Origin of the sequence: Actinoplanes teichomyceticus ATCC 31121 (assembly GCF_003711105.1) — a bacterium.
Lineage (GTDB): Bacteria > Actinomycetota > Actinomycetes > Mycobacteriales > Micromonosporaceae > Actinoplanes > Actinoplanes teichomyceticus.
Window position 1 is genome coordinate 4,624,337 of sequence record NZ_CP023865.1, and the last position, 55,775, is coordinate 4,680,111.

55 protein-coding genes (2 of these 55 running past the window's edge) are annotated in these 55,775 nt (G+C 73.2%); 36 read left to right on the plus strand and 19 right to left on the minus strand.

All coding sequences use genetic code 11. The features are described 5' to 3' along the window. Positions 1 to 654, plus strand: partial view of a zinc-dependent alcohol dehydrogenase gene (locus tag ACTEI_RS20425; RefSeq protein ID WP_122979112.1) — the 3' portion only. 348 nt of this gene lie to the left of the window's left edge; only the last 654 of its 1,002 coding nucleotides appear in the window; the start codon falls outside the window, past its left edge; it ends in the stop codon at positions 652 to 654. Positions 655 to 658: 4 nt separating this feature from the next. On the opposite strand, the gene ACTEI_RS20430 is transcribed toward ACTEI_RS20425, so the two are convergent. Further along, entirely contained in the window at positions 659 to 2,689 is a 2,031-nt protein-coding gene (locus ACTEI_RS20430) for a HelD family protein (RefSeq protein WP_122979113.1), read from the minus strand. Between the two features lie 97 nt (positions 2,690 to 2,786). On the opposite strand from ACTEI_RS20430, the gene ACTEI_RS20435 reads away from it, so the two are divergent. Both ACTEI_RS20435 and ACTEI_RS20440 read left to right on the plus strand, forming a co-directional pair. Beyond that, a complete protein-coding gene (locus ACTEI_RS20435) occupies positions 2,787 to 3,410 on the plus strand; it encodes a TetR/AcrR family transcriptional regulator (protein ID WP_239082447.1) in 624 nt (207 codons plus the stop codon). A 213-nt stretch (positions 3,411 to 3,623) separates the two neighbouring features. After that, on the plus strand, positions 3,624 to 4,373 hold the full coding sequence (locus ACTEI_RS20440) for a S1 family peptidase (protein WP_122979115.1): 750 nt from the start codon (positions 3,624 to 3,626) through the stop codon (positions 4,371 to 4,373). A gap of 201 nt (positions 4,374 to 4,574) precedes the next feature. Here ACTEI_RS20440 and ACTEI_RS20445 read toward each other — a convergent pair whose 3' ends face one another. After that, positions 4,575 to 5,168: a DEAD/DEAH box helicase family protein gene (locus tag ACTEI_RS20445; RefSeq protein ID WP_203723690.1), complete on the minus strand. Its 594-nt coding sequence runs from the start codon at positions 5,166 to 5,168 to the stop codon at positions 4,575 to 4,577. Between the two features lie 121 nt (positions 5,169 to 5,289). Here ACTEI_RS20445 and ACTEI_RS20450 point away from each other — a divergent pair, with 121 nt between their 5' ends. Genes ACTEI_RS20450 through ACTEI_RS20470 form a run of 5 tightly spaced genes read left to right on the plus strand, consistent with a single transcriptional unit; the run spans position 5,290 to position 7,247 of the window. Next, positions 5,290 to 5,715, plus strand: coding sequence for a YbaB/EbfC family DNA-binding protein (locus ACTEI_RS20450; protein ID WP_122979116.1), 426 nt, complete (start codon positions 5,290 to 5,292; stop codon positions 5,713 to 5,715). Next, entirely contained in the window at positions 5,712 to 6,029 is a 318-nt protein-coding gene (locus ACTEI_RS20455) for a WXG100 family type VII secretion target (protein WP_122979117.1), read from the plus strand. Before ACTEI_RS20450 ends, ACTEI_RS20455 begins: the two co-directional genes overlap by 4 nt. 4 nt (positions 6,030 to 6,033) lie before the next feature. Continuing rightward, positions 6,034 to 6,525 carry a WXG100-like domain-containing protein gene (locus tag ACTEI_RS20460; RefSeq protein ID WP_122979118.1) on the plus strand — a complete coding sequence of 164 codons (492 nt, stop codon included), beginning with the start codon at positions 6,034 to 6,036 and terminating at the stop codon, positions 6,523 to 6,525. After that, the gene (locus tag ACTEI_RS20465) at positions 6,518 to 6,949 is read left to right on the plus strand and encodes a polymorphic toxin type 17 domain-containing protein (RefSeq protein WP_122979119.1); all 432 of its coding nucleotides are present in this window, start codon (positions 6,518 to 6,520) and stop codon (positions 6,947 to 6,949) included. The genes ACTEI_RS20460 and ACTEI_RS20465 overlap by 8 nt, the downstream gene beginning before the upstream one ends. 7 nt (positions 6,950 to 6,956) lie before the next feature. Beyond that, complete coding sequence (locus ACTEI_RS20470; RefSeq protein ID WP_122979120.1) at positions 6,957 to 7,247, plus strand: hypothetical protein; 291 nt, start codon at positions 6,957 to 6,959, stop codon at positions 7,245 to 7,247. A gap of 120 nt (positions 7,248 to 7,367) precedes the next feature. On the opposite strand, the gene ACTEI_RS20475 is transcribed toward ACTEI_RS20470, so the two are convergent. From ACTEI_RS20475 to ACTEI_RS38495, 5 genes are all read right to left on the minus strand, one after another. Beyond that, positions 7,368 to 8,597, minus strand: coding sequence for a flavin monoamine oxidase family protein (locus ACTEI_RS20475; RefSeq protein WP_122979121.1), 1,230 nt, complete (start codon positions 8,595 to 8,597; stop codon positions 7,368 to 7,370). A gap of 191 nt (positions 8,598 to 8,788) precedes the next feature. Continuing rightward, positions 8,789 to 9,262: a 2'-5' RNA ligase family protein gene (locus tag ACTEI_RS20480; RefSeq protein WP_122979122.1), complete on the minus strand. Its 474-nt coding sequence runs from the start codon at positions 9,260 to 9,262 to the stop codon at positions 8,789 to 8,791. A 1-nt stretch (position 9,263) separates the two neighbouring features. Next, entirely contained in the window at positions 9,264 to 10,325 is a 1,062-nt protein-coding gene (locus tag ACTEI_RS20485; RefSeq protein WP_122979123.1) for a spore photoproduct lyase family protein, read from the minus strand. Positions 10,326 to 10,399: 74 nt separating this feature from the next. Then, positions 10,400 to 11,761 carry a discoidin domain-containing protein gene (locus ACTEI_RS38490; RefSeq protein WP_239082446.1) on the minus strand — a complete coding sequence of 454 codons (1,362 nt, stop codon included), beginning with the start codon at positions 11,759 to 11,761 and terminating at the stop codon, positions 10,400 to 10,402. Next, positions 11,758 to 13,812, minus strand: coding sequence for a discoidin domain-containing protein (locus tag ACTEI_RS38495; protein ID WP_239082445.1), 2,055 nt, complete (start codon positions 13,810 to 13,812; stop codon positions 11,758 to 11,760). Before ACTEI_RS38495 ends, ACTEI_RS38490 begins: the two co-directional genes overlap by 4 nt. Positions 13,813 to 13,988: 176 nt before the next feature. Between ACTEI_RS38495 and ACTEI_RS20495 the strand changes: the two genes are divergently transcribed. Continuing rightward, positions 13,989 to 14,567, plus strand: coding sequence for a DUF305 domain-containing protein (locus ACTEI_RS20495; RefSeq protein ID WP_122979124.1), 579 nt, complete (start codon positions 13,989 to 13,991; stop codon positions 14,565 to 14,567). 96 nt (positions 14,568 to 14,663) lie between these two features. Here ACTEI_RS20495 and ACTEI_RS20500 read toward each other — a convergent pair whose 3' ends face one another. Beyond that, positions 14,664 to 16,064 carry a DUF1996 domain-containing protein gene (locus ACTEI_RS20500; RefSeq protein ID WP_122979125.1) on the minus strand — a complete coding sequence of 467 codons (1,401 nt, stop codon included), beginning with the start codon at positions 16,062 to 16,064 and terminating at the stop codon, positions 14,664 to 14,666. A 183-nt stretch (positions 16,065 to 16,247) separates the two neighbouring features. Between ACTEI_RS20500 and ACTEI_RS20505 the strand changes: the two genes are divergently transcribed. From ACTEI_RS20505 to ACTEI_RS20525, 5 genes are all read left to right on the plus strand, one after another. Further along, entirely contained in the window at positions 16,248 to 17,279 is a 1,032-nt protein-coding gene (locus ACTEI_RS20505; RefSeq protein WP_122979126.1) for a LacI family DNA-binding transcriptional regulator, read from the plus strand. Positions 17,280 to 17,297: 18 nt separating this feature from the next. Continuing rightward, positions 17,298 to 17,948: a glycoside hydrolase family 15 protein gene (locus ACTEI_RS20510; RefSeq protein ID WP_262384783.1), complete on the plus strand. Its 651-nt coding sequence runs from the start codon at positions 17,298 to 17,300 to the stop codon at positions 17,946 to 17,948. 55 nt (positions 17,949 to 18,003) lie between these two features. Next, on the plus strand, positions 18,004 to 18,261 hold the full coding sequence (locus ACTEI_RS20515; RefSeq protein WP_122979127.1) for a hypothetical protein: 258 nt from the start codon (positions 18,004 to 18,006) through the stop codon (positions 18,259 to 18,261). Positions 18,262 to 18,560: 299 nt separating this feature from the next. Beyond that, complete coding sequence (locus ACTEI_RS20520; protein WP_122979128.1) at positions 18,561 to 19,472, plus strand: sulfite exporter TauE/SafE family protein; 912 nt, start codon at positions 18,561 to 18,563, stop codon at positions 19,470 to 19,472. A gap of 49 nt (positions 19,473 to 19,521) precedes the next feature. Continuing rightward, entirely contained in the window at positions 19,522 to 20,052 is a 531-nt protein-coding gene (locus tag ACTEI_RS20525) for a flavin reductase family protein (RefSeq protein WP_122979129.1), read from the plus strand. A gap of 83 nt (positions 20,053 to 20,135) precedes the next feature. Here ACTEI_RS20525 and ACTEI_RS20530 read toward each other — a convergent pair whose 3' ends face one another. Continuing rightward, positions 20,136 to 20,642: a DUF2267 domain-containing protein gene (locus ACTEI_RS20530; RefSeq protein ID WP_122979130.1), complete on the minus strand. Its 507-nt coding sequence runs from the start codon at positions 20,640 to 20,642 to the stop codon at positions 20,136 to 20,138. Between the two features lie 305 nt (positions 20,643 to 20,947). On the opposite strand from ACTEI_RS20530, the gene ACTEI_RS20535 reads away from it, so the two are divergent. Together ACTEI_RS20535 and ACTEI_RS20545 are read left to right on the plus strand one after the other, a co-directional pair. Continuing rightward, the gene (locus ACTEI_RS20535) at positions 20,948 to 22,348 is read left to right on the plus strand and encodes an MFS transporter (RefSeq protein ID WP_122979131.1); all 1,401 of its coding nucleotides are present in this window, start codon (positions 20,948 to 20,950) and stop codon (positions 22,346 to 22,348) included. Between the two features lie 213 nt (positions 22,349 to 22,561). Further along, positions 22,562 to 22,828: a TetR family transcriptional regulator C-terminal domain-containing protein gene (locus tag ACTEI_RS20545; RefSeq protein WP_239082443.1), complete on the plus strand. Its 267-nt coding sequence runs from the start codon at positions 22,562 to 22,564 to the stop codon at positions 22,826 to 22,828. A 142-nt stretch (positions 22,829 to 22,970) separates the two neighbouring features. Here the strand turns inward: ACTEI_RS20545 and ACTEI_RS20550 are convergent, their stop codons facing one another. Then, on the minus strand, positions 22,971 to 23,618 hold the full coding sequence (locus tag ACTEI_RS20550) for a pentapeptide repeat-containing protein (protein WP_122979133.1): 648 nt from the start codon (positions 23,616 to 23,618) through the stop codon (positions 22,971 to 22,973). A 127-nt stretch (positions 23,619 to 23,745) separates the two neighbouring features. Between ACTEI_RS20550 and ACTEI_RS20555 the strand changes: the two genes are divergently transcribed. From ACTEI_RS20555 to ACTEI_RS20575, 5 genes are all read left to right on the plus strand, one after another. After that, positions 23,746 to 24,717: a phosphotransferase gene (locus tag ACTEI_RS20555; protein WP_122979134.1), complete on the plus strand. Its 972-nt coding sequence runs from the start codon at positions 23,746 to 23,748 to the stop codon at positions 24,715 to 24,717. Positions 24,718 to 24,913: 196 nt separating this feature from the next. Next, on the plus strand, positions 24,914 to 25,990 hold the full coding sequence (locus ACTEI_RS20560) for an alkene reductase (protein WP_239082442.1): 1,077 nt from the start codon (positions 24,914 to 24,916) through the stop codon (positions 25,988 to 25,990). A gap of 35 nt (positions 25,991 to 26,025) precedes the next feature. Then, positions 26,026 to 27,333: a radical SAM protein gene (locus ACTEI_RS20565; RefSeq protein ID WP_122979136.1), complete on the plus strand. Its 1,308-nt coding sequence runs from the start codon at positions 26,026 to 26,028 to the stop codon at positions 27,331 to 27,333. A gap of 321 nt (positions 27,334 to 27,654) precedes the next feature. Further along, complete coding sequence (locus tag ACTEI_RS20570) at positions 27,655 to 29,124, plus strand: cellulase family glycosylhydrolase (RefSeq protein ID WP_122979137.1); 1,470 nt, start codon at positions 27,655 to 27,657, stop codon at positions 29,122 to 29,124. Positions 29,125 to 29,192: 68 nt separating this feature from the next. Next, positions 29,193 to 29,825, plus strand: coding sequence for a class I SAM-dependent DNA methyltransferase (locus ACTEI_RS20575; protein ID WP_122979138.1), 633 nt, complete (start codon positions 29,193 to 29,195; stop codon positions 29,823 to 29,825). Here ACTEI_RS20575 and ACTEI_RS20580 read toward each other — a convergent pair. Together ACTEI_RS20580 and ACTEI_RS20585 are read right to left on the minus strand one after the other, a co-directional pair. Beyond that, complete coding sequence (locus ACTEI_RS20580) at positions 29,798 to 31,114, minus strand: PQQ-dependent sugar dehydrogenase (RefSeq protein ID WP_203723689.1); 1,317 nt, start codon at positions 31,112 to 31,114, stop codon at positions 29,798 to 29,800. The genes ACTEI_RS20575 and ACTEI_RS20580 overlap by 28 nt on opposite strands. Before the next feature lie 237 nt (positions 31,115 to 31,351). After that, positions 31,352 to 31,546, minus strand: coding sequence for a hypothetical protein (locus ACTEI_RS20585; protein WP_122979139.1), 195 nt, complete (start codon positions 31,544 to 31,546; stop codon positions 31,352 to 31,354). Between the two features lie 551 nt (positions 31,547 to 32,097). Here ACTEI_RS20585 and ACTEI_RS20590 point away from each other — a divergent pair. The 8 genes from ACTEI_RS20590 (at position 32,098) to ACTEI_RS20625 (ending at position 40,948) form a co-directional block, all read left to right on the plus strand. Continuing rightward, the gene (locus ACTEI_RS20590) at positions 32,098 to 32,721 is read left to right on the plus strand and encodes an AbfB domain-containing protein (RefSeq protein ID WP_122979140.1); all 624 of its coding nucleotides are present in this window, start codon (positions 32,098 to 32,100) and stop codon (positions 32,719 to 32,721) included. An 806-nt stretch (positions 32,722 to 33,527) separates the two neighbouring features. Next, positions 33,528 to 34,754: an aspartate aminotransferase family protein gene (locus ACTEI_RS20595; RefSeq protein ID WP_203723687.1), complete on the plus strand. Its 1,227-nt coding sequence runs from the start codon at positions 33,528 to 33,530 to the stop codon at positions 34,752 to 34,754. Then, complete coding sequence (locus tag ACTEI_RS20600; RefSeq protein WP_122979142.1) at positions 34,751 to 35,815, plus strand: zinc-dependent alcohol dehydrogenase; 1,065 nt, start codon at positions 34,751 to 34,753, stop codon at positions 35,813 to 35,815. The genes ACTEI_RS20595 and ACTEI_RS20600 overlap by 4 nt, the downstream gene beginning before the upstream one ends. After that, on the plus strand, positions 35,808 to 36,926 hold the full coding sequence (locus tag ACTEI_RS20605) for a glycosyltransferase family 2 protein (RefSeq protein WP_122979143.1): 1,119 nt from the start codon (positions 35,808 to 35,810) through the stop codon (positions 36,924 to 36,926). The genes ACTEI_RS20600 and ACTEI_RS20605 overlap by 8 nt, the downstream gene beginning before the upstream one ends. Continuing rightward, positions 36,919 to 37,710: an inositol monophosphatase family protein gene (locus ACTEI_RS20610; RefSeq protein WP_122979144.1), complete on the plus strand. Its 792-nt coding sequence runs from the start codon at positions 36,919 to 36,921 to the stop codon at positions 37,708 to 37,710. The genes ACTEI_RS20605 and ACTEI_RS20610 overlap by 8 nt, the downstream gene beginning before the upstream one ends. A 48-nt stretch (positions 37,711 to 37,758) precedes the next feature. Further along, positions 37,759 to 39,354: a glycosyltransferase family 2 protein gene (locus ACTEI_RS20615; protein WP_122979145.1), complete on the plus strand. Its 1,596-nt coding sequence runs from the start codon at positions 37,759 to 37,761 to the stop codon at positions 39,352 to 39,354. Next, entirely contained in the window at positions 39,351 to 40,226 is an 876-nt protein-coding gene (locus ACTEI_RS20620; RefSeq protein ID WP_122979146.1) for an LLM class flavin-dependent oxidoreductase, read from the plus strand. The genes ACTEI_RS20615 and ACTEI_RS20620 overlap by 4 nt, the downstream gene beginning before the upstream one ends. Positions 40,227 to 40,738: 512 nt before the next feature. Then, positions 40,739 to 40,948 (plus strand): hypothetical protein, encoded by a 210-nt coding sequence (locus tag ACTEI_RS20625; RefSeq protein WP_122979147.1) that lies wholly within the window; start codon positions 40,739 to 40,741, stop codon positions 40,946 to 40,948. Positions 40,949 to 41,026: 78 nt separating this feature from the next. Here ACTEI_RS20625 and ACTEI_RS20630 read toward each other — a convergent pair whose 3' ends face one another. Next, positions 41,027 to 42,448, minus strand: a complete 1,422-nt coding sequence (locus ACTEI_RS20630) for a WGR domain-containing protein (RefSeq protein WP_122979148.1) — start codon at positions 42,446 to 42,448, stop codon at positions 41,027 to 41,029. 160 nt (positions 42,449 to 42,608) lie between these two features. Between ACTEI_RS20630 and ACTEI_RS20635 the strand changes: the two genes are divergently transcribed. Then, positions 42,609 to 44,204, plus strand: a complete 1,596-nt coding sequence (locus tag ACTEI_RS20635) for a sulfatase family protein (protein WP_122979149.1) — start codon at positions 42,609 to 42,611, stop codon at positions 44,202 to 44,204. A gap of 47 nt (positions 44,205 to 44,251) precedes the next feature. Here the strand turns inward: ACTEI_RS20635 and ACTEI_RS20640 are convergent, their stop codons facing one another. Then, positions 44,252 to 45,193, minus strand: coding sequence for a phosphotransferase family protein (locus tag ACTEI_RS20640; protein WP_122979150.1), 942 nt, complete (start codon positions 45,191 to 45,193; stop codon positions 44,252 to 44,254). A 160-nt stretch (positions 45,194 to 45,353) separates the two neighbouring features. After that, positions 45,354 to 45,755 (minus strand): hypothetical protein, encoded by a 402-nt coding sequence (locus ACTEI_RS20645; RefSeq protein ID WP_122979151.1) that lies wholly within the window; start codon positions 45,753 to 45,755, stop codon positions 45,354 to 45,356. 65 nt (positions 45,756 to 45,820) lie between these two features. Between ACTEI_RS20645 and ACTEI_RS20650 the strand changes: the two genes are divergently transcribed. From ACTEI_RS20650 to ACTEI_RS20660, 3 genes are read left to right on the plus strand one after another with little or no spacing between them, the layout of a single operon-like run. After that, positions 45,821 to 46,825, plus strand: a complete 1,005-nt coding sequence (locus ACTEI_RS20650) for an ABC transporter ATP-binding protein (protein ID WP_122979152.1) — start codon at positions 45,821 to 45,823, stop codon at positions 46,823 to 46,825. Further along, a complete protein-coding gene (locus ACTEI_RS20655) occupies positions 46,822 to 47,622 on the plus strand; it encodes an ABC transporter permease (protein ID WP_122979153.1) in 801 nt (266 codons plus the stop codon). The genes ACTEI_RS20650 and ACTEI_RS20655 overlap by 4 nt, the downstream gene beginning before the upstream one ends. Further along, positions 47,615 to 48,427, plus strand: a complete 813-nt coding sequence (locus ACTEI_RS20660) for an ABC transporter permease (RefSeq protein ID WP_122979154.1) — start codon at positions 47,615 to 47,617, stop codon at positions 48,425 to 48,427. Before ACTEI_RS20655 ends, ACTEI_RS20660 begins: the two co-directional genes overlap by 8 nt. Here ACTEI_RS20660 and ACTEI_RS20665 read toward each other — a convergent pair. Then, positions 48,421 to 49,299 (minus strand): nucleoside hydrolase, encoded by an 879-nt coding sequence (locus ACTEI_RS20665; RefSeq protein ID WP_122979155.1) that lies wholly within the window; start codon positions 49,297 to 49,299, stop codon positions 48,421 to 48,423. The genes ACTEI_RS20660 and ACTEI_RS20665 overlap by 7 nt on opposite strands. A 275-nt stretch (positions 49,300 to 49,574) precedes the next feature. Here ACTEI_RS20665 and ACTEI_RS20670 point away from each other — a divergent pair, with 275 nt between their 5' ends. Together ACTEI_RS20670 and ACTEI_RS20675 are read left to right on the plus strand one after the other, a co-directional pair. After that, on the plus strand, positions 49,575 to 50,534 hold the full coding sequence (locus tag ACTEI_RS20670; protein WP_122979156.1) for a pectate lyase family protein: 960 nt from the start codon (positions 49,575 to 49,577) through the stop codon (positions 50,532 to 50,534). A gap of 71 nt (positions 50,535 to 50,605) precedes the next feature. Beyond that, on the plus strand, positions 50,606 to 51,610 hold the full coding sequence (locus ACTEI_RS20675) for a pectinesterase family protein (RefSeq protein WP_239082441.1): 1,005 nt from the start codon (positions 50,606 to 50,608) through the stop codon (positions 51,608 to 51,610). Positions 51,611 to 52,162: 552 nt separating this feature from the next. Here the strand turns inward: ACTEI_RS20675 and ACTEI_RS20680 are convergent. The 3 genes from ACTEI_RS20680 to ACTEI_RS20690 form a co-directional block, all read right to left on the minus strand. Then, the gene (locus tag ACTEI_RS20680) at positions 52,163 to 52,552 is read right to left on the minus strand and encodes a hypothetical protein (RefSeq protein WP_122982293.1); all 390 of its coding nucleotides are present in this window, start codon (positions 52,550 to 52,552) and stop codon (positions 52,163 to 52,165) included. A gap of 181 nt (positions 52,553 to 52,733) precedes the next feature. Next, entirely contained in the window at positions 52,734 to 53,930 is a 1,197-nt protein-coding gene (locus tag ACTEI_RS20685) for an outer membrane protein assembly factor BamB family protein (protein WP_122979157.1), read from the minus strand. 172 nt (positions 53,931 to 54,102) lie between these two features. Further along, complete coding sequence (locus ACTEI_RS20690) at positions 54,103 to 55,509, minus strand: aminotransferase-like domain-containing protein (RefSeq protein WP_122979158.1); 1,407 nt, start codon at positions 55,507 to 55,509, stop codon at positions 54,103 to 54,105. Here ACTEI_RS20690 and ACTEI_RS20695 point away from each other — a divergent pair. Then, a protein-coding gene (locus ACTEI_RS20695) for a DMT family transporter (RefSeq protein ID WP_122979159.1) crosses the window boundary here: on the plus strand, positions 55,508 to 55,775 show its beginning. Its footprint extends 719 nt past the window's final position; 268 of the gene's 987 nt are visible here — the first part of the coding sequence; the start codon lies at positions 55,508 to 55,510; its stop codon lies beyond the right edge, outside the window. The genes ACTEI_RS20690 and ACTEI_RS20695 overlap by 2 nt on opposite strands.

Sequence of the window (55,775 nt, forward strand, 5' to 3'; positions counted from 1 at the left end):
CGCGACGGCCTGCCGGGCGCGCTGGCCGAGCGGCTGGCGTTCCCGGCGGCGTACCTGCACGCCCTGCCGGACGCCGTGGACGCCACACTCGGCGCGCTGGTCGAGCCGGGCGGGAACGCGCTGCGGGCGGTCCGGGCCGCCGCGGTGGCCCCGGGTGAGCGGCTGCTGGTCCTGGGCACCGGCACGATCGGCCTGCTGGCGGCGATGTTCGGCCGGGCCCTCGGCGCGCGGGTGCACCTGCTCGGCGAGCACGAACCCACGGCGGAACTGGCCGGCGGGCCGGTGTGGACCCGGCAGACCCTGCCCGACCTGGCGTGGGACGCGGTCGTCGACGCCACCAACGCGGCCGCGCTGCCCGGGCTCGCGGTGCGGCTGGTCGAGCCGGGACGCACGGTGGTCTACATCGGGCTGGCCGGCGCCCCCAGCCTGGTCGACACCCGGGAGATCGTGCTCAAGGACGTCACCGCCGTCGGCATCCTGGGCGCCTCGGCGGGGCTGGCCGGGGCGATCACGGCGTACGCGGAAGGCGACGCGGACCCGCGCCCGCTGGTGGCCGCGACCGTCTCGCTGGAACAGATCGTCGGGGTGCTGGCCGGCGAGCGCCCGCGGGACGCGGGGCCCGGCCCGAAATTCCACGTGGACCCGCGGCGGTGAGCGGCTACGGGCCGGGCGGCGCCCCACCGCGCAGGGGCGCCGGTAGCGGGGCGCGGTGCAACACGTCCATCCGGGCGACGGCCCGGGTGAGCACCACGTAGAGGTGGTGCGGGCCGCGCGGCCCGGCGGCGATCTCGGCCGGTTCCACCACCACGACGTGGTCGAACTCCAGGCCCTTGACCAGGGTGGCGGGCAGCACCGTGACCCGGCTGTCCGGGTCGTCGACGGCGCGCAGCGCCGCGCCGAGCGCGCCGGCCCGCTCGTCGGCGGCGATCACCGCGATCGAGCCGTCCGCGCTCAGCGCGGCCCGGACCCGCTCGGTGACCGCGGCGGCCAGGTCCGGCGCCCGGTGCACGCGCAGCGCGCCGTCGCGGCGCACCGACCGGGTGACCGGCACGGTGACGCGCAGCTCGGGCAGGAGCCGGTTCGCGTACGACAGCACCACCGCCGGCACCCGGAACCCGGCGGTCAACGCCGTGACCGGCGCGTCCGGCTTGCCCAGGTGGGCCAGCTGCGCCGCCCAGCCGGTGGCGGCCCAGGCGGTGGTGCCCTGGGCGAGGTCACCGAGCACGGTCAGCGACCCGTGCCGGCTGCGCCGGGCCACGGCGCGGCACTGCATCGGCGACAGGTCCTGCGCCTCGTCCACGACGATGTGCCCGAACCCGGCGGGGTGCTCGATCGCCCCGGCGATCTCGTCGAGCAGCACCAGGTCGGCCGGCGACCAGGACGCGCTCCGGAAGCTGCGGGGCGGCCGCGGCCAGCGCAGTGCCGCCTGTTCCGCCCCGGTCAGCACGCCCTCGGCGGCGGCGGCCAGCGTGTCCGGCTCCCCGAGCAGCCGGGCCAGGAGCTGCTCGGGACGCACCTTCGGCCAGCAGGCGTCCAGCACGGCCAGCACCGGGCCGGATCGGCCGGTGCGGTCCAGCCACCGGCGGTTCGGTGACTCGCCGTGCTGTTCCAGCCGGCGCTGCAGCAGCGCCACGATCCGGGCGCGGAACCGTTCCCGGCCCACGCCGTACGGCAGGTCGCCGGCCCGGGCCAGCGCGAGCTCCCGGGCCAGCTCGCCGGCCCCGGCCCGCAGCCGGTACGACCCGTCCGGCACGACGAGGTCCTCGGCCGGCTCGCGGATCAGGGCGCCCAGCGCGCGCCGGATCACCTCGGCCATCCGGGCATCGTGCTTGACCAGGGCGGCCGCCGGGGTGTCGATGGCCCGCGCCGGGCGGTCGCCGAGCACCTCGTCGAGGGTGCGCTGCCGCACGTCGCCCTCGCCCAGCGCGGGCAGCACCGCGGAGATGTACCGCAGGAACGCCGGGTTCGGCCCGACCACCAGCACCCCGGTGCGCCGCAGCTGCCGCCGGTACGCGTAGAGCAGGTACGCCGCGCGGTGCAGCCCGACCGCGGTCTTCCCGGTTCCCGGCCCGCCCTGCACGCACAGCGACTGATCGAGATCGGCCCGGACCAGCTCGTCCTGTTCCGGCTGGATGGTCGCGACGATGTCCCGCATCGGGCCCACCCGGGGCCGTTCGATCTCCTCGGCGAGCAGCCGGCTGGTGGCGCCCAGCGCCTCGCCCAGGTCCAGCCGCTCGTCCTCGAATCCGGTCAGCCGCGCCGGTGGCCGGTGGGTCCACCCGTACCGCCGCCGCACCGCGACCCCGTGCCGGTCGGCGGCGCCGGCCCGGTAGAACAGCGACGACACCGGCGCCCGCCAGTCGATCACCAGCGGTGGCCCCTGCTCCTCGGCGATCCGCCGCCGACCGATGTAGTACTGCTGGTCGCGGTGCTCGCCGGCCGCGCCGGTGCCGTCGAACCGCAGCCGCCCGAAGTAGGGCGCGCCGTCCGGCTCCCCGGCCAGCTCCTGGGCGTGGCTCTTCAGCATCCGTCCCAGTGTCTCCGCGGTGTACCGGTCGCCCGCGACCTGCTCACCGGTCGCCACCCGGATCCGGGCGTGGTCGCTCATCCAGGCCCGTGCGGCCCGCACCCGGGCCAGGTACGCCTGTTCGGCGGCCAGTTCCCGTGCGACATCGCTGACCGATGACATGTCCACCCCTCGTCGAGTACGTCGTGATCGCCCCGTAGAGCAACCTAGTGAAAAACGTTACTCGGTTACAATTTTGACCGGGTGGTACGGTCACGGGGTGAGTGGACGGGGCCTGCGCGAGCTGAAGAAGCAGCGCACGTTCGACGCGATCTCGACGATCGCGATCGGCATGTTCCTTGCGCACGGGTACGACCGGGTCTCGGTCAACGACATCGCCGCCGCCGCGGAGATCTCCAAACCGACCCTGTTCCGCTACTTCCCGTCCAAGGAGGATCTGGTCCTGCACCGGATCGCCGATCATGCCGGGGAGCCGGCCCGCGTCGTGGCCGGCCGGCCCGGCGGGCAGCCCGCGGTGGACGCCCTGCACCGGCACTTCCGGGACGGCCTGGCCCGCCGGGACCCGGTGACCGGTCTCAACGACGACCCGGACGTACTGGCCTACCATGACCTGGTCTTCGCCACGCCCAGCCTGGCCGCCCGGGTCCACGACTATCAGGCCCGCGACGAGGAGAGCCTGGCCGAGGCGCTCACCGCCGACGCGCCCGACCCGCTCACCGCCCGGCTGGCCGCCGCCCAGATCCTGGCCGTGCAGCGGGTCCTCGCGCGGGAGAACTGGCGCCGCCTGTCCGCCGGGGAATCCGCCGAGGCGCTGCACCCGGACGCGGCGGCGGCCGCCGACCGGGCGTTCCACCAGCTCCGCACCGGGCTGCGGCTTCGCTAGCACGCCATCGCGGGCCACCGCCGCCTTGCCGCGGCGAGGACACCACCCGGGCAGGACGCCGCAGCGAGCACCCACGGATCCGGCCGGTCGGGGGCGCCATCACGCGCCGATAGGCCACAACTGGAATGTATCGAGGCTCATCGATTGTCGGTTACGGTGTGGCCGGGCCGTCGGCCCGCCGTCATCCCCACCGGCCAGACAGGACGATCCCTCATGCGTCTCCTCCCCCGCACCCTGCTCACCGCGGCCAGCGTGCTCGCCGCAGGCCTGCTCTCCCCGGCCGCCGCGACCGCCGCGCCGCCGCCGGACCCCGACCCCGGCGTGGGCACCATGGTCGTCGGCGGCCAGCCGGCCACCGAGAACTACCCGTTCATGGTGTACACCTCCGGCTGCACCGGCTCGCTGATCAAGGCGAACTGGGTGGTCACCGCCAAGCACTGTCCGACCCCCACCTCGGTACGGGTCGGCAGCATCAACCGCAGCAGCGGCGGAACCGTCGTCCCGGTCCGGCGCGCGGTCAGTCACCCCCGCATCGACGTGAAGCTCTTCGAGCTGGCCTCGTCGGTCAGCTACGCCCCGGCGCCGATCCCGACGGCCTCCGGCGCGGTCGGCACCGCCACCCGCATCATCGGGTGGGGCCAGACCTGTGCGCCGCGCGGCTGCGGCTCCGCGCCGACCGTCGCGCACCAGCTCGACACGTCGATCGTGGCGGACAGCCGCTGCGCCGGCATCGACGCCGCGTACGAGATCTGCACCAACAACACCGGCGGCGTCGCCGGCGCCTGCTACGGCGACTCGGGCGGCCCGCAGGTGCGGTCGGTCAGCGGCCGCTGGGCACTGATCGGCGTGACCAGCCGGGCCGGCAACAGCAGCTCCACCTGCGCCACCGCGCCGTCCATCTACGGTGACCTGCCGTCCATCCGCGACTGGGTGAACACGCAGGTCGGCGGTCTGCCCGCCTGACAGCCGGCGTGGTGGCCCGGCACCCCCCGCGCCGGGCCACCACGCCGCGGGTCCGGCCGGTCACGTGCGCCGTCCACGGCGCCGGTGGCCGCCGGCCCGCGCCCACCACGCCGGTCACCGAGCCCGTCTGGCTGGCCGGGGCGAGCTGCGCGACCAGGGCGAACGTGGCAACCCGTGCTCCCGAGCGCGACCGGCGCCGGCTCACCGCGCGTCGCGGGAAGACCGCTCCGGGATGGCGAAGTGGCCGATGATCAGGCGGGCCGCCTCGGCCGGTGAGAGACGCGTATTGTCGACGCACAGGTAATCGTCGCGGCCGTCGAACGCGCCGTCGGAGGTGAGCCGGTACTGCTCGTCCATCTCCAGCAGGTTCCGCCGCGACCACTCCAGGTCCCGCTTGGACGGCTTGGCCAGCAGACGCGACGGCTCGGTGTTGCGTCGCAGCCGCTCCTCCTGCGTGGCCTGCAACTCGACGAACAGGATCCGGCCGCCACGCCGGCGGAACGGCTCGATGTAGCCACGCACCGCCTCGTGATCCTCCGGCCGGTCGAACGCCCACACGAAGGTGAGGATCATCCCGGGCAGGTCGCTGGCCGCGACCTCCTCGATGAGGTTGCGCCGGAACCCGTCGACCAGCCGCCCGAACGCCGGACTGCCGAACGTGAAGAACGGCAGCACCGGCTCGATCGCCATGTGGTTGTGGAACACCCGCAGCCCGGTCCGGGCCGCGATCTGCTCCCCCACGGTCATCTTCCCGACCGCCGGCGGCCCCACGATCACCAACAAGCTCCCGGTCACGCCGCGACACTAACGGCGCGCCGTCCCGGACGCGACGCAGTTCCGCGGTCACCGGCCACCGCCGCCACGCTCTCTTGCTAGGCTGCCGTCCGCTCGGAGGCGCATCCTCGGGACGCCGCACATGGCAGATTTCGGCAACACGCAGATCGACCAGTTGCTCGCGCAGATGCGGCAGACCCTGGACGGGCTGCGCGCCGGTCCGACGACTTCGCCGGTGACCGAGAGCCCGGAAACCGTGGGAGAGGCGGCCGCGGGGCAGGTGCGGGCGGTCATGCGCGACGGCCGGCTGGACTCGCTGCGGCTCGATCCGCGGATGCTGCGGCTGCCCGGCGAGGATCTCAGCGCACACATCGTGGTGGCGGTCAACGCCGCACTGGCCGCAACCCGGCAGCAGGGGTCCCCGAACAATCCGACCACGGTGGATCCCGACACGTTGGCCCGACAGCTGCGCGAGGTGCAGGACGCCTCGCTGCGGCAGATGACCGCCTTCGGCACGGCGATGAACGAGGCGCTGGCCCAGATCCGGCAGGCCGGAGAGAAGCGGTGAGCGCCGGCATCCAGGTCGACACTGACGGGCTACGGCGCGCGGGTCAGCAGCTGAGCCAGGCTGCGCAGCGCCTGGATGAAGAGTGGTTCCGATTCACCTCGCGGGTGCAGTCGTTGGGCGACATCTTCGGTGACGATGTCGTGGGCGGGCTGATCGGCGCCTCGTACCAGGCCGCGCACGACATCGCGGACAGCTGCTTCGTCTCGGTGGTGGAGGCTTTCGAAGGATTCGGGACCGGCCTGGAAGAGGCCGCCGACAACCATGCGGCGAACGAACAGGACATCGCCGACCGATTCGACCGGCTGATGCGGTAGGCGCATGGGTCTGGAGATTCCCGGGGAGCTCGCGGATCTGCTCAATGAGCTGGGCTACACGTGGCCCAAGTCGGACGAGACGCAGATGATGCGGCTGGGCCAGTGGTGGATCGAGTTCGCCGGCACGCTCGCCGAGGTCGGCGCGGACGCCGACGCCGCCGTACGCACCGCATCGGTCGGCAACCGGGGCGATGACATCGACGCCTTCCGGACCGCGTGGGGCGGGGACCGGGCCGGGCGGCAGGTGCTGGCTGACGGGGTCGCCGGGGCGCAGAGCATCGGCGCCTGCCTGATCGTGTGCGCCGGAGTGGTACTCACCCTCAAGATCAACGTCATCGTCCAGCTGACGATCCTCGCCGTGGAGATCCTGCAGGCGGTGCTGACCGCCCCGGAGACCTTCGGAGCGTCCCTGCTGGAGATCCCGGTCTTCAAGAAGTTGACCGACATGGCGATCAACTTCCTGATCAGCCAGGCCTTGGAGGTCGTCCTTGGCTAGCGCGGGCAACGCCGCGCGGCGGGAAAGCGCCGAGGTCGCCGAGGGCATCCTGGCCAGAGCGGCGCGGAGACTTCTCAAGAGGGCCGAGCAGGCCGGCCGGAAACGGGGCAGCGCAGCGACGAGGAGCGCGGCCCGGTCCGGGACCAAGGGCCGCATCAAGGACGCCGGCCTGCCGACCAGGGGCCGCATCCGGTACGTTCCGCCGAAAGGCTACAATCCTTCGATGCCACTCCCGAGGGGGCCTGGCGGCGGATACGTCGACCGTTTCGGGAACGAATGGGTCAAAGGGCCGAGCCGCACGTCCGGGCACGAGTTCGAGTGGGATGTGCAGCTCCGCGGCAAGGGCAGGACACAGCTCGGCAAGTGGACCCGGGACGGCTCACATGCCAATGTGTCGCTCGACGGTCACATAACGCACAAGTGATGGTGTCATGCAATTCTTCGAGAAGGTCCGCGTGCTCGACCAGGCGCGTTCCGATGAATACGTCGGCCAGGTCGGCATCGTCATCGGTATCGGCGAGGACGAGGGACACGGCGCGAGCTACTCGGTGTCCTTCCCGGAGTCCGACGACGTCGCGATGTTCTGGGAGTACGAGCTGTCCTCGACCGGGGTCATCGCCGACAGGTCGGAGGTCTACGGCGATGACGAGGTGGAGACCATCCGAGTCGTCGTCGATCCGGACGGATACGGCGATATCGCGCCCCGGCCGGCGGGTGACTGATCCCAGCAGCTCCGCACCGTGCGCGGCTCGCCGATCCGCGTCAGTGCCGCCTCGGGCGCGCGGCGTCGGCCCGGCGCCCGGATGGGCTGCGGCTCACCGGATTCCCGGCCGGCACGCGAGTCATCCATTGACGGCGGCGCGGATCACCTCGGCGGCGCGGGCCGCGATGTCGGCATCGTCGCCGGTCCAGAGCGTGTCCAGCCACGGGCCGGCGAAGAGGCCGACCAGCGTCGGGACGCCGTCCGCAACGGTGGCGTCGAGCCACTCGCTGATGCAGGTGTCGGCCGGGCCGTGCACGCGGTAGTAGCCGTGCTCCGGCCAGAACCGCCGGTCGAACCGCAGGATCACTTTCTCCACCCGCCCGGCGCCGAGGTGCGACAGTGCCGTCCGGTGTGACTCCGGCAGCGGCGGCTCGAATGTGACCACACCCGCGGCGAGCACCGGCACCGGTGCGGTCACGATCACCGCGTCCACCTGCATGGCGTCATCGCCGCTGGTCAGCAGGACACCGTCGGGCCCGACGCGGAGGTGACGGACCGGCCGGTTCAGCCGGATGTCGAGGCCTTCGGCGAGGTGGGTGGTGAGCAGGCGATAGCCACCGACGATCCAGCGGTCGCCCTGGCCGACGCCGGGTTCGACGCCGTGCCGGGCGCTGAGCCAGGACAGCGGCGCGCCGGAGTCCATGACGATCTCCGCGTCGATGAACCGGCGGATCTCATCCGGCGTCCACGGCGCCGGGTCGCGCAGCCAACGGTCGAGGACATCGGCGATGCTCGCGCCCGGTGCCGCCACGGCGAGCCGTTCGCGCAGGTCCTCCTCGAGACCGTGGGGAATCGGCTCGCCGCCGAGCACCAGCGGGTCGCGGAAGTCCGTGACGACCGTGGTCAGTCCGAGCCGCTCGGCGAGGCGGGCCAGCACGTTGTCGTCGTACTGCTGCAGCCAGTTGGCGCCCAGGTCGAAGGCCGCGCCGGCCACCTCGGCCGCGGCGGCGCGTCCGCCGATCCGGTCCCGGGCCTCCCAGATCCGCACGTCGACGCCCCGCTGGGTGAGCGCCCGCGCGGCGGCCAGGCCGGCCATCCCGGCGCCCACCACCTCGACCCGGCGATGCCCGAGGTCGGCGGCCCAGGCCGCGGCGGCGACACCCTGCTCGTACGCCCCGTGGGTCATGCCGGCGCGGGTCGGGTGGGTGGCCTCCCCCGCGATCCGCAGCCGATCGCCGACCGGGGTGCCCAGCGTGACCCGGTCCTGCGGGGTGCCGTGCCGGCCGATCAGGCTCCACGAGCCGCGCGCCCACGGGTCCTCGCCCCAGCGCGACACCGCCGAGCCGAGAAGGCGCCCCATGATCGACATGGCCGGCAGGGTAGCAGGCCCCGGTCCGGTCGCCCACCGCGTTTTCCGGCGCGGGCGGCGCTACCGAGCAGCTGTTCGCTGACGGCGGCGCGTCGACCACCGCCCCACCACGGCGACGACCAGCCACAGGCGTAGCCGGTGGCTTCGTGGCGGCGAAAGCCGCGCCACCACTACCCCGACGGGATGCGGGCTCAGCCGGTGGGGATGTCGGACAGGGTCCGGGCGACGATGTCGTAGCTGCGCGCGGCCACGAAGCTGCCGTGCACGGGCGGGCTCGCGGCGAGCACCTCGACGGCGGCCGGGCATGAGGCGGCCGGGAATCTGAGAGCCAGGCTCACGTGCGGCACCCAGTCCTCCGGCGGTGGCCACGGGTCCGGCAGCGTGGACCAGAGGCTGCGGTGCAGCGCGCGCAGCTCGGGCGTGGCGGTCACCTCGCGGACCAGGGCGCGGCCGAGCATCCGTACCGGGCCGAGGGTGGCCGGCAGGGGCAGCGGCACCGGGGCGAGGCCGGCCACCGAGGAGGCCTTGAGGACGGTCAGGTGCGGGCGGTTGCTCGGGTGCGGGTGGGTCGCCAGGCTGGGCAGTCCGGCGGCGTGCAGGCGGCGCCATTGGTCGCGTACGCGTTCGTCCGCCGTCCGGTTCAGGAGCAGTTCGACGGTGTGCACGTCAGAACGCGTACCGTACGTGCAGGTACGGGGTGCGCGCGGCGATCAGGTCGAGCAGCGCGGCGACGTAGCCGCCCTTGGCGCCGGTGCGGTAGCGGACGTTCCAGGAGCCGTTCTGTGAGCGCTTCGGCTGCTGCAACTGCGGGCGCCAGAGCAGTTCCTCCGCCTTCGGGTGCCAGCCCAGGTTCACCTCGTGCAGGTCCCGGTTGTGGGTCAGGAAGATGACCTCGGCCGCGAGCTGCGCCCGGGCGGCCGGGCCGATCCCGGCGTCGAGCGCCTCGAGCAGCGCCGCCCAGTCGTCGAGCCAGCCGTCCCGGACGACGACCGGGCTGAGGTTGACGTGCACCTCGTACCCGGCGGCGACGAAGTCGTCGATCGCCGCGATGCGCTGTTCGATCGGCGAGGTGCGGATGTCGAGGATCTTCGCGTCCCGGGCCGGCATCAGCGAGAACCGGATCCGGGTACGCCCCCGCGGGTCCCAGCCGAGCAGGTCGGTGTTGACGTGCTTGGTGGCGAACGACGCCTTGGCGTTGGGCAGACCGCGGAACAGCTCGACCAGGTCACGCACGTTGTCGCTGATCCGGGCGTCGACGCTGCAGTCGGAGTTCTCGCCGATGTCGTAGACCCAGGCGTGCGGGTCGCACTCGTTGGGGGCCGGTTTCGTTCCCTGCTGCCCGGCGTGCCGGGCGAGGTAGCCGGTGATCCGGTCGATGTTGGCGAACACCGTGATCGGGTTGCTGTACCCCTTGTGCCGTGGCACGTAGCAGTAGGCGCAGGCCATCGCGCAGCCGTTGGCGGTGGACGGCGCGATGAAGTCGGCCGAGCGCCCGTTCGGCCGCGCGGTGAGGGTCTTCTTCACGCCCAGCACCAGCGCTTCCCGCTTGATCCGCACCCACCGGCGGACGTTGGTCTCGTCGCCGTACAGTTCCGGGATCCGCTGGTGGCTCTGCACCTCGACCAGCTGCGCGTCCGGGAAACGCGCCAGCACCGCCGTGCCGCGCGGCAGCTCGGCGGCGGCGGGTTCGACGTAGATCCGACGGATGTCCAGCAGTTCTGGCGTCATGATTTGTCCAGAATATCCGCCGGCACGCGGCGCGCCCAGCCACACCGGCCGGGCGCGCTGTGTGCGCGGACACCCTAGGAGCGGTAGACGCCGAATTCGTAGAGCGAGTATCCGTACGTGGTGGCGCGGGCCGTGGCGGCGACCCGGACATGGCGCGCGGACCCGGAGACGGCGAGGTTGTCGAAGCCGCCGTCGCCGGACGTGGTCGCGTAGGCGGTGGTCCAGGTCGTCCCGTCGGTCGAGGTCTGGATGGCGTACGACGTGGCGTACGCCGCCTCCCACGCCAGCTGTACGTGGTCGAAGGACTGCACCGAGCCGAGATCCACCTGCAGCCACGCCGTGTCGACCCACTCGCTGGCCCACCGGGTGCCGTGGTCGCCGTCGACCGCGTACGACGGCAGCTGCGGCCCGTTCGTGCCGGTCGGCTGGTGGCTGGAGGCGGTGGCGGTCCGCCCGCGGGCCAGGTTCGTACCGGCCACCACCGGCGGGACCACCCGGAACGAGCGCTGCTCGATGCCGACGTTGCCGTGCCCGTCGTAGGCGTACACGTAGACCTTCCAGACCCCGAGGGTCTCCGGCGCCCGGACGGTGAACCGGCCGTTGCCGGTCTGGGTGAAGCTCAGGTGGCGCAGCCCGCGGTTGCCGGTGATGTGCTTGTCGCCGGCCATCAGGTTGTACCGGACGAGATCGTTCTGCGGATCGGAGGCGGTCACGTCCACCGTGAACGTGCCGCCCGCCGGCACCGCCGAGGCCGACCCGACGGTCATCGCGGTGATCTCCGGCGGCGTGTTCGGCGCCGGCTGCCCGGTGTACGCCTCGCGCAGCGCGTGATAGCCCAGCCGCCGCCACCCGCCGGTGGTGGTGTTCAGCCACACCCCGCCGAAGTCGTTCTCCAGCCCGTAGTGGAACTCGGTGGCCCCGAGCGCCACCCCGGGGTGCCCCGTGATCGCGTTCCAGCTGTACGTGTACCCGGCCCTCTTCTGCGGGTCGGTGGGCTCGGCCGGCACCCCGTTGGCGTCGTCCGGCACCTCCCACTCCCCGGCCGGGCCGCCCTCGGTGAGCAGGTACGGCTTGGTGTACCCGCCCGCGATCCAGTCCCGCTTCACGGTGTCGATCGCCCCGTACGAGTTGACCGCGAGCAGGTCCAGCGCGCTCGCGTACGGCTGGTAGTACGTCCACGCGTGCGTGTACGCGTCGGTCGAGGTCACCGGGTGGTTCGGGTCGGCGCCGTGGATGGCCTCGGCGATCTCGTTGACGAACCTGGCGTACGCCACCCGGCGCGCCTCGACGACGTCCGCGGACAGCCCGTAGTTCTGCATCTCCAGGATGACCTCGTTGCCGACGTCCCAGAGCAGCACGCCGGACCGGCCCTTCAGCTCGTTGACCTTGGCGACGATCTCGGACTTCACCGCGGTCTTGTACGCGGTGTCGTTCACGTAGTCGGCGCCGTGGTTGAGCCACAGCCCGACGACGACCTTGATCCCGAACCGGGCCGCGGTGTCGAGCAGCAGCGGCGTGTTCGCGTCCGGCCCCCAGATCCGGATCGTGTTGACGCCATGTTCTTCAGATCCCGCATGTATCCGTCCGCGGCGGCCTGCGGCGGCCCGTACGTGACGCCCCTGACCGGCCACGGCGTGCCGTTGACGGTCAGCTGCCAGTCGCCCTGCGTACCGGTGACCTTGACGACGCTGGGTCCGGCCGGCACCGGCGGGTCGGTCATCGCCGGCGCGGTCGCGCCGGTGGCCCGGGACACCGTCACCGAGTCGACGCTGAGCACGCCGCTGGACGTGGTGTCCGCGGCCGGGGTGGTCACCCCGGCGACCGCGTTCGGCAGCGAGCCGCCGATCGCCAGGTCCAGGCGCAGGTAGAAGCCGTGGTGCACGGCCGCCTGCCAGGCGGTCACGCCGACCTGCGACTCGCGCACCACCCAGGTCTGCCGGCCGTCGAGGTAGAAGCGGATCTCCTCGTCGGTCCTGGTGCGGTCGATGACCTGCGCGTACTCGTGGTAGCCGGTCTGGCAGCCGGCGCACGAGGCGAACCCGGACGAGCGCCCGGTGTACTCGGCGCACGGCCCGTCCGGCGCGGTGCCGCAGTGCAGCGTCTGGGCGAGCTGCCCGCGACCGTTGACGTCGGTCATGATGTCGGTCTCGCCGACCTGCGGCCAGTTGGTGAAGGTGCCCCGGTAGGCCGCGCCGGTCGCCCGGAAGCCGGGCCAGTAGCCGAGGCCGTTGGCGACGCCGGGCTGCTTGAGCACGGCGCTGAACCGCAGCATCTCGCCGGGCCGCGGGGTGAAGTCGGCGCGCTGCGTCTCGATCCGGCCGGAGGTCCACTTCCCGGCCCCGTCGCGGATCGCCTTGATGCTGAGCCGGCCGGCCCCGTCGAGGGCGACGTTGGCGGTCGAGTCGCTGGCGGTCTCCACCGAGCCGGTGCCCCAGTTCGCCGCGCCGCCCGGGTACTGCGTGCCGGTGCGCATCAGCCAGTTCGCGCCCGACGGGGAGGTGCCCGCGGCGCCGTCGAAGTTCTCCTGCCACACCGTGGTGAAGTCCTCGGTGTCCGGCGGCGGCGTGCCGGCGGTCAGCACCTGGAACTCCCACAACGAGTACCCGTAGCCGGAGCCCCGGGCCGTGCCGTACAGCCGCACGTAGCGGCCACTGCCGGTGACGTCGAGCGTCTCGGTGCCACCCGTCCCGTTCGCGGTGGTGTGGACGGTGGTCCAGGCGCTGCCGTCCGCCGAGGTCTCGATCCGGTACGCCGAACCGTACGCGCCCTCCCACCGCAGCACCACGCGGCAGATGGCCGTGGTGGCGCCCAGGTCGACGCGCAGCCACTGCGGGTCGGCGAACTGGCTGGACCAGCGCGTGCCGGCGTCGCCGTCGACGGCCCGGTCCGGGCTCACGTCCGCGCCCTCGGAGGAGGAGGCGGTGGCCGGCCGGCCGCGCGCGGCGTTGGTGGCGCAGTCACCGCCGGGCGTGCCCGCCCCGGTCGAGCCGTAGACCTTGAACTCGTAGAGCGAGTACCCGTAGCCGGAGCCCCGGGCCGTGCCGTACAGCCGGACATAGCGGCCACTGCCGGTGACGTCGAGCGTCTCGGTGCCACCCGTCCCGTTCGCGGTGGTGTGGACGGTGGTCCAGGCGCTGCCGTCCGCCGAGGTCTCGATCCGGTACGCCGAACCGTACGCCCGCTCCCACTGCAGGACGACCCGGGTGATCGTGGCGGTGGCGCCCAGGTCGACCCGGATCCACTGCGGGTCGGCGAACTGGCTGGACCAGCGGGTCCCGGCATCGCCGTCGAAGGCGTTGGCCGGGCCGGCGTCGGCGCCCTCGACGGAGGAGGCGAGCGCCGGCCGGCCCTGCGAGAGCAGGGTGTCGGCGGCACGGGCGGCGGTGGTCACGGCGGCGGTGGCGAGGCCGAGCAGCAGCGCGACGACCGCGGCGAGGACGGCCGGTCTGCGGCGACGGCGCAGGCCCGGTCCTGGTGACTGACTCATGATCACACCCCACGGGGGACGGTTTCTCGAACGGGGGCCTGTGCCGTCCGGCGCCGAGGTGCCGCCGACGGAAACAGGGAAAGCGCTCTCCAAGCGAGGCAGATTGTTTCGCTCATGTTGCCGCAGGTCAATACCAGGCATTGACATCGGCGGTTCCGGAACTGGAAACTCCGCCCGTGAACGCGAATTCCCGTCCGTTCGTCGCGGCGCTGCTGGCCGCCGGATTCCTGGCCGTGGCCGGGTGCGGCACGACCCGGGACACCCCGGGCCCGGTCGCCGCCGCGAGCACCGCGCCGCCGGCCTCGGCGACCGCCTTCGGCGGCACCGACCGCGCCTGGCTGGAGATCACCATCGCGATGGACGAGGAGCTGCTCCCGCTGCTCGACCTGGCCCCGGCCAACGCCGCCGATCCGGCCCTGCGCCGGGTCGCCGAGCAGGTCAGGGCGCTGACCGTGGCGGAGCTCGACACGCTGCGGCGGCTGCACGACGAGGCCGGGCTGCCGTCGGCGAACCCGCACAAGGGCATGCCGATGCCGGGCATGGTCACCCCGTCGCTGGTCGCCGAGGCGGCCACGCGGCGCGGCCCGGGCTTCGACCGGCTGCTCGCCACGAGCCTGCGGGAACACCTGCGACAGGGCCGCCAACTGGCCGGCAGCGAGCAGACGGCCGGCGTGGAAACGCGCACCAAAAAACTCGCCGCGAGCATTGTGGAAAACCGCACGGCGGCACTGGAGCGGCTGCCGGAGAATTTCTGAAATCGTACCGGGAAAGGTGTTGTCAAGCACCGCCCGAACCGTCGGCCGGGCGGCTCGTGAGGTGCCGCACCCGGCGTGGCGGGTGCGGCACACCGGTCACGGCAACTCGTAGTTCTCGTTGAGAGCCGCTCCCCGCTCGGGCTTGTACTGGTCGAAGCCGCGCGGGTTGCACTGCAGGCCGCCGTTGATGCAGTGCCGCACCAGGGCGGCGAGGACCGCCGGGTCCCAGGCGTTGTAGACGTCGTAGTGGAAGGAGTAGCCACGGCCGCTGGCGAAGCGGACCGTGGACAGGTTGCCGCTGACCGGCCAGGCCATCTTGAACTCGATCATCGGGACGGCCACCGGGTGGTCGGCCGGGCAGACCCCGACGATCGGGTACGCCATGTGGCTCCTGTGGTCCGGGGTGTCCAGGTGGATGCCGTCCCAGCAGCTCGGCGCCTGGAAGCGGACGTTCAGCTGGGAGCCGGCCACGCAGGTCGCCGGGATGTCCCAGTTGCGGACGCTGTCGCCGCACTCGAAGCCCTCGACCGCGCCCGGGTGGTTGCGGAACTCGTCGAGCGTCGAGGTGGGGCTGCCCACGACGTAGCGCAGGCCGGGCGGGAACGGGCGCACGCTGGTGTAGTCGATCACGCCGCTCTTGTAGTAGATGACCTGCGGCCCGACCGGCTGCACGGCGGTGTCGCCCTGCAACAGTGTCGGCATCCAGTACCCGGTCCGGTCGCCCGGCGTGACGCACGATGTGCCGCCGGCCTGCAGGGAGGCCAGGGTGGTGGCGGCGTTGGTGGTGCGGTTGCCCATGAACGTGTGCGAATGCGAGGCGCCCGGCAGGTTCGGGAACACGATCGGGTCGTCGTTGAGGTTGCTCCGGCTCACCGAGCAGTTCGCCTGGAACTCACGGTGGGTGACCGGCGGGTTCTGGGCGGGCGGGGTGGCCGTGGACGGGACGACGCCGGTGACCGGCGGGTTCGCGTAGACGTAGCCGGGCCCGCTGGTGGGCGGTGGCGTGGCCGACGACGTTCCGTAGACCTGGAACTCGTAGAGGGAGTAGCCGTAGCCGGTGCCGCGCTGGGTGCCGTACATCCGGACGTACCGGCCGGTGCCGTTGACCGCCAGGGTCTGCTTGCCGCCGGTCGCGGTGCTCGTGCTGTAAACGGTGGTCCAGGCGGTGCCGTCGAGCGAGGTCTGGATCTGGAAGGCCTTCGCGTACGCCGCCTCCCACTCCAGCCGGACCTGCGTGATCGTGGCGGTGGCGCCCAGATCGACGCGCAGCCACTGCGGATCGGCCCACTGGCTGCCCCAGCGGGTGTCGGAGCGGCCGTCGACCGCGGCGATGGCCGGTGACTCGCCGTTCTCCAGCGAGGAGGCGAGCGCCGGCCGGCCCTGGGACAGCAGGGCGTCGGCGGCGTGGGCGGGCTGGTTCACGGCGGTGAGCAGGGCGCCGGTCACGGCGATGGCGGCCAGTGGCGCGATCAGCCGGCGGAGATGTCTTCTGGGCACGGGGATTCTCCCAAGGTCGGAGGACGGTACGCTTGGAGAGCGCTTTCCAGTTTTCGAGATTGTTACGACGTGAGTCAATGGTTTCGCGTTCCGGAACGTCGTCGAACGCCCGGCCGGCGGTGCCGGCGGCGCTCCGGGCACACGTCACGGAAAGCGCTCTCCGGTCGTGCTATAACTGCGGGCATGCAGACGCACCGGCTACCCACGCTCGAAGACGTGGCCCGCGTGGCGGGCGTCTCGCGGGCCACCGTCTCCCGGGTCGTCAACGGCGTCCGCAACGTCGACCCGCAACTGCACGAGCAGGTCTGGACCGCCGTCGAGCAGATCGGCTACGTCCCCAACCGGATGGCCCGCTCGCTGGTCACCCGGCGCACCGGCACGGTGACCCTGATCGTCTCCGACTCCGAGACGCACGACGACGACCCGTTCATGAGCCGGTTCTTCGCCGACCCGTACTTCGGCCGGGTCGTCGGCGGGCTGATGAGCGTGCTGCGCCCGGCCGCGGTGCAGCTCGCCCTGCAGATGGTCGGCGCCGACGGGCACCGGCGCCTGATCGGCGACCTGCGCAACGGGCAGGCCGACGGCGCCGTGGTGCTCTCCCTGCCGGCCCGCGACCCGCTGCCCGGCCTGCTCGCCGACGCGCGCATCCCGGCCGTGCTGATCGGCCGGCCCGCCGAGCCGGTCCCGATCAGCTACGTCGACCTGGCCAACGAGACCGGCGCGGCGCTGGCCGCCGACCGGCTCGTCGAGCGCGGCTGCCGGCAGATCGCGATGATCTCCGGACCCGCCGACGTGCCGGCCAGCCAGGACCGGATCACCGGCTTCCGCCGCGCGATGGCCCGGCACGGACACGCCTGGGTGCCCACCACCAGCGGCAACTTCACCCGGGAGAGCGGCGAGCAGGCGATGCGCGCCCTGCTGGCCGAGCAGCCGCAACTCGACGGCGTCTTCGTGGCCAACGACCTGATGGCCCTCGGGGCGCTGCTGGTGCTGCGCGACGCCGGCCGCCGGGTGCCGGACGACGTCGCGGTCGTCGGCTTCGACGACAGCAGCGCGGCGCTCGCCGCCCGGCCCGCGCTCACCACGGTGCGGCACCCGCTGGAGGACATGGCCGCCGACGCCGCCCGACTGCTGCTGGCCCGCGTCGACGACCCGGCGGCCCGGGTCAGCTCGGTGATCTACGAGCCGGCGCTGGTGCCACGCCAATCCGCCTGAGGAAAGTCGGAGGAGGGCATCTGGGAGACCCGCGGCGGCCGGCAGGACTTCACGTACGGTCGGCTGATGTGCTGGGTAGCCCTGGACCGCGGCATCCGGCTCGCGACCGAGCGCGGCCGCCCCGCTCCCGTCGGCCGCTGGCAGCGAGAACGAGACGCCGTCTACCGCCAGATCATGGACCGGGGATGGAGCCCCGAGCGGCGCGCCTTCCGGCAGCACTACGCCACCGACGTGCTGGATTCGTCCCTGCTCCGGATGGCGGCCGTCGGTTTCATCACCCCGGCGGACCCGATGTGGACGTCCACCCTGAGCGCCATGGACGCGGAGCTGGTCACCGACAGCCTGGTCTACCGATACGACCCCGCGGCCTCCCCGGACGGCCTGCCGGGTACCGAGGGGACCTTCTCGCTGTGTTCGTTCGCGTACGTCAACGCGCTGGCTCGCGCCGGCCGGCTGGACAAGGCGCGAGTGACCTTCGAGAAAATGCTGACGTACGCCAACCACGTGGGCCTGTACTCCGAAGAGATCGGACTGACCGGCGAGCAACTGGGCAACTTCCCGCAAGCGTTCACTGACCTGGCTCTCATCGACGCCGCCATCAGCCTCGACCGCGAACTGGACCTGCACCCGCGGTCCACGACGCAGCGGCGGTCCCCGGCCCTGTCCTGACAGCCGTGCCGCACGCCCAGGCGGGCAGCCGGCACCGGAGCCTCAGCCGGCGTACGTGACGGCGATCAGCAGGACCGCGACGCCGATCCACCGCACCCTCGCCGACGGCTGGGCCCTCGCCGAGCTCCACACCCCGGAAGGAGCCCGCCGCCCAGCCCTACCGGCGTTCCCGCACGACGACCACCACCGACCCCACACCGCCATCGGCAACACCTCACCCATCACCCGGTTGAACACCCCGGCCGGACATCACAGCTGGCCCGAGGTCCGCGCCGCTGCGGACGGTGTGGGCGCGGGTGGCGGCGGGCAGTAGAACATCAGGTCCGGCAGACCGCTGGATCGCGCCGACGGTCTGAGGTTGATTTCAGGGAACGACAGCTCAGCAGCGATCTCGAGCTCCAGCCGATCATGATATTGCCTCAGCGCTTCGGTCCTCTCGCTGCCCGGGCTCCGGGCTCCGGGCTCCGGGCTCCGGGCTCCGGGCTCCGGGCTCCGGGCTCCGGCGGACAATAGGCGGACGACGGGTCGCTGCGCACTGTGACGCCGCCAATACTTCCGAAAGCCTATAGGATCGATATAGATTAGGGCCGGTCGTCGGAAAGGAGGTCAGCCGTGCAACGACTCATCCTGTTCGTCCTCGTGGGCGTCGGGGCACAACTGGTCGACGGCGGCCTGGGCATGGCCTACGGCGTCACCTCCACGACTCTACTGCTGGCCATCGGCACCAACCCGGCCGCCGCCTCGGCCACCGTCCACCTCGCCGAGATCGGCACCACGCTCGCCGCCGGCCTGGCGCACTGGAAATTCGGCAACGTCGACTGGCGGGTCGTCTGGCGGGTCGGCATCCCCGGTGCGATCGGGGCCTTCGCCGGCGCCACCTTCCTCTCCCGGATCTCGACGGCCGCGGCCGCTCCGGTGATGGCCGTCCTCCTGCTGGTGCTCGGCGTCTACCTGCTGGTCCGATTCACCGCCTTCGGGCTGCCCAGCGGGCGGCTCGGGCTCCCGCTGCGGGCGAAGTTCCTCGCCCCGCTGGGCTTCTTCGGCGGCTTCGTGGACGCGACCGGCGGCGGTGGCTGGGGCCCGGTCGGCACCCCGGCGATCCTCGCCAGCGGCCGCCTGGAGCCGCGCAAGGTGGTCGGCTCGATCAACACCAGCGAGTTCCTGATCGCCATCGCCGCCAGCGTGGGCTTCCTGGTCGGGCTCGGCTCGGCGAACATCGATCTGCTTCAGGTCGCGCTGCTGCTGATCGGCGGGATGCTGGCGGCCCCGGTCGCGGCCTGGACGGTGCGGCACGTGCCGCCGCGGGTGGCCGGGACCACGGTGGGTGGCCTGATCATCCTGACCAACACCCGGACGCTGCTGCGCAGCGACTGGATCGAGGCCTCCGCCCCGGTCCGGAACGGCTGCTATCTCGCCATCGCCGCGATCTGGATCGCCGCGTCCGGCTACGCCCTGTACCAGTACCGCCTGCACCGCGACGAGGACCGCCTCGTCCTGGCCGAGGCCGCCGCACGGGCCGCCTGACCCCTCCGTTCAACCCACCAGCGCACGCCCGACGGTAAGGAAACCCCCCATGACCATCTCGCAGACCCCCGCGCCGTTCGTCACCAACCAGGACCTCGACCCGATCCGGCTGCGCCAGGCCTTCGGCGTCTTCCCCAGCGGGGTGGTGGCCGTCGCGGCGTCCGTCGACGGGCGTTACGTCGGGCTCGCGGCCAGCTCGTTCACGTCGGTGAGCCTGGACCCGCCGCTGGTGTCGTTCTCCATCGCCAACACCTCGAAGACCTGGCCGGACCTGCGGCGCGCGGACCACCTCGGGGTCACCGTCCTCGCCGCGCACCACGGGGCGGTCTGCCGGCAGCTCGCCGGCGCGGTCGAGCACCGTTTCGACGGGGTGCCGGCCTCGGTCTCCCGCAACGGCGCGGTGACCATCGACGACGGCCTGGCCCGATTCGACTGCACGATCTACCGCGAGGTGGAGGCCGGCGACCACACCATCGTGCTGCTGCGGCTGCACGCGGTGGACCACCCGGTGGACCCGACCGGCCTGGTGTCGCCGCTGGTGTTCCACCGCTCCGTGTTCGGCCGCATCTCGGCCGAGTGAGCCGCCGGGCCGGCCACATCTCGGCCGAGTGAGCCGCCGGGCCGGCTCCGGCGAGCGCGGAGCGGCCCGGGGCGCGGGGGTCTTCAGATCCCGGCGCTCTCGGCGCCGGACAGCCGGTACGCCGCAGCAGCCGCCAGCGGCATCTCCGCGACCGGCGCACCGGCCGGGGCCAGCGTGGTTTCCGCGCCGGCCCGCCAGGGCACCAGTGGACGGGACCGGAACAGCGGGCGCAGATCCATCGGCACCAGGTGCGCCAGCTCGGCCGGCGGCACGCCACGCCCGGTGACGTTCAGCTCGGCCAGCACCACCCGGGACAGGAACGCCGCGTCGGCGCCGTCGGCGTAGAGGCGCTCCGCGACCCGGCCGAGGAAGCGGCGGCAGTCCAGGATCTCGACGATGCGGCCGGTCTGCGGCTCGGGCAGTCGCTGCCGCAGCTCCTCCGGCAGCAGCATGGTGAGCCGGCGGTAGGCCGGCGCCGGCAGCAGCTCGCTGAGCACGCCGAGCACCGTGGCGGTGACGCGGCGGCTCTCGTTGCGCCCGTGCAGGCGCCCGTTCTTCTGAATGCGGGCCAGCAGATCGTCCTGGTCCATCGGTGCGCCTCCTTGCACCCCGGCACGGAGTTCCCGTGCCCCGGGGGCCGCCGCAGTACCCCGGCGGCCCGCCTCCAAACCGGAGTGTTGGGTACTTCACGATCCAGGGGGCCGGTCGGCCGCCGTCCGTGACGCGGCGATACCGATGCGGGCGGTACGGAGACGACCGTGGGCGTGGTGGCCGGACTCCCCCACCGCCGCAAGACCGGCATGTGATGCGGCATCGGGGCCGGTTTGCCCCCGATGACCGGGGGAAATGGCCGGAGGTGACACCAGATTCCGCACCCGCGAACCGCTGGCACGCGATGAGCGTCGCCCTGGTCGCGGGCTTCATGACCCTGCTCGACGTCAGCATCGTCAACGTGGCGCTGCCGTCGATCCGCGCCGATCTGCGGCTGGGCTCGGGTGAGCTGCAGTGGGTGCTGTCCGGTTACGCCCTCACGTTCGGGTTGCTGTTGGTCCCGTCCGGCCGGTACGGCGACGCCCGGGGCCGCCGCACCGCCTTCATCGCCGGTCTGGCGCTGTTCACCGTCTCCAGCGCGGCCGCCGGCCTGGCCACCGGCGCACTGTGGCTGATCGTCGCCCGGCTGGTGCAGGGCGCCGCGGCCGGCATGGTCAGCCCGCAGGTCTCCGGGCTGATCCAGCAGCTGTTCCAGCCCGCCGAGCGGGGCCGCCCGTTCGGGCTGCTCGGCGCCACCATCGGGGTGTCCACCGCGGTCGGCCCGCTGCTCGGCGGGCTGCTGATCCAGGTGTTCGGCGCCGAGCAGGGCTGGCGCTGGATCTTCTACATCAACGTGCCGATCGGTCTGGTGGCGCTCGTGCTCGGCGCCCGGTGGATCCCGGCCCGGCCGCCCGAGCAGCGCGAGCGGGAGAGCCTCGACCCGGTCGGCGTGGCGCTGCTGGGCGCCGGCGTGCTGCTGTTGCTCCTGCCGCTGGTGCAGGAGCGCGAGTGGACCGGTCCCGGCAAGTGGCTGCTGGCGCTGGCCGGGGTGGCGGTGCTGGCCGGGTTCTGGCGGTGGGAGCGCCGGTTCAGCCGCCGGGCCACCTCGCTGATCGAGCTGTCGCTGTTCACGGTCCGGTCGTACGCGCTGGGCACGCTGGTCGGCGTGCTGTACTTCGCCGGGTTCACGTCCATCTTCTTCACGTACACGCTCTTCCTGCAGAACGGGCTGCACTACTCGGCGCTGCAGGCCGGACTGGCGATCACGCCGTTCGCGCTGGGATCCGCGGTCACCGCGGCGGCCGGCGGGCGCCGGGTCGAGCGGACCGGCCGTACGCTGGTGGTCGCCGGTCTCGCGGTGGTCGCCGCCGGGCTGGCCGGCACGGTGGTGGCGCTGCACCTGTTCAGCGGTTCCGCGGCCGGCTGGGCCACCGTGGCGCCGCTGCTGGTCGCCGGGCTGGGCAGCGGACTGGTGATCAGTCCGAACCAGACGCTCACGCTGTCCGAGGTGCCGGTGCGCCGGGCCGGCAGCGCGGCCGCGACCCTGCAGACCGGCCAGCGCATCGGGGCGGCGGTCGGCATCGCGGGGGTCGGCGCGGTCTTCTTCAACCGTCTCGCCCACCACGGCGGCGACTGGGGGCTGGCATTCCGTACGTCACTGTCGATGACCATCGCCTTTGTCGTGGCCGCGCTGCTCGCCGCGACCGCCGACGTGCTCGCGGGCCGGCGTGCCGACCACTCGGAGCCCGCTCCGGTCGGCCGCTGACGCCGCCGGGGTCGGGGCCGCCGTCCGCTCAGCTGCCGGCCGCAGGGTTGCCCCGGCGTGGCACCCACAGGTCCCGGGCGTTGAGCGGTTCGCCACGCACCCGCCGGATCACCACGACGGTCACCACCACGGCCACGACGGCGGCCACGACCCATCAACGAGGACCTGCTCGCCGACTGGTTACCGCTCGACGAGCAGCGGCGCCGCGAGGCCGTGCTCCGGCACACCCTCACGGCGGCCGCCCGCACCCGGTCCGGACTGCGGCCGCACGCGCGGGCGCTGCGCGAGTCGATGTCCGCGGTCGTACACCGGGTGCTGACCGAGGCCCGCGCCGCCGGCGGTCTCGCCGCCGGGCTGGACATCGACCTGGAGACCGCCCGCCTCTACGCCCTGCTCGACGGTCTCAGCCTGCGGGCGGTCGCCGGCGAACCCGACTCGCCGCGCGCGGTGCTGCGCCACCACCTCGACACCCTGCCCTGACCGCCTGCGTGCGCGGCCGCCGCCGCGCGCCGCGGCGACGCCGCGCGGGTTCGGCACGGGGCTCGGCCGCCGGCCTACGGGCGGGGCCACCAGGGCGTACCGGAGAGGGTTGGCCGCGCGGTCCGGCGGCGACGGACGCGCGTCAGCGGACGACGATGCCCAGGGTCTGCGCCAGCGCGGGCGCGGCCTCGGCGAGCTGATCGTGGTCGATCACCGCGCCGCGCAGGGCGTCCCAGCCGTCGGCGACGTCCAGACCGCGGCAGCCGCGGAAGTCGAGCTTCTTCACGGTGACCCGGCCGAACCGGGCGCGCCGGATCGCCGAGCCCGGGAAGGTCACGCCGGTCAGGGTGGCCGAGCCGAAGTCGACCTCGGTCAGATCGCAGTCGCGGAATTCGACGTCCTGCAGGCGGGTGGCGCGCAGGTTCAGGCTGTCGATCTTGCAACCCTGCAGGACCACCCGGCGCCAGGTGCCGCCGTGGGCCTGCACTCCGGCCAGCACGCTGTCCAGGATGGTGACGTCGAGCAGGTCGGCCTCGACCCATCCGGCGCCGATCCACCGGGTACGCGCCATCCACACGTCGCTGAACCGGGCGCGGCCCAGGTCGCCCCCGGTGAACGTGGTGCCGGTGAAGACACTCTCGTCGAAGCGGGTGTTGCCCGCCCGCACGTCGTCGAACTCGGCGCCGTCCAGGTGGGCGCCGGTGTAGTCCTCGTCACGCTCCAGCTCGCCGGTGAACGGCCGCAGGTGCCGCGCGTAGGGCAGGGCGGCCAGGTCCTGGTGCACCTTCATGGCGTGGACGGTACCCGGCGGCCGCCCCGCGGGTCCGCACCGGTTCGGCGCCCCACCGGCGCGCCCGCCGGCCACGCGTCGCTGCGGCGCCTGTCGCGGGCGGCCGGGCCGTGATGGGATAGGCCGCATGAGCGCGCAGACGCCGGTGGTGCAGATGCTGTGGGAGGCACACGACCCGCACCAGGCGCTCAGCGCGAGGTTCGGCTTCCCCGACGCGCCGGCTGCCGGCCGCTGGATCGCCGACACGCTGGACGAGCACTGGGGCGTTCGCGTCGACTCCTGCGAGCGGATCGTGATGAGCGGAGGCAACGCGCTGGCGTGGCTCGGCACACCGTCCGGCCGGCTGCTCGCCAAGTGGTCCGTGGTGTCCGAGCGTTTCCCGCGCCTGGCGGCGGTGGCGCGGCTCACCAGCTGGCTGGAGGGCCGCGGGCAGCCGGTCTCGGCGCCGGTTCCCGCACGGGACGGCCGCCTCCAGGCCGAGGTCGGCGGTGTCTCGATCGGCCTGCAGCGGGTGATCTGCGGCGATCTCCTCGACATCGCCGACCCCGGTCAGGTGCGGGCGGCCGGAGCGGTGCTGGCCCGGTTGCAGGACGCGCTGGCGGCCTACCCGGACGCCGATCGGTTTCCCACGCCCCCCGGCGCGTCCGCGCCTCTGGCGCAGCGGGTCACCGGCTGGCTGGACGCCTGCGCCGAGCATCTGCCGGCGGCGGCTCGCGACGCGCTGCGCGGGCTGGTCGCCGGCGCGCCCCCGGACCGGCTGCCGCGGCAGCTGGTCCACTTCGACTACCGGTCGGCCAACATCCTGTGTGCCGGCGGCGAGGTCACCGCGGTCATCGACCTCGAGGAGGCCCGGCCCGAGCACCGGCTCGTCGAGCTGGCCCGCGCGGCGATCCTGCTCGGCACCCGGTACCACGACTGGGGGCCGGTGCCGGCCGAGGTCCGCGCGCAGTTCCTCGCCGGCTACCGGGCCGTGCGCCCGCTGGCCCCGGCCGAGGCGGACTGGCTGGACATCCTGCTGCTCTGGCAGGCCATGGCGATGGTGCCACCCGGCGACGACCCGACCGGGTGGGGGGCGTCCGCGCTGAGCCTGCTGCCATGACCGGTGGCGGAACCGGTGAGCCGGCCGTCAGCCGGTGACGTCGGCCAGCTGGTGACCCCGTCGTGCCGCAGCCAACGGCATGTCCCGGCGGTGTTCCGACTGCCGGTCCGCTGTGACGGTCCTCGCGGAATAGAGCGCCACCCGGGTCGAACGAGTCAGGATGGCCAGGTTCCGCCAAGATCGTGAGGAAACCGCGTTGACCGTCGAAAAGCTGTTCACCCCCGTGACGTTCGGCTCCCTGCAGCTGAAGAACCGCCTGGTGATGGCGCCGCTGACCCGTATCCGCGCCGACGAGCACGGCGTGCCCGGCGACCTGCTCGTCGAGCACTACCGGCAGCGCGCGTCGATGGGCATGATCATCACTGAGGGCACCTGGCCGGTGCGCGAGGGACGCACCTGGATCGGTCAGCCCGGCATCGAGACCGCCGAGCAGGTGGCCGGCTGGCGCCGGGTGGCCGACGCGGTGCACGCCGCCGGCGGCACGATCGTCATGCAGATCATGCACGGCGGCCGGATCTCGCACCCGGCGATCAGCGGCACCGGCCGTACCGTCGCGCCCAGCGCGCTGGCCGCGCCCGGGGAGATCCGCATCCCGGACGGCAAGGCCGAACTGCCGGTGCCGCACGCGCTGACCGCCGACGAGATCGCCGGGGTCGTCGCGGCGTTCGTCGCCGCCGCCCGCAACGCGATCGAGGCCGGCCTGGACGGCGTGGAGGTGCACGGCGCCAACGGCTACCTGATCCACGAGTTCCTGTCGCCGGCCTCGAACATCCGCACCGACGGGTACGGCGGGTCACCGGCGAATCGGGCCCGCCTGGCGATCGAGGTGGTCACCGCGGTCGCCGCGGCGATCGGCGCGGACCGTACCGGCATCCGGCTCTCCCCGGAGCACAACATCCAGGGCGCCCTGGAGACCGACCCGGACGACGTGCTCGCCACCTACCTGGCCCTGGCCGAGGGCATCGCGCCGGTCGGGCCGGCCTTCGTCGACATCCTGCACGCCGACCCGGCCGGCAAGCTGGTGCAGGGCATCCGGCAGACGGTGGGCGCGCCGGTCGTGGTGAACACCGGTTTCGCCTCGGTGACCACCCGCGACGAGGCGGTCCGGCTGGTCGGCGACGACCTCGCGGACGCCACCGCGGTCGGCCGGGCCGCGATCGCCAACCCGGACCTCGTCGAGCGCTGGACGCACGGGCACGAGGAGAACACCCCCGACCCGGACACCTTCTACACCGGCGGCGCCCGCGGCTACACCGACTACCCCACGCGCTAAGTAGCCTGATGACGAGCCGAGTATCAGGAGGATCCATGCAGTCGCGAACCGACCTCATCGAGGACTTGATGAGCCGTTTCCCGCACGTCCCGAGGGAAGCGGTGATCAAGGAGGACCTGCTGCGCGGCGGCCTGGCGTTCGACGACGCGGCGCTGACCGACAACGAGAACGGCGACGTGAAGCCGAAGTCGTACTTCATCTTCTCGTTCGACCACCGGACCCTGCCTGAGCTCGGCGAGGCGGCGCTGCGCCGGCCGCCGGAGGAGATCGTGCTCACCGGCGGGCCGTACGGCCTGCGCCGCACCGTGGTGTCGGTGCGCACGAACCCGGAGTCGCCGTACCGGGTGAAGCCGGACGCCGACGGCCGGCTGATGCTGTGGCTGGACGGCCGGGAGATCGCCGAGGTGGGGCTGCCGCCGATGCCGGACTATTACCGGCACACGCTGGCCAACGGCAAGCAGGTGATGGAGGTCGCCCCGACCATCCAGTGGGGGTACCTCGTCTACCTGACCGTGTTCCGGGTCTGCCAGTACTTCGGCGCCAAGGAGGAGTGCCAGTACTGCGACATCAACCACAACTGGCGCCAGCACAAGGCGGCCGGCCGGCCCTACACCGGGGTCAAGCCGGTCGACGAGGTGCTGGAGGCGCTGGCGATCATCGACCGGCACGACACCCTGCAGACCTCGCAGGCGTACACCCTGACCGGTGGCAGCGTCACCTCCAAGGTGGACGGGCTGGCCGAGGCGGACTTCTACGGGCGGTACGCGCAGGCGATCGAGGAGCGCTTCCCCGGCCGGTGGATCGGCAAGGTGGTCGCCCAGGCGCTGCCCCGCGCGGACGTGCAGCGTTTCCACGACTACGGCATCCGGATCTACCACCCGAACTACGAGGTGTGGGACAAGCGGCTGTTCGAGCTGTACTGCCCGGGCAAGGAGCGCTACGTGGGCCGCGAGGAGTGGCACCGGCGCATCCTGGAGTCCGCCGAGGTCTTCGGCCCGCGCAACGTGATCCCGAACTTCGTGGCCGGCGTCGAGATGGCCGCCCCGTTCGGGTTCACCACGGTCGACGAGGCGATCGAGTCGACCACCGAGGGGCTGCAGTTCTTCATGTCCCGCGGGATCACCCCGCGCTTCACCACCTGGTGTCCGGAGCCGACCACGCCGCTGGGCCGGACGAACCCGCAGGGCGCGCCGCTGGAGTACCACATCCGGCTGCTGGAGGCGTACCGGGCCACGATGGAGGCCAACGGCCTGACCAGCCCACCGGGGTACGGTCCGGCCGGGGCGGGCCGGGCGGTCTTCTCGGTCAGCTCCTTCATGGACAGCCTCCCTGCGGAGGACTGACCCGCGGGCCCGGTGGCGATCTCGCCGCCGGGCCCGCTAGTTTTTCCGGTACGCCGGATGACCGGTCACGCCGTGACCACCGCCGCCCGGCGCCGACGATCCCTGCACCGCCCCGGCCGGGGCTGCGCACCGCGTCGCCGGGGTGTCCCGCCGTGGCATCGGCGCCACGCGGTCCCGGCCGGTCCCGGTCGTACCGTGAGCAGCGGTACGACCGGCGCTCCCACTCTGCAACCTGTTTGCCCTCAGTCAAGGCCTGCAACCCGGGTGATACCCGCCGATCGAGACGGGCACCCCCGAAAAGCAACCTCACAAAGGGTTACGATGCAGACCTCGCGCTTCCGTTTCCGTGCCGCCCTCCTCGCCTCCTCGCTGCTGCTGGGCCTGGCCCTGCCGACCTCGGCGGCACACGCCGACACCGTCCCGGTGCCGACGCTCGCCGACCGGATGGCCGCCGTGACGACGGCCAAGTCCCTCAACTACTACCCGTCCAACGCCGGGTGGTCGGCGATGTGGACCGGCTTCGACCCGATCGCGATCGACGCCGACCTGGCCAAGGCCGCCGCGCTGGGCACCACCAACGTCCGGGTGATCGTCTTCCCGAACACGTTCGGCTACCCGACCCCGAAGGTGGAGTACACCGAGCGGCTGCGCAAGTTCATCAGCATCGCCGACTCGCACGGTATGACCGTCAAGCTGACCCTGTTCGACTGGTGGGACGCCTACAGCGACGTGGCGCGCAGCATCAGCTGGGCCAACGCGATCATCGACCCGTACAAGAACGACCCGCGGGTGCTCTCGGTGGAACTGAAGAACGAGTTCCAGCCGGACAACACCGCCGCGGTCGAGTGGGTCCGCCAGGTCATCCCGGCGATCCGGGCCGCCGCCCCGAACATGCCGCTGACCCTCTCGGTCGACGGCGGCACCGGCGCCGCCGGCATGGCGAAGATCAAGGCGTCGCTGACCGGCGCCCCGCTGGACTACTACGACTTCCACTTCTACGGCAGCTCGGAGCGCTCGCTCGCCGAGATCCGCAAGGCGCAGGCCGCGGTCGCCCCGGACCCGATCGTGATCGGCGAGACCGGTCTCAGCAGCACCGCCACCAGCGAGGGTGAGCAGGCCGCCTACCTGGCCCGGGTGTTCCGCGCCGCGGTCGAGGCCGGTGTCGGCTCGGTGGCGCCGTGGACGCTCAACGACTTCTCCGAGGGTGCGATCCCGAGCAACTCCATCGTCTCGACGATCCCCGCGCAGTACACCTACGGCCTCTACCGCGCCGACGGCAGCGCCAAGCTCGCCGCGACCGTGGTCCGCACCGCCTGGACCACCGGTACGACGCCGAACTCCATCCTGAACCTGGGCTTCGAGGCGCCGGCGAACGAGCTGACGTGGAAGCGGAACCTGCCGGAGGCCGGCGCGGCGGTGATCACCACCGAGACGGCCCGGACCGGCTCGTACTCCGCCAGGTTCACCGGCACCACCCGCACCACCGCCGGCCTGCCGTCGCTGCGCACCTCGCCCATCACGCCGGTGCAGCCGAACTACCGGTGGCGGGCCGAGGCGTACGCCCGCGGCGTGAACGCGACCGGCATCACCGAGATCTCGCTGAGCTGGTTCGACGCCAACGGCAAGTGGATCAGCGAGACCAAGTCGAGCCGGCTGCCGGCCGGCACCACCACCTGGACGAAGCTGTACGTGGAGACCACCGCCCCGGCCGGCGCCGCCGCCGTGCAGCTGCACCTGAAGTGTGCCGACAACTCCGGCACCGTCTACTTCGACGACGTCGCCATCTCCTGAAAACCCGCGCGCCTGTTCCGGAAGTCGGCTCGGTTGACTTCCGGGACAGGCGTTTCTACGTTCGCCGGATGGACGCCAAGACCGCCGAGCTGCGGCACGCGCACGACGTGCTCGCCGACTTCTACGTGGAGCATCTGGCCGGGCAGCTCGACGACGACCCGCTCGACCGCGCGATGCTCGACCTGTTCAGCGAGCACGTGCGCACCGTGGGCACGGACGTGGCGGACGTCGGCTGCGGGACCGGCCGGCTGCTGCCGTACCTCAAGGGATGCGGCCTCGCGCCGCGCGGGGTCGATCTGTCGCCGGGCATGGTGCGGGTGGCGCGCCGGGACCACCCGGAGTTCGCCGTCGAGGTCGCCGACCTGCGCGAGCTGCCGTTCCGCGACGGCGAGCTGGCCGGGGTGGTCTGCTGGTTCTCGCTGATCTTCCTGGCCCCGCACGACCGGGCGGGCGCCTTCGCCGAGCTGGCCCGGGTCGTCGAGCCGGGCGGCTTCCTGGTCACCGCGTTCAAGAACGCCGACGGCGCGCTGCGCCGCGGCGGGCGCCGCACGAATCTCGGCGTCGAGTTCGACACCTACTGGCTGTCGGCCGGCGAGATGCAGGAACGCCTCACCGCCGCCGGGTTCACGACGGTGTTCCTGGGCCACCGGCCGTTCGAGCCGGCGCCCGTGGGTTACCTGCTCGTCCAGAAGACCCGGTAGATCACGCCGGCCAGGTCGTCGCTGACGTAGATGGCCTGGTCCGGGCCGGGCACGGCCATCACCGGGCGGCCCCAGCGCCGGCCGTGCCCGTCCTGGAACCCGGACAGCAGGGTCTGCTGAGGGCCGAGCTTCCCGGCACGCCACCCGAAGAACGACACCTCGGGCGCCCGGGGCGGGTTGCGGTTCCACGAGCCGTGGATCCCGACCAGGGCGCCCACGCCGTACGGGGCCGGCAGCCCGGGGCCGGTCGTGAAGCTCAGGCCCAGCGGCGCGGAGTGCGCACCCATCGCCTGCTCGACCGGGGCCAGCCGCGAGCAGTCCAGCTTGTCGCCGTCCGGGTTCAGCTGCACGTCGCGGTCGAACGACAGGTCGGTGTCCGGATTGCAGTACGGCCAGCCCAGGTCCCGCCCCGGCGTCAGCCTGGCCAGCGGCTCGACCGGGTGGTCGTTGACGTACTTCTGGACGACCCGGCCCCGGTCGCCGTCGCCGTCGCCGTCGATGTCGCGGTCCTCGGGGTACGCGATGTTGTCCCGGCCGTTGACCGCGGTCCAGAGCGAGCCGTCCGGCGCGATCGCCAGCCCGGTCCCGTTGCGCACGCCGCGCGCGAACGTGGTGGGCCGGCCGCCACCGGCGGGCGCCTTGAGGATCGCGGCCCGCTCCGGGCTGGAGTCGCGGTCCCGCGCCGACACGTTGCCGGTGGACCCGACCGAGACGTAGACGGCGCCGTCCCGGCCGACCGCGACGCTCTTCAGCGCGTGCGCGTAGGCGCCGTGCAGATCGCGGCTCTTCGCATCGGGCAGGCCGCCGATCACCAGGCGCCGCCCGGAGACCGCGCCGTCACGATACGTGAACGCGTTGACCTGATCGCTCTCGGCCACGTAGAGGGTGTCCCCGGCGAAGGCCAGCCCGTGCGGCTGGTTCAGCCCGCTGACCAGGATGCGCTGCCCGGCCGGGCGGTCCGCGCCGGCCGGCGTCAGCGCGACGACGTCGCCGGACCTGGGACGCGAGACCAGCAGGCGCCGGTCCGGGGTCCAGGCCAGCAGCCGCGCCCCGGGCACCCGCGCCCAGAGACTCACCGACCAGCCGGCCGGGACCAGCATCCGCTGGCCGTCACCGAAACGCACGGGCGTGCTGACCCGCGGCGGCGCGGTGGCCGCCCCGGTAGCCGGCGCGGTGACCGGCGGTGCCGCCGAGGTGGGCGGCTCCGGCGGCTGCCCGTCCGCCACCGAACAGGCGGCCAGGGTGAGCGACAGACATCCGGCGACCAGCGTACGAGCAATGCTCCTCACGAGGCGTTTCTACCCGCTCACCGAGCCGGTCACCAGTCGAGCCGCCGGATCGGCCGGCGCCTGGGCCGTGCCGTTCCGGCGTGGGCGGCCCGGCGGGGCCGCGTGCCGCAGGGGCCCGGACCCGTGACGAGCTGGTCGAGGCCGCGCGCCGCGGTGGCCTCGGTGCGCCCGATCAGCGCGGGCCGGCCGCGACGAGCTGGTCGAGGCCGCGCGCCGCGGTGGCCTCGGTGCGCCCGATCAGCGCGGGCCGGCCGCGACGAGCTGGTCCAGGCCGCGCGCCGCGGTGGCCTCGGCGGGTTCCGCGTCGCCGCTGAGCGCGGCCATCTCGTCGGCGTCCAGCAGGTAGCGGTACGGGCAGAGGGACGGCCCCGGCGCGCTGCAGGCGCCGCACGGACGGCCGGGATCCACCACGCAACGCTCGTTGATCTCCATCTCCGCCTCTCCCCTCTCTGCCCTGCAAGCGTCGCCCACCGGCCGACCGGCCCCCAGGGCACAAGGTCCCGCCGGGCCCCGGCCCCCCGGCAGCCCGATTCCGGTTCCGGAGCGGCTCGTGGCCGATACACGATGGAATACGTACTTCATCTTTTTTGCAAGTCCGGTCATTTCCCCGGATTCCAGAGGCGGAAGTCCCGTCCCGGCTCGATGTCCGGCCCGCCGTTCGGTGACCCCGGTCCGGCGACGCCGATCACGGCGCGCGACCGGCCCGGCAGCCGGTGCGACGAAATCGGTCCCGGCCCCTCACCGATCCCACATGCCTGCGCAGCCCCGGTCACAAGCCGCCATCGGTCCGGCATACCGGCGCGGCGAGATCAATCCTGGCCCCGCCACCGAGCCGGCATGCCTGCGCAGCCCCGGTCACGACCCGCCATCGGTCCGGCATGCCCGTGCGGCGAAATCGATCATGGCCCGCCACGGTCCGGCGTGCCGGCGCGGCACAGCCGGTCGCCTATAGTCGGCCGGGCGCGCACCAGGAGGAAGCGACAATGACCATCTACGGCCGTGGCGGTGTCGACGTCCGGGACCGCCGCCGTCTGCACCCCGGCGTTCTCGCTCTCGCCGCGACGGCCGGGGTCAGCACCCTGGCCGCGGTCGCCTACTTCGCGCTGCGCTCACCGGCGGAGACCCCCGCCGCCACGCCCGCCACGGCGGCGCCGGTGACGCCTTCCGCCCCGGCCGCCACCCCCGCGTCCTCGCCGGCCCCGGCCACGCTGAGCAGCGGGTCGTGGATGATCTCCCCGGCCGACGACAAGGACAGCTACCTGACCGCCGACGGAGAGTACGCCGCGATGTCGGACGTCGCGACGGCACTCACCGTGGTCGGCGGCCTGGCCGACGACTCCTGTTTCAGCTTCCGCAACGAGGACGGCGAGTACCTGCGCCACTACGACTACCGCCTGCGTGTCGACCCGCCGGAGGACGAGGACCTGTTCCGCCAGGACGCCACCTTCTGCCCGGACGGCGACCGGTCCGCGGCGGCGTTCCGCCTGCGCTCCAAGAACTACCCGGACCACTTCGTGCACCGGCGCGACACCGAGCTCTACATCGACGAGCCGACCGGCGACGCCGACTTCGTCGCGGAGACCTCCTTCACCGTACGGGCTTCCTGACCCTCTGCCGCACCGGCGAACCCTCGACGGCCGGTCCGCCGCGCCGGTCGCCGAGCGGCCGCGCCGGTCGCCGGTCCGGCCGCGCGCGAACGGAGCCGCCACCGAGCCGAGCGGCCGGGAGGACGCACCGCCACAAGGGCGGGCCGCCGCGGGACCGGGGCCACCGAGTGGCCACGACGGCGCCGCACAGCCAGCCGCCCAGCGACAACGACGACACCCCCGCCGCCGGCCGCCGGGTGACAACGACGACACCGCGCCGCCGGCCGCCGGCCGGCCACGACGGCGCCGCGTGCCCGACCGCCGGGCCCGAAATCCATAGATAATGGCGAAAGCCTTTAACGGGTTGGCAATTTTTTCTTTTCCAGCTCGAAATGGATAACCATTCCGTAACCTGCCGGAAACGAGTTCCGGATCACCCCCATGACCGCCCGTGATTAAGCGCACACGCCCCTTCATGCGCAGGTCAACAGCAGTTTCGAGGCCCTCGCAAGCGAACCCGCCTTGACGCGCCGAGCACCTGACCACCACTGTGGATTCAGCGCTCCTGGGAGCGCTTCCACTTCGCATCCGCATATCACTCCAGGGAGTTCCCTGCTAGCTCGCTTAACCGGTTCACCTGAAACCGGAGCACCGTCTTCCCGACTCCGGAGAAAATCCGGTCACGGCGGCTGCCGCCGGCGCCGGCCGGCGGAGTCGTCAGCACCACGGCCAGGGCCGGGCCGAGCCTGCGCCAGCGACCGTACCGAGACCCGGGCCCTATCGACGCGGAAAGGCCAACCATGAGTTCGAGTGTCGTCCAGAGACCGTTGACCGGCCTCCCAGACTACGCAGGAGACGGGATCTACCTGCATGTTCGCGGGGAACGCTACATCGACTGCGCATCCGGGACGTTCAACGTCTCGCTGGGTTACAACGCCCCGGGCATCATCGCCGCGCTGCACGAGCAGCTGGACCGCGTCGCTCACCTGTCCTCCGAGTTCACCCGGGACAAGTCGGCCGAGATCTTCGAGCTGATGCGCGACGAACTGCCGCCGCACATCGGGGCGTTCTGGCTGCGTGACGTCACCGGTTCCGGCGCCAACGAGGCGGCAATAAGAATTGCCCAGAAGGCGACCGGCAGATCGGACATATTCTCGCTCTTCCTGTCGCATCACGGACAGACGGTGGGCACCACCGGAATCTCCGGCAACGCTTTCCGTCAACGCAGCTTCACACTTCCGTTCGCCAATTCCGTCAAAATTCCGGCGCCCGACTGCGGAAACTGCTTCTACGGTCAGGTCGCCGACCGGTGCGGCATGCTGTGCGCCCGCCGGCTCGAGGACTTCGTGGAATACGCCTCGAGCGGTCAGGTGGCGGCCGTGGTCGTCGAGCCGGTGATGGGCAACGGCGGGAACATCGTCCCGCCACCCGACTACTACCGGGTGCTGCGCGAGACGTGCGACAAGCTCGGCGTTCTGATCATCGCCGACGAGGTGCAGACCGGCTTCGGGCGTACCGGATCGTTCTTCGCCTCCACCGGCTACGCCGCGGCCCTGCGCCCGGACATCATCACCTTCGCCAAGGGCGCCGGAGGCGTCGGGATCCCGGTCGCCGGCGTGCTGATGCGGCCGGAGCTCGACGTGCTGGAATCCTGGGAGCACTCCAGCACCTCCGGCGCGAACCCGCTCGCGCTGGTCGCCCTGGAGGAGACGATCCGCTACATCAAGGACCACCGCGTCCTGGACAACGTGGCCGCCGTCGCCGGGCCGCTGCACCGTGGCCTGCTCGCCCTCGCCGCCGCCTTCCCCAGCATGTCCGGGGTCCGCGGGGTCGGCCTGATGCAGGCGTTCGACCTGCCCACCAGTGTGGACGTCGAGCAGTTCATCGCGCTCGGCCGGCAGCACGGCCTCATCCTGCGCGGCAGCCGGTACGGCTTCGGCCGCACCGTGAAGGTGCGCCCGCCGCTGATCATCACCCGCGAGCAGGTCGACGAGCTGCTCACCCGCCTGCACGACACCCTGCGGTCCTACGAGAAGGAGGCCACCCGGCCGTGAAAGCCCTCACATACCACAGCGCCTGGGACGTCGAGCTGCGCGACGTGCCGGACCTGCACGTCGCCGGGGACGACGACGTGGTCGTCGACGTGCGGTACTGCGGCATCTGCGGCACCGACCTGGGCATCGTCTCCGGCTCCTACCCGGTCGCGGTCAGCGGCGTCACCCTCGGTCACGAGGCGAGCGGCATCGTCGCGGAGGTCGGCTCCGCCGTCACCAGCGTCGCGGTCGGCGACCGGGTGGTGATCAACCCGACCCCGTACTGCGGCCGCTGCCGGATGTGCCAGACGCAGCGGATCAACCACTGCGTCAACAAGCACGGCACCGAGAGCGGGGTCAGCTACGACGGCGCGTACGCCGGCCGCTACCGGACCACCTCGGCGTTCGTGCACCGGGTGCCGGACCGGGTGTCGTTGCAGGCGGCGGCGCTGACCGAGCCGCTCAGCTGCGTGGTGGCCGGGGCGCGCAAGCTGCAACCGCCGTCGCTGAGCGCGCACACGTACGTCTTCGGCGCGGGTCCGCTCGGGCTGCTCTACACCTGGGTGCTCTCGCTCAAGGGCCTGACCCCGGTGCTGATCGAGCACTCGCCGGCCCGCCTGGAGTTCGCCCGGGACCGGCTGCCCGACGGCTCCGCCGCCTACCAGTCGCTGGAGGAGGCGCGCAGCAAGTACTTCAACGATCCGCAGGCACCGCTGGACGTCGTCGTGGACACCACCTCGACGCTGCTGGAGGAGCTGTTCCCGCAGATGGCGTGCGGGGGAACGTACATGTCGATCGGGTTGAAGGAGAAACTCGCCTCGATCGACACCATGCTGCTGGCCGACCGGAGCCTGTCCGTCATCGGCTCGATCGACTCGCTGCACGGCTCGTTCGTCGAAGCGTTTCACCTGATCACCAGCGGCCGGATCCCGGCGGAACGGCTGGTCAGCCACGTCGTGCCGCTGGCCGAGTACCGGCGCGGGTTCGCGGCGCTGGGCTGCGACATCGACGGTCGCCGGATGCGCCCGGCGGACCAGGCCAGCTGCAAGGTCCTGATCGCGCCGGGCGGCGTCGATGAGTGAGCGCCGGATCAGCGTCGTCGTCCCGTACCGGCAGCGCGCCGACAACCTGCGGCTGGCGCTGTCCGCCCTGGCCGAGCAGACCCTGGCCGCGGACGGGTTCGAGGTGGTCGTCGGCGCCATGGAGTACAGCGACGAGTACCTCGACGTGTGCCGCGAGTTCACCGACCGCCTCCCCATCGTCTCGGTGCTGTCCGCCCGGCCGTGGCAGGTCGGGCAGGCCCGCAACCTCGCCCTGCGCCAGGCCACCGGGGACGTGGTGGTGCTCATGGACGTCGACATGGCGCTGCCGCCGCGGTGCCTGGAGGACCTCTGGGAACGGCACTTCGCGTACGGCCAGAACGTCTGCGTGGTCGGCCAGATGATCGACTACGACAACAACACCGGGGACGTCACCGCGGTCGACGTGCTGCCGTACGAGCACTACCGCAAGGTGCTGGCCGACCTGGAGGCCACCGGCCCCGGCGACCAGGACCCGCGGCTGTCGGCCCGGCACGTCATCCCGTGGTCGTTCGCGTGGACCGCGCTGATCGCCCTGCCCCGCTCCCTGATCGTCGACAACGGGCTCTGGTTCGACCTGGGCTTCCACGGCTACGGCGTGGAGGACCTGGAGTGGGCGTACCGGGTCGGGCGCACCGGCACCCCGATCGTCATGGGCCGGGAGTTCTTCGGCGTGCACCTGCCGCACGTGCGCAGCGTCGCGGCGAACAAACGGACCGAGGCCCCCAACTACCGGTACTTCCTGGCCAAGTGGCCCGGCCCGGACGTGGAGCTGGCCTGCGCCTTCGGCGACTTCGAGGCCAACGAGCGGTACACCGGGTTCCGCCGGGCGCTGGCCGAGGTCACCGGCCGGCCCGGAGGCACGCTCACCGTCGTCCGGGGCGTGGTCGACGGGCGCAGCGAGCTGGTGGCCGGGGTCGTCCCCGGGACGACCGGCGTGCTGCCGGCCGGCGCGACCGACGTGCAGGTGCTCCCGCTGGCCGGGCTGGCGCTGCCGTACCCGGACGGTGGCGTCGACCGCTGCCGGGTGCTCGACCCGGTGCACGCGCTGCCGGAGCCGTACCGGGAGAGGATCCTCGCCGAGGTGCGGCGGGTCGGCGGGTCCGGTGCCTGACACGGCCGATCCCGCGCTGCTGCGGCGACTGCTCACGGTGGCGGTCGAGGCCGCGCACGCCGGCGGCGCGGTGCTGCGTGGCGCCGGCCCGGCGGTCGCGGCCAGGCACAAGTCCTCGCCCACCGACCCGGTGACCGCGGTGGACCTGGCCAGCGAGACCGCGATCGCCGAGGTGCTCGGCGCCGCCCGCCCGGACGACGGGTTGCTCGGTGAGGAGGGCGCCGCCCGGGCCGGCCGCACCGGTCTGCGCTGGGTGGTCGACCCGGTGGACGGCACCACGAACCTGCTCTACCACTCCCCGCACGTGACGGTGAGCGTGGCCTGCGAGCGGCTCGCCGGGGACGGGACGCGCTGGCAGCCGCTGGTCGGCGTCGTGCACGACCCGTCCCGCTCGGAGACCTTCACCGCGACGTACGGCGGCGGGGCCCGGCTCAACGGGACGCCGATCCGGGCCAACGACCCGGTGCCGCTGGACCGCGCGCTGGTGGCGACCGGCTTCGCGTACGGCGCCACGTCGCGCTCCCGCCAGGCGGCGACCGTGCGGGCGCTGCTGAGCCGCGTGCGTGACCTGCGCAGCCACGGCAGCGCCGCCCTGGAACTGTGCTGGCTCGCGGCCGGCCGCTGCGACGCCTACTACGAGGACGAGCTGGCGCGCTGGGACTGGGCCGCCGGAGCGCTGATCGCCGCGGAGGCGGGCGCCACGGTCTCCGCCCTGGGCACCGGTGTGCTCGCCGCCGGTCCCGCGCTGCACCCCGCCCTCGCCGAAGTCGTCGAGCGGCCCTGACTCCCCCGCCGCCTTCGGGCGGCCCCTCTCCGACAGCGAAGGATCACCATGTCGCCCTATCGCGTTCAGCAGGTCACCGACCGTGACCCGCCCTACCTGCCGCTGCTGTTCCACACGTTCATGGTTCTCGCGCCGGTCTTCGTGATCTGGCGTACCGCGGTGGTCAACTGGGGCGTCTGGTACGGCCCCCTGGCCTGGCTCGCCGAGATGTTCGCCGTCGGCACGACCGCCCTGTTCGTGCTGTCGCTGCGCCGGCGCACCCGGCCGCTGCCCCGGACCGTGCAGCCGCCCCTGACCCGCACGGTCGACATCCTCGTGCCGACGGTCGACGAGCCGCTTCCGGTCCTCGAACCGACCGTGCTGGGCGCGTTGCGGGTCCGCGGCGTCCGCGACGTCATCGTGCTCGACGACGGCGTCCGCGAGGAGGTCCGCGGCATGGCGGCCCGTCTCGGCGCGCGCTACCTGCCCCGGGCCAGCAGCGCGGGGGCCAAGGCCGGCAACCTCAACCACGGTCTGCTCGCGACCGACGCCGAGTTCGTGGTCACCCTCGACGCCGACCACGTGCCGCTGCCCGAGTTCATCGAACGCACCCTGGGCTACTTCGACGACCCGGACGTCGCCGTCGTGCAGTCACCGCAGTCGTTCTACAACACCGAGTCGTTCACCTTCCGGCGCCGCCGCGGCGTCGACGGTGGATGGCACGAGCAGGAGATGTTCTACGGCGGCGTGCAGCCCACCAAGAACAGCACCAACAGCGCCATCTACACCGGCACGTCGGCGATGCTGCGGCGCAGCGCGCTCGACTCGGTCGGCGGCTTCGCGCCGGACACCTCCACCGAGGACATCCACACCTCGCTGCGGCTGCACGCGCGCGGCTGGAAGTCGGTCTACCTGGAGTCGCCGCTCGCGTACGGGCTCGAGGTGGAGAACCTGCGCCAGTACTACGGCACCCGCCGCCGGTGGGCGATCGGCAGCCTGCACCTGCTGTTCCGCCACCCGGACTCGCCGCTGCGCGTCCGCGGGCTGACCTGGCACCAGCGGCTCAACTACCTGAGCGCGATGGTCGCCCACCTGCAGGGCCTCAACCGGCTGCTGTACCTGCTGATCCCGGTGGCCGCCCTGACCACCGGCGTCGCCCCGGTGCACGGCCCGTACGCCGTCTACGGCTTCGCCTTCCTGGCGTTCACGATCTTCTCGATCTGGATCGTCGTGCGGTTCGGCCGCGGCCACTACCACATGCTGCACAGCGAGGCCTTCGCGGTCGCCGACACCCTGCCGATGATCGCCGCCCTGCCCGCCGCGTTCCTGGGCGAACGCGAGTTCGGGGTGACCCAGAAACGCACCGAACGCACCACGGACCGCCGGCTCAAGTGGGCGTACCGGATCTTCGCCCTGGCCGAGCTGTTCGCGCTCGGCTTCGCGGTGACCCGTCTGGTGCGCGGCGAGCACGTGGTCATCGCCGCCTGGTCGGCGGCGTTCCTGGCGCTGAGCTCGGCGTACGTCCTGGTCTTCCTGGCCGGCATGGAGCGGTACGAGCGCAGCCCGGTGGTCCCGTGGTACCGCCACCTCGGCCCGGAGGACCTCTATCACCGCATCGTCGGCCGGCCGGCCGAGGTGGAGCCCGACCGGGTCGCGGCGCGGTGACGACCCTCGGCGCGGTCCTGCTCCCGCAGCTGCCTCCGGAACGGATGCGCGACGTGGCGCAGGCCGCCGACGAGGCCGGCCTGCCGGAGCTGTGGCTGTGGGAGGACTGTTTCCTGACCAGCGGTGTGGCCGCCGCCTCGGCCGCGCTCGCCTGGACCCGGCAGGTACGCGTCGGCGTGGGTCTGCTGCCCGCGCCGCTGCGCAACGTGGCGCTGACCGCGATGGAGGTCGCCACGCTGCACCGGCTCTTCCCGGGCCGGGTGCACATCGGTGTGGGGCACGGCGTGCAGGACTGGATGGCCCAGGTCGGCGCGCGTGCCGAGTCGCCGATGACGCTGCTGCGCGAGTACGTCACCGCCCTGCGCGCCCTGCTCGCCGGCGAACGGGTCACCGTGCACGGCCGGTACGTGCGCCTCGACCGCGTCGCGCTGGACTGGCCGCCGGCCGCGCCGGCGCCGGTGCACGTCGGGGCGGTCGGGCCGCGCACCCTGCACCTGGCCGGCGAGGTCGCCGACGGCGCGATCCTCACCGGCGGCACCACCCCGGCGCAGGTCAGCGCGGCCCGCGACCGGGTGCTGCGGGGCCGGGAGGCGGCCGGCCGCGCCGATCCGCCCCGGATCACCGTCTACCTGCACGCGGCCACCGGTCCGGATGCCGCCGCCCGGATGGCCGCCGAACAGGCCCGCTGGGGGTACCCCGGCGGCGACGACGACCGGACGGTCACCGGCGACGCGGCCGAGATCGCCGCACAGGTGCGGCGGTGGGCGCGGGCCGGGGCGGACAGCGTGGTGCTGCAACCCACCCCGGACGACCCGGACCCCGAGGGGTTCGTCCGGTTCGTCGCCCAGGATGTGCGGGCGCTGCTGGACTGAGCCGCCCGGTACGCGGCCCGCCCCGTAGCGGACGCCCACCGGCCACCTCCCGCCGTGGACGCGCGGCCCGGGCTCGCCGCTCCGCGCGGCGCCCACCGGCCACGGCGACCGGCTCGGCGGCCGGGGCGTCGGCGGGTGCGCCGCGGCGCCGGTGAGCACCGATCGGTCAACGACCGGTCTGGAGACCGGGCAACGACCCGGGACAGGGTGTCCTCGTCGGACCACGAGGAGGACACCGCCGGGGACCGGCCGGCGGGCGGCCGGCGGGCGCCGCCCCGGCGACGAGCGATACCACACGATCACCGCGCGCCGGCCCGTACTGGAACGGGCCTCCGCCGCCGTTGCCGAGCGCACGCCCGGCGTGACCGTACGCCGTGGGGCGGAGGTGGCCGCGCTGCTGCGCGGCCCGGACCGGATCCCGGGCCGGCCGCAGGTGGCCGGCGTGCGCTCCCGCGACGGCGAGGAACTGCGGGCGTCACCTGCCCGGCGACAACGGCACCTGGTCGTTCGTCATGGTCATCTCCAGCCGGGACCGCGCCCTGCGCGGCCTGCGCGAGGAGCAGGCGTGGCAGCGGGCGGCGAAGCTGTTCCCGGCGGTGGCCGAGCCGGAGGAGGCGCTCGCGGCGCCCGGGCTGGTGGAGACGGTGCTGGCGCTGGGTGGCGGGATCCCGTGGGCCGAGGCCGGCCCGACCCGCGCCGCGTTGCTGGCCGCCCTCGACTAGGCCGGGTGCGGCCGGCGCGGACCCTGACGGCCGGGCCGGCGGCGGGAAGCACCCGCCGCGGACCGGCCGTCACGGGTGTCACACCAGGCGGCGGATCTCGCCGTACGCCCGGTAGAAGCCGCCCCGCGCCGCCTCGCGCACCCCGGTCACCACGAAGCGGCTGCCCGGTTCGCGGATGCCCTTCGGGAACTGCACCTGCCAGTCACCGCGGTAGCCCGGGGACAGCACCCGGACCCGCACCCGGCCGCCGACGTCGACACATTCGACCAGCACGCCGTCGGTGGCGTCGTGGACCACCTCGACCACCGTGGACGGGGTGACCTCCGGCATCCGCGGCGGCGCCTTCACGTCCACCGGCTGCGGCACGGTGCCGCCGATCGCCGAGCGGATCGCCGCCTCGCTGGCGTCGATGCAGGCCAGTGACCCGTCCGTGGTCACGATGTAGAGGCGCTCGTCGTGGTACTGCATCGAGTACGCCGAGCCGCAGCCGGTGGACAGTTTCCACAGCCGGGTGCCGGCGGCGTCGAAGCAGTAGATCGACGACGCGCTGTCGCCGGCGAAGACGTAGCGCCCGTCCGCGGCGGTGGCGCACGAGAACACCGGGCCGTCGCACCGGTACGCCTGCCGCAGCGACCCGTCTTTACCCAGCTCGACGACCTCCCGCCCGGACGTTCCGGCGTAGAGCGTGTCGCGCTCCTGCCAGCCGAACAGCACCGGCCGGGTCTTCATGTGCCACAGCTCCCGCCCGGTGCGCCAGTCGAAGCTGGACACTCCGGCGGCGTTGCCGTGATGCACGGCGGTGGCGTCGCAGCGGACCATCCACGCCGACCCGCCCCGGCCCGGCCGCTGCCAGAGGAACTCGTCCTCGTGGTCGATCGCCGAGATCCCGCCCTTGGCGTCGGACACCCCGAGCACGCCGTCGTGGATGTCCAGCCAGTAGATGTCGATCTCCGGGGCGATCCGGTACGCCAGGCGGGGCACCTTGCCGGACAGGTCGTAGACGTTGCCGTCGTCGCAGCCGGCGTAGATCCAGCCGTCGTCGGCGACGATGCACTTCACCCCGTCGGGCAGCCGGACCTGCTGGAGCACGGTGGCGTCGTGGCCCAGGGTGGTGATCAGCCCGTTCTCGTTGCCGACCATGCAGACGTCGTCGTCGACGAAGATGCCGAACGCCGGGGAGCCGGACCGGTAGCGCCAGAGCATCGGCGCGCGCGTCGCCGTGGACCGGGTGCTGACGATCTGCCGCCGGGACACCGACCGTTTCTGCCGGCCACCGGGGACCGCCGGGGCGTACCCCTTGCGGACCTTCTCCCCGATCTTCTTCGACGCCTCCGCCCGGGCCTTCTCCCCGGTGGCGAACGACGACTGCTTCACCTGCCCGCGGTCGCCAATCCGGCCGTACCGGATGGTCAGCTCGGTGCCGTCGACCGTCACCTCGTAGAACTTGTGCGCACTCCCGCTGTCTTCGGAGAGTTCGAGGTAGGTCGTGTCGGCAGGCATCACAGCCACCTTTCGTCAGGCGTTCGGGTCCAGCAGTGCCGAAACCGTAGCGGCGGGGTACGACAAAAGCTCCCCTGTGGACGACGGCACCGTCCGTTCAACCGGGCCGACTACCCTGCCGGGTTCCAGCCCTTCGCCGACGGAGCCGTTCGTACCCACCATGCCCGCACAGCCACGCCACCTGCTCAGCCGCCTCGCCGTCGCCACCACGCTGCTCGTCACCACGGGCTGCGCGGCGGCGGAGCCACCGTCCGCCGTCCCGGCCACCGCGTCATCGTCCGCGGTGGCGCCCCCGCGCGCCGCCACGTCACCGCCCGGCACCGTGCCACCGGGCGCCGCCGGCTCGCCCGGCCGGCTGCCCGAGTCCGCCCGGGCCCGGCCCAACATCGTCTTCGTGCTGGCCGACGACCTGTCCGACGACCTGCTGCCGTACATGCCGAACGTGCTCGCCCTGCGCCGCGACGGCACCTCGTTCGCGAACTACACGGTCACCGACTCGCTGTGCTGCCCGTCCCGGGCGTCCATCCTCACCGGGCGGTACCCGCACAACACCGGCATCGTGAAGAACAACGGCTCGGACGGCGGGTTCCGGCTCTTCCACAGCCGCGGCCAGGAACGCTCGACGTTCGCCACCGATCTGAAGGCGGCCGGGTACCGGACGGCCTTCTACGGCAAGTACATGAACGAGTACTTCCCCCGCGGCACCTTCGGCGGCCGCCGGCCGTACGTGCCGCCGGGCTGGGACGACTGGGCCGCCGGCGGCGACGCGTACGGCGGCTTCGACTACGAGCTGAACGAGAACGGGACGGTGCGCCGGTACGGCTCCCGGCCGCAGGACTACCTCACCGATGTGCTGTCCGGCAAGGCACAGGACTTCATCACCGCCTCGGCGGCGGCGGGCAAGCCGTTCCTGGTGGAGGTGTCGACGTACACCCCGCATCTGCCGTACACCCCGGCGCCGCGCGACGCGCAGTCGTTCGCCGGGCTGACCGCGCCGCGCAGCTCCGCGTACGACGCGGTGCCGGTCGACGCGCCGCCGTGGCTGGCCGGGCACCCGCCACTGCCCGCCTGGCTGCACCGGCACATCGACGACAGTTTCCGCAAGCGGGTGCAGTCGGTGCAGGCCATCGACCTGATGGTGGGCCGGCTGCGGGAGACGCTGGCCCGCGTGGGCGCCGCCCGCGACACCTTGGTGATCTTCAGTTCGGACAACGGCTACCACATGGGTGAACACCGGCTGAACCCCGGGAAGATGACCGCGTACGAGAGCGACATCCGGGTGCCGCTGATCGTGGCCGGCCCCGGGGTGCGCGCCGGCGCGGTCGTCGACGCGCCGGTGGAGAACATCGACCTGCGCCCCACCTTCGCCGACCTGGCCGGGCTCCGGGCGTCCGCGGTGGTCGACGGGCGCAGCGTCGAGCCGCTGCTGGGCGGGGTGGTCCCGGCCGGCTGGCGGACCGCCGCGCTGATCGAGCACAGCGATCCGGCGACCGATCCGTTGGACCCGGACTACAACCGCGACTCCGAGAACGTCCCGCCGTCGTACGACGCGCTGCGGACCCCGGCGTTCACGTACGTGGAATACGTCGACGGCAGCCGGGAGTACTACGACCACCGCTCCGATCCCGACCAGATGCTCAATCTGGCGCCCGGGCTCGATCCGGAGCGCCGGACCGAGCTGCACGAGGCCCTGCACGCGCTGAACACGTGCACGGGCGCCGCCTCCTGTCACGCCGCCGGCCGCACGCTCGACTGACCCCGGCCGCGGCGACGGGGACAGGGCCGGCGGCGCTCGCGGCGCGGTCAGCCGGTGCGGGCCAGCAGTTCACGGATCCGGTGCAGCGCCCGCTGGAAGTACCGATGCTCCGGCGGGCGCGTGAGGAAGTCGGCGAGGGCGTACAGGTCGAGCGCCGCGCTGAGCTCCCGCCAGTCCGGCGGCAGACCGCCGCCCGCGTCCCGGAAGCCGCCGACGAACGCCTCGGCGAAGCCGGGCGGGCGCGGGTCGCGCAGCATGTTGCCGACGTCCACCAGCGGCGGACCGCTGAACGCGAACTCCCAGTCCAGCACGGCCGTCACCCGCCAGCGGCCGTGGTCGGCGTCGACCAGCAGGTTCTTCGGGTTGTAGTCGCTGTGCACCAGCAGCCGGCAGCCGTGCACCGCGACCAGCAGCGCGGTGGCCCGGGCGGCGTGCTCGCGCAGGGCGCGCTGCTCACCGGCGGTGAGGTGACCGGCCGCGTCGCCCTGCGCGAGGCACCGCTGCACGAAGTCGTCCAGCCCGGCGGCCGGTTCGACACCGGGCGGCCCCGGGGTGAGGCTCGCGTCGGCGAAGAACCCGGGCGCCTCGAACGACACCGTCCCGATCCGGGCCAGCGTCAGCCCGACCGCCCGTCCGCACTGCTCCGCCACACCCGCGTCCGCCGAGGCCAGCACGTCGCTCAGCGGCCGGCCGGGCCGGAATCGGGACAGCAGCGCCGGTTCCCCGGCGAGCCGGCCGGTCTCGTCCGCCGCGACCACCTCGGGCACCGGGACCACCCCGGCGAGGCGACGTGCCAGCGCCGCCTCGACCGCGCACGCGTTGCGGCCGCGGTAGCGCCGCAGCACGTAGGTGTTCCCGTCGTCCGTCGAGATCGCCACGTTGTGGTTGCTGAAGCCGCCGGTCAGCTCGCGCACCCCGGTCACCCGGCGCCCGGGCAGCGCCTCGGTCCGTACCCAGTCCCAGATCATGACCACCTCAGCCGCCGGCATCGACCCGGTCGACAGTAGAGCAGCCGGCCGGCTTGCGCTGCGCGATCGGCCGCCGGAACGCCACTACGGGCTGCGGCGCGCCCCGCGGGCGTCCCCCGCGTCGGTGAACCGGCCCTCGCGGCGTGGTGCGGCCGGTCGGCGGGCCGCGTGCCACCACGGCTCAGCGGTCGCCCAGGCGGCGGCCGAAGCCCAGGAAGCGCCGCCGGGGCACCGGGTCGAAGTCGCCCGGCGCCTCGGCGTAGCGCTGCTCGAACGCGGCGGGGACCATCACGCCCTGCGGGTCCATGTCGCGGAACGCGTCGTTGAGGCGCTGTTCGTGGTACTCGGACCCGGTGGCCGCCGGCAGCTCCCGGAAGAGCCGGGCGAGACCGCCGAGGCCGAAGTACTCGCAGGCCGCCGCGGCGGCCTCGAAGTCGGCCGGGCTGCAGCCGGCGCAGGCGAGGCCGGCGCCCCCGGTCATCATCGCGCCGTGGACCAGCAGCAGCGCGCCGAGGTGGCGGTCGCCGACGCCGCCGCCCCGGTTCGCGCAGCCCCGCCTCCACACCACGTCGACGTCCCGCATCCCTCGATGATCCCGGCCCGGGAATCCGGTTGACCCGGATTCGCCCCGATCGGTAGACCGTCGGCATGGCGCTCATCACCGTGCGGCAGTTGACCAAGGAGTATGTGCGGACCAGGCCGGTTAGGGGCCGGTTCGGCACGTTGCGCACCCTGTTCACCCGGGAGAAGGAACGCACCCTGGCCGTCGATCACATCGACTTCACCGTCGACGAGGGTGAGGTGGTCGGCTGTCTGGGTCCCAACGGCGCCGGCAAGTCGACCACCATCAAGTTGCTCACCGGCGTGCTGTGGCCGACCGGCGGGACGGTGGAGGTGGCCGGGCCGGACGGGCCGGCGGTGCCGTGGCGCGACCGGAAGCGGATCGCCCGGCGGATCGGCGTGGTGTTCGGCCAGCGCAGCCAGCTGTGGTGGGATCTGCCACTGATCGAATCGTTCAAGCTGGTCGCCGCGCTGTACGACGTCCCGGGCCCGCGCTACGCCGGCAACCTGGCCCGGCTGCGCCGCTTGCTGGAACTCGACCCGTTCCTGCACACCCCGGTCCGGCAGCTGAGCCTGGGCCAGCGGATGCGCGGCGACCTGGCGGCCGCGCTGCTCCACGATCCGCCGGTGCTCTACCTCGACGAGCCCACCGTGGGCCTGGACGTGCTGGCCAAGGAGACCGTCCGCGGCTTCGTCGACGAGGCCAACCGCAGCGGGCGCACCACCGTCCTGCTGACCACGCACGACCTGGCCGACGTGGAGCGGCTGTGCCGGCGGATCCTGCTGATCGACCACGGCCGGGTGCTCTACGACGGGCCGGTCGACGGCCTGGTGCGGCGGTACGCGCCGCACCGGGACGTGCTGGTCCGGCTGGACGGCGCCGAGCCGGCCGGGGACCGGCTGACCCTGGACGGGTTCGTCGGCGAACGCGAGCACGACGGCCGGTGGCGGTTCCGGGTGGGCCGCGACGAGCCGGTGCACCGGCTGCTGGCCGCGGCCGGCGACGGGCGGCGGATCCGGGACCTGTCGGTGGTCGAGTCGAACCTGGAGAGCGTGGTGCGGGAGTTGTACCGGGATCGGCGGGAGGGGTGAGGCCCGCGCTGCGCGCCTACCGCGCGTACCTGCGGGCGGCGGTCGCCATGCGGTTGCAGTACCGGGCCACGCTCCTCGCCTCGGCCGGCGTCACCCTGCTGTGGATCCTCCTGGTGACCCGGGTGTGGGCGGCCGCCTACCAGGACCGGGAGACGGTCGCCGGGCTCAGCCTGCGCAGCACGGTGGTGTACCTGACGCTGGCGAGCCTGCAGGCCGTCGTGCTCAACTCGCCGCTGCCGTGGATCGTGGCGGGCCGGGTCCGCAGCGGGGAGGTCGTCTTCGACGTCAGCCGCCCGCTCGGCTACCCGGGGCAGATGCTCGCCCTGCAGGCCGGTCAGTCGCTGACCCAGACCACGGTGATGGTGCTGGTCACGCCGCTGGCCGGGCTGCTCGGCGGGCTGTCCGCGCCGGCCGGCCTCGCCGCCGGGCTGCTCTACCCGGTGGCCCTGCTGCTCGGCTGGACGCTCAACGCGCTGCTGTCGCTGCTGGTGGCGCTGGCCGCGTTCTGGACGGTGGAGAACCTGGGGATCTCGGTGCTGTACCGCTTCGTCGCGGCGTTCCTGGCCGGCGCCAGCGTGCCGCTGTCGTTCTTCCCCGGACCGTTGCGGGTGCTCGCCGAGGCGTTGCCGTTCCGGTTCGTGGTGCACGAGCCGGCCGCGATCTACATCGGTCAGATTCACGGTACGGCGGTGCTGCGCGGCTTCGCCCTCGCGCTGGCCTGGATCGTGCTGCTGGCCGGGCTGGCCGCCGTGGTCTGGCGCCGGGCGTACCGGCGGATCGTGGTGCACGGTGGCTGAGCTGCGCCGGCAGATCCGGCTCTACCTGCTGATGCGGGGCGCGGCCCTGCGCGGCGCGGCACAGTACCGCGGGAACATCGCGGTGATGGTGCTGGCCGGCGCGGTCTACCAGGGCAGCGGCTTCGCGTTCGTCGGGGTGCTGCTGCACACGTTCGGCACGGTGGCCGGGTGGCGCCTCGGCGAGGTCGCCTTCCTGTACGGGATGCGCCTGCTCGCGCACGCGCTGTGGCTGGTCACCCTGGACGGGGTGGGCCAGGCCGACGCCGCGATCCGGGAGGGCCACCTGGACCGGATGCTGCTGCGCCCGGCGAACACCCTGGGCCAGCTGGCCAACCACACCCGCTCGCTGCTGCCGTTCGGCGACCTGTCGGTGGCGCTGGTGGTCTTCGGCGTCGCGCTGACCGTGGCGGACGTCGACCTCTCGCCGGGCTCGGTGGCGTTCCTGCTGCTGGCGGTGGTCGGCGGCGCGCTGATCGAGGGCTCCGCGGCGGTGCTGGTCGCGGGTTTCTCGGTACGCGTGCCGGACACCTGGGCGCTGCGGACGGTGCTGTTCGACGCGTTCGACACGCTGGGGTCGTACCCGCTGAGCATCTTCGGCAGCGGGGTGCAGCGGGTGCTGACGTACGTCTGGCCGATCGCGTTCGTGGCCTTCCTGCCGGCCAGTGTGGTGCTGGGCAGAACCGGTCAGCTCGCGGTTCCGGCAACGCTCGGGTACGCGACCCCGGCGGTCGGGGTGGTGCTGTTCACGCTCGCCTACCGGTTCTGGCGCCGCCAGCTGCGCGGGTATCAGGGCGTCGGTCACTGACCCCGGATGCGCCGCAGCAGGACGGGTCCGGCCGGCTCGGCGAGGGACAGCACCACGCGTACCGCGGATCCGGTCGGGTCCTCGACGGTGCGCCCGTCGGCCGCCACCCGGATCGACAGCCGCGGGGCGTCGGCCGGGGTCACCTCACCGGCCGCGACGGCGGCGGCCAGCGGGTCGTGCAGCGGGATCTCCCGCGCGCCCAGCCGCGACTCGTACGCGTCGAAGTAGGCCGGGAGCATGTCGGCGAGGACGGTGTGCAGCGGGGTGCCGCCGGCACGCAGCGCGTCGCTGTCGGCCACCGTCCAGCGGTGCTCCACGGTCACGTCCAGCGGGACCAGGGTCACCGGCCACGGCGCGGACAGGACCGTGGCCGCGGCGGCCGGGTCGTGGCGGATGTTGGCCTCGGCGCGCGAGGTGCGGTTGCCGGCGGTCCGGACCGCGCCGCCCATCACGGTGACCGAGGCGACCAGCTCGGGCAGCCGCGGCTCGGCCGCCAGGGCGGCGGCCAGGTTGCCGCACGGACCGGTCACGATCACGTGCAACTCGCCCGGGTGCCGCCGGGCCAGGCCGAGCAGCAGGTCCACCGCCGTGCCGGGCGCGGGGCGGCCGCCGGCCGGCAGCCGCACCCCGCCCACGCCTCCGCCGCCGTGCACCGACACCGGGTACGGCTGCTCGCCCTCACCGACCGCGACCGGGATGTCGTCGCGGCCGGCGAGGGCGAGCAGCCCCAGCGTGTTGGCGGCGGCCTGCGGCGCGGTGGTGTTGCCGTTGACCGTGCCGATCCCGGCGAGCGTGACGCCCGGGTGGGCCAGCAGGTAGGCGATGGCGAGCGCGTCGTCGATGCCGGTGTCGCAGTCCAGGTAGCTGAGCATGCCTGTAGTTCTACAGATGTTGCACGCCGGGGGTGGTCCCCGCGGGCCGATGAACCCGCAGGTCAGCGTGAACCGGTTAAGACCGAGGCGAAACACGCCGGAAATCAATGATTGACAGACATGGATGACCGGCCTAGTTTCGGGGCCGAGGAAAGCGCTTACCTGCAGGGTGGGGCCGCCCACCCGACATCTCCACAGCGCCAGACCGGCCGTTCGTGCCGGTTCTCGATGCCGCTCCCCCAGCGGCTCCCCGCTCCACAACGGAGGGAATCCCCATGTCTCCATCGCGTCGTACCGTCCTCGCCGCGACCGCCGCCGGTGTCCTGGCCGTCGGCGGCACACTCGCCGCCACCGGCGTCAGCGCGTCCGCCGCCGAGTCCAGCCCGGTCGGGTTCGCCAGCCTCAACGGCGGCACCAGCGGCGGCTCGTCGAGCACCGTGGTCACCGTGACCACGGCGTCCGCGCTCAAGTCGGCGCTGAGCTCGAGCACCTCACAGACCGTACGGGTCTCCGGCCTGATCTCGATCTCGGGCATGTACACCGTCGCCTCGAACAAGACGGTCATCGGCGTCGGCTCGGGCTCCGGGATCACCGGCGGCGGCCTCAACCTCTCCGGCGTACGGAACGTGATCATCCGCAACCTGGTGTTCCGCAACGCCGGCGACGACTCGATCAACGTGCAGTCCGGCACCACCAACGTCTGGATCGACCACAACGACCTGGCCGACGGGTACGACGGCCTGATCGACATCAAGCGCGGCTCGGACTTCATCACGGTGTCCTGGAACCACCTGCACGACCACGACAAGTCGATGCTGCTCGGGCACAGCGACGACAACGGCTCCCAGGACATCGGGCACCTGCGCGTCACCTACGTGCACAACTGGTTCGACGGGACGAACCAGCGGCACCCGCGGGTCCGGTTCGCCAACCCGGTCCACGTGCTGAACAACTACTACAGCAACGTCGGCTCGTACGGCGTGGCGTCCACCGAGAACGCCGGCGTGCTCGTCGAGCGCAACTACTTCGAGAACGTCGCCCACCCGACGGTCACCCAGACCGGCGACTCGGCCGAGGGCAACCTCCGGGTGCTGAACAACTACCTGGTCAACTCGGGGGCCGAGGAGGTCCGCAACGGCGCCGGCGTCGCGGCCATCCCCTACTCCTACACCCCTGAGGCCAACAACAAGGTCAAGGCCACCGTCACGGCCGGCGCCGGCACCGGCAGGATCTGACACCCGCGCCGACGGCGCCCGCCCCGATCCCCAGGCGGGCGCCGTCCCCTTTTCACCGGAAGGACACCTCGATGCCGGGCTCCCCGCTTCCCCGCCGCATGATGGCCACCACCGCCGCGTCCGTCATGTGCGCCACCGTCCTGACCGGCACCGCGCAGGCCGCCACGGCGCTCACCGTCGCGGCCGACGGCTCCGGCGACCACACCACGATCCAGGCCGCGGTCGCCGCCGCCACCAGCGGCACGGTGATCACCATCAAGGCCGGCACCTACCAGGGCCAGGTGCAGATCCCCGCCAGCAAGTCGGGCATCACCCTGCAGGGCGCGACCGGCGTCTCCGCCGACGTGGTGATCACCGGCAGCACACCGGCGTCGACCGCCGGCACGGCCGGCAGCGCCACCGTGCACAATCTGGCCCCGAACAGCACCATCAAGGGCCTTACCATGCAGAACACGTACGGCAAGGGCAGCCAGGCGCTCGCGCTGTACGCCGCCGGCGACCGGCAGGTCTACCGCAACGTGCAGATGAAGGGCTACCAGGACACGTTCCTGTCGTGGGGCGGCACCGGCGCGAAGCAGATCCGCCAGTACGTCTACAAGAGCTACATCTCCGGCGCCGTCGACTTCATCTACGGCAACGGCGCGCTCGTCATCGACAGCACCACGATCGAGTCGCTGGACACCGGCAGCACCTCCAACAACGGCTACATCACCGCGGCCGCCACCGACGACAGCAACCCGTACGGCATCCTGATCACCCGATCGGTGCTGAAGAGCTCGGCCGCCGCCCGGACCGTGGCCCTGGGCCGCTGCTGGCATGCCGGCGGCGCGGCCGACGCCATCGGTCAGGTGCTGGTCCGCGACTCGACGCTCGGCGGGCACATCCGGCAGGCCGGCGCCTGGCAGGACATGAGCGGCTTCTCCTGGAGGACGTGCCGCTTCAGCGAGTACGCCAACACCGGCGCGGGCGCCACCACCGGCACCGCCGACCGCCCGCAGATGACCGCGTCCACGGCCGCGAACCACACCGCCCAGAGATATCTGGCCGGCGCGGACGGCTGGAACCCGGTCCCGTAGCGCGCCCCCGCGGCGAAACCCGGCCGCGGCGCCGCCGTCCTGCGGCGATACGGCGCTGAGCTTCGGCGGACCGGCCACGGCTCGGCGGACCGGCCACGGCTCGGCGGACCGGCCACGGCTCGACGGACCGGCCACGGCTCGGCGGACCCGCCACGGCTCGACGGACCCGCCACGGCTCGACGGACCCGCCACGGCTCGACGGAGCCCGCAAGCGCGCGCCGAGCGGAAGCCGGCCGCGCCCGCGGGCGGGTCCCGGCGCCACCGGCGGTCAGGCCACCCGCGCCACTTGTCGGCGCGGTCGAGTCCCTGCCCCGCAGGAACCAGGCCAGGGCGGCGGCCAGCAGCATCAGGGCGACCACGCCGAGGGCGAACCACAGGCGGGGGTTCGGGACCATCGCGGCACCCGGACATGCTGCCCGCGAACGGGATGCCACGACATTGCCCGTACGGATGATCAATCGACACGGGTCGAAGAATGTGAGGGCCCTTCGCGCGCCGGGCAGGCGTGTGGAACACCGCCCGTGCGATCACGCGTTCCCCTTGACCGGCCGGTCACCACTCCCGCCAGGTGTCGGTGAGCTCGGACCGGTGCAGCCCACGCCGCGACGTCAGGGCCGCCACGTCCACGCCCGCCCCGGTCAGCACCGCGTCGATGTACTCGGCCAGCTCCTCCCGCTCACCGGTCTCGATGTGACCCCCGTCCACCTCGTTCAGCGCGGTCACGACCCGCTCGACGGCCGCCCACAGCTCCCCGTCGCCGGGCGTCGGCAACCCGGCGATCTCCCGCTCGTAGGCGTCCAGGACGGCATCGACCGCGTCGGTGAAGCCGGCGGGCCACAGCAGGGCCGCGGTGGCCTCGTCGTGCTTCACCGTGCCGGCCGCAACCGCCGCCGCCTGCTCGGTCACCTTACGCCGCCACCGGGTACTGGGTCGTTCGCTCATGACGGTCAACCTAGACGGACCCTACGACAAGAAAGTTCGACCCGCGGCCCGGCGACGGCGAGACGGTGGCCGTCCGGGATCGCCCGGGCGACGCGCCGCAGGGGGATCGTCGGGGCGGCGGTCGCGGCAGGCCACCCGGGAACGGGTGGGCCCGGCCGGACCCGGGCCCACCCGCGGGCGCTCAGCGGCCGTACGCCACCAGGCGGCCGGACGCCGGCACGAGCAGCACGCCCTGCCCGGCCGCCAGGCCGGTCAGCGGGGACGAGACGTTGTGCTCGTCGGGCGGCGTGATCTCGGCGCCGGTGTCGGCGGACCACACCGCCCGGCCGGTGGCCGGGTCGACGGCGTACACCCTGCCGCTCTGCGAGCCGACGTAGACGTAGCCGTTGACGACGATCGGCGCGGTGCGCAGCTGGCTGCCGTCACCGGTGAAGGTCCAGAGCGGCTGGTCCGGGGTGGCGGCGTCCGCGGCGTGCAGCTCGCCGCCGGTCACGAAGAAGCCGGTCCGGCCGGAGAACGCCGGCGCGGGCATGCCCGACGACCCGAAGCGCGTGCGCACCTGACCGGTGCCGAGGGCCAGCACCGGCAGCGTCTGGTCGAACGACTCACGCACCCACAGGCCGCCGGCCGCGACGACCGGGGTCTTGCCGCCGCCGCCCGAGCATCCGGTGGAGTGCACCCAGCGGGTCGCGCCGGTCGCCGGGTCGAACCGGTACGACTGCTCGCACGCGTACGACACGTAGACGCCGGTGGCGGTCACCGCCGGTGAGCTGTGGTCGCCGTTCGCGACCGGGGCGGTCCACACGAGCGAGCCGGTCGCGGCGTCCACCGCGTACACCGTCCCGCCGGAGCCGGCCCCGCCGGTGTAGACCAGGCCGGCGTGGTACGTCGGCGCGGAGCTGAACGCGTACTGCCCGGGCAGATCGGTCTGCCACAGCTGGCGGCCGGTCCGGATGGCGAACGCGGTCAGCCGGCCGTCGCCGTTGATCGTGTAGACCCGGCCGCCGCCCAGGGTCAGCGCCGACCAGTAGTACGTGCCGCCGAGTTCCACCGGAGGCCACACATCCTTGCCGGTGCGGGTGTCCACCGCGTACAGCGAGGTGCCGTAGTCGTCGCCGGTGCGAACCGTCACGAACGCCTTGTTGTCGGCGATGACCGGGTACGACACCGCCTGCCCCAGGTCGCGGCGCCACTTCTCGTCGAGCGGGGGCGCGGCCACCCCGGCTGCCGAGTGCCCGTCGTGCCGGGCGTTGATCTGGTAGGCCACCGCGACGCCGGTGGCGTCGGCCGCCTCCGCGGGGGTCGCGACGACGGTGAGGGCGAGCGTGGTGACGGCAGCGGCGGCGAGCACCGCACGTATCGGTGAGCGTCTGGCCATGACGGATCCCTTCCCCGTGTGACACCCGCTCCGGCATTGCGGGATGTCGATGCCTTTCCGACTGTAGGACGGGGGTACGACAATCCGCTGATCCGTCATCGGCGAGCACGCGCGGCGCGACTCCGCGCGGGCGGGCCGGGGCCGGCGCGAGACCGCCGGCGCCCGGCGCGACTCAGCGCGAGACCGCGCGGGCCAGCCGGCGGACGGCCTCGTCCATCAGGTCGGGTGGCGCCGCGGCCCACGTCAGGCGCAGGTGGGGAGCGGGCGGCTCGGCCGCGAACCACGGGCGGCCCGGGAAGACGACGACGCCCTCGGCGGCGGCCGCGCTCGCCACGTCGGCGTCGTCGGCGCCGTCCGGAAGGCGGACCCACAGGTGCAGGCCGCCGCGCGGGGCCACCGGCGGCAGCAGCGCGGGCAGATGGCGGCGCAGGGCGGACAGGAGCGCCTCACGGCGGTCGCGCAGGGCGAGCCGCAGCGTACGCAGATGGCGGCCCCAGGCCGGTCCGGTGACGAACTCCAGCGCGGCCTGCTGCAGCGGCCCGGCCACGAAGAAGTCGTCGAGCAGGCGGGCGGAGCGCAGCCGCGCCCCGGCCGGGCCGCGCGCGCCGATCGCGGCGATGCGCAGGCCGGGGGCCGCCGACTTGGTCAGCGAGCGCAGGTAGATCACGTGCCCGTCCGGGTCGTCGGCGGCCAGCGGGGGCGGGGCCGTGCCGTCGATGACCAGGTCCCGGGCGTAGTCGTCCTCGATCAGGAAGGCGCCGTTGTCGCGTACCGCGGCCAGCACCGCGGCCCGGCGCCGGTCCGCCAGGGTCGCGCCGGTCGGATTGGCGTAGAGCGGCTGGCAGTAGAAGATCCGGGCGCCGGTGCGGGCGAAGGCCGCGGCGAGCTGGTCCGGAAGGACCCCGTCGGCGTCGGCGGGGACCGGCGCCACCCGCAGCCCGCCGGCCCGGGCCGCGGCCAGCGCTCCCAGGTAGGTCGGCGACTCGACCAGCACGGTGTCGCCGGGCGCGGCGAGCGCGCGCAGCGCCGACGACAGGGCGGCCTGGCCGCCCGGGCAGATCACCATGTCCCGGCCGCGCAGCCCGGCGCCGCCGGCGCCGTCCCGGGCCTGCCGGGCGAACCAGTCGCGCAGGTCCTCGCGGCCCTCGGCGGGGCCGCGCTGCCAGGCGGCGGGCTGCCGGGCGATCCGGGACAGCGCGACGCCCAGCGCCGCGGCCGGCTGCAGGTCCGCGTCGAGGTAGCCGCCGGACAGCGGGATCGCGCCGGTCGGCGGTAACGCCAGTAACGCCGTCATCTCGCTCTCGCCGGATCGGCGCGGCCCGAGCGCGACGGTCTGCCAGGACAGGTCCGGCGCGGGCGCCGGCTTCGCCCGCGCCGCCACGAACGTCCCGCGCCCCGGACGCGCTTCCACCAGGCCCTGCGCGACCAGGACCCGGATCGCCCCGCTGACCGTGACCGGCGAGGCGTGGTGCCGCCCGGTCAGCTCGCGCACCGACGGCAGCCGCGTTCCGGGTGCCGAGGCGGCCACCAGGCGGCGCAGATCTTGGATAACGCGCTGTGCTGCGTTACCGTCATTCATGAGAGAGCAGAGTAGCGCTACCGACCGCAGCACGGTAACAGCCGGTCTTGTCCTGGGGGCGCTGGGCGTCCTGGCGTTCAGCATGTCGCTGCCGGCCACCCGGGTCGCCGTGCGTGAGCTCGACCCGTGGTTCGTGGCGTTCGGGCGGGCGGCCGGCGCGGCGGTGCTCGCCGCCGCGTACCTGCGCGCCGTCCGGGCGCCCCGGCCCACGCGGGCCCAGTGGCGGCGGCTCTCGGTGGTCGCGCTCGGCGTGGTCGCCGGTTTCC

What these genes read in the sequence shown, in the direction of transcription:
- ACTEI_RS20430 (WP_122979113.1), bottom strand. Translation starts at nt 2,689, where the DNA reads ATGTCATCGGTCAGCGATGTCGCACGGGAACTGGCCGCCGAACAGGCG.
- ACTEI_RS20440 (WP_122979115.1), top strand. Translation starts at nt 3,624, where the DNA reads ATGCGTCTCCTCCCCCGCACCCTGCTCACCGCGGCCAGCGTGCTCGCC.
- ACTEI_RS20450 (WP_122979116.1), top strand. Translation starts at nt 5,290, where the DNA reads ATGGCAGATTTCGGCAACACGCAGATCGACCAGTTGCTCGCGCAGATG.
- ACTEI_RS20460 (WP_122979118.1), top strand. Translation starts at nt 6,034, where the DNA reads ATGGGTCTGGAGATTCCCGGGGAGCTCGCGGATCTGCTCAATGAGCTG.
- ACTEI_RS20470 (WP_122979120.1), top strand. Translation starts at nt 6,957, where the DNA reads ATGCAATTCTTCGAGAAGGTCCGCGTGCTCGACCAGGCGCGTTCCGAT.
- ACTEI_RS20475 (WP_122979121.1), bottom strand. Translation starts at nt 8,597, where the DNA reads ATGTCGATCATGGGGCGCCTTCTCGGCTCGGCGGTGTCGCGCTGGGGC.
- ACTEI_RS20485 (WP_122979123.1), bottom strand. Translation starts at nt 10,325, where the DNA reads ATGACGCCAGAACTGCTGGACATCCGTCGGATCTACGTCGAACCCGCC.
- ACTEI_RS38495 (WP_239082445.1), bottom strand. Translation starts at nt 13,812, where the DNA reads ATGAGTCAGTCACCAGGACCGGGCCTGCGCCGTCGCCGCAGACCGGCC.
- ACTEI_RS20505 (WP_122979126.1), top strand. Translation starts at nt 16,248, where the DNA reads ATGCAGACGCACCGGCTACCCACGCTCGAAGACGTGGCCCGCGTGGCG.
- ACTEI_RS20525 (WP_122979129.1), top strand. Translation starts at nt 19,522, where the DNA reads ATGACCATCTCGCAGACCCCCGCGCCGTTCGTCACCAACCAGGACCTC.
- ACTEI_RS20530 (WP_122979130.1), bottom strand. Translation starts at nt 20,642, where the DNA reads ATGGACCAGGACGATCTGCTGGCCCGCATTCAGAAGAACGGGCGCCTG.
- ACTEI_RS20535 (WP_122979131.1), top strand. Translation starts at nt 20,948, where the DNA reads ATGAGCGTCGCCCTGGTCGCGGGCTTCATGACCCTGCTCGACGTCAGC.
- ACTEI_RS20550 (WP_122979133.1), bottom strand. Translation starts at nt 23,618, where the DNA reads ATGAAGGTGCACCAGGACCTGGCCGCCCTGCCCTACGCGCGGCACCTG.
- ACTEI_RS20555 (WP_122979134.1), top strand. Translation starts at nt 23,746, where the DNA reads ATGAGCGCGCAGACGCCGGTGGTGCAGATGCTGTGGGAGGCACACGAC.
- ACTEI_RS20565 (WP_122979136.1), top strand. Translation starts at nt 26,026, where the DNA reads ATGCAGTCGCGAACCGACCTCATCGAGGACTTGATGAGCCGTTTCCCG.
- ACTEI_RS20570 (WP_122979137.1), top strand. Translation starts at nt 27,655, where the DNA reads ATGCAGACCTCGCGCTTCCGTTTCCGTGCCGCCCTCCTCGCCTCCTCG.
- ACTEI_RS20575 (WP_122979138.1), top strand. Translation starts at nt 29,193, where the DNA reads ATGGACGCCAAGACCGCCGAGCTGCGGCACGCGCACGACGTGCTCGCC.
- ACTEI_RS20585 (WP_122979139.1), bottom strand. Translation starts at nt 31,546, where the DNA reads ATGGAGATCAACGAGCGTTGCGTGGTGGATCCCGGCCGTCCGTGCGGC.
- ACTEI_RS20590 (WP_122979140.1), top strand. Translation starts at nt 32,098, where the DNA reads ATGACCATCTACGGCCGTGGCGGTGTCGACGTCCGGGACCGCCGCCGT.
- ACTEI_RS20605 (WP_122979143.1), top strand. Translation starts at nt 35,808, where the DNA reads ATGAGTGAGCGCCGGATCAGCGTCGTCGTCCCGTACCGGCAGCGCGCC.
- ACTEI_RS20615 (WP_122979145.1), top strand. Translation starts at nt 37,759, where the DNA reads ATGTCGCCCTATCGCGTTCAGCAGGTCACCGACCGTGACCCGCCCTAC.
- ACTEI_RS20625 (WP_122979147.1), top strand. Translation starts at nt 40,739, where the DNA reads ATGGTCATCTCCAGCCGGGACCGCGCCCTGCGCGGCCTGCGCGAGGAG.
- ACTEI_RS20630 (WP_122979148.1), bottom strand. Translation starts at nt 42,448, where the DNA reads ATGCCTGCCGACACGACCTACCTCGAACTCTCCGAAGACAGCGGGAGT.
- ACTEI_RS20635 (WP_122979149.1), top strand. Translation starts at nt 42,609, where the DNA reads ATGCCCGCACAGCCACGCCACCTGCTCAGCCGCCTCGCCGTCGCCACC.
- ACTEI_RS20640 (WP_122979150.1), bottom strand. Translation starts at nt 45,193, where the DNA reads ATGCCGGCGGCTGAGGTGGTCATGATCTGGGACTGGGTACGGACCGAG.
- ACTEI_RS20645 (WP_122979151.1), bottom strand. Translation starts at nt 45,755, where the DNA reads ATGCGGGACGTCGACGTGGTGTGGAGGCGGGGCTGCGCGAACCGGGGC.
- ACTEI_RS20650 (WP_122979152.1), top strand. Translation starts at nt 45,821, where the DNA reads ATGGCGCTCATCACCGTGCGGCAGTTGACCAAGGAGTATGTGCGGACC.
- ACTEI_RS20665 (WP_122979155.1), bottom strand. Translation starts at nt 49,299, where the DNA reads ATGCTCAGCTACCTGGACTGCGACACCGGCATCGACGACGCGCTCGCC.
- ACTEI_RS20670 (WP_122979156.1), top strand. Translation starts at nt 49,575, where the DNA reads ATGTCTCCATCGCGTCGTACCGTCCTCGCCGCGACCGCCGCCGGTGTC.
- ACTEI_RS20675 (WP_239082441.1), top strand. Translation starts at nt 50,606, where the DNA reads ATGCCGGGCTCCCCGCTTCCCCGCCGCATGATGGCCACCACCGCCGCG.
- ACTEI_RS20680 (WP_122982293.1), bottom strand. Translation starts at nt 52,552, where the DNA reads ATGAGCGAACGACCCAGTACCCGGTGGCGGCGTAAGGTGACCGAGCAG.
- ACTEI_RS20685 (WP_122979157.1), bottom strand. Translation starts at nt 53,930, where the DNA reads ATGGCCAGACGCTCACCGATACGTGCGGTGCTCGCCGCCGCTGCCGTC.
- ACTEI_RS20690 (WP_122979158.1), bottom strand. Translation starts at nt 55,509, where the DNA reads ATGAATGACGGTAACGCAGCACAGCGCGTTATCCAAGATCTGCGCCGC.